The organism is Pseudomonas sp. ADAK2 TE3594, from assembly GCF_053628675.1.
Map to the genome: position 1 here is coordinate 2,605,707 of NZ_JBRJGV010000001.1, position 57,453 is coordinate 2,663,159.

A 57,453-nucleotide genomic window follows, 5' to 3' on the forward strand; every position below is an offset into this window, starting at 1 on the left:
GACCGCTACAACAACATCAATCGCAACAACCAGATCACTCGGAATCAGAACAAGTGGCAGCACAACGCTGTTCATCGCGATGGCGTTCCCTATCGAGACAGTAAGAGCCGCGAACAGTACGGCCGACAACTGGACGGTGCCCGTCAGCGTGAAGCCTATCGAGGGGACAATGCCCAGCGAGCCCAGGCCCGTGAAAAAGCCCGCGGCTCAATGGACAAGCACGGTATCGAACGACCTGCCACCAGCAACCGCGAAGCCCGTGATTCGGCGCGCAAAGCCCAGTCCGCAACCTCGCCTGGCAATCGGATGCAAGCCGGTGCAGACAGACCGAAGGCGTCTGACAGGAGCCAGGGCACTGCCAGAAACACTCGGGAGAATCAGCAATCCAGGCAACAGACCGCTCAAGTGAATCAGCGCGGGCAGGGCGATTTGCAAGGGCGCCAGACTGCGCAAAAACGACCGGCTGCCAGTACGAGTAGCGCGGGCAGTGCCCGCAACAATGCATTCGCCGGCGTGCGCTCACCGTCCCAGGCCAACGCACAAGCCAGTCGTGGCCAGGTCAGTCAGGCATCCGCCCGGCGCCCCAGTGCCTCGCGTCCAGCCGGCCATCAGGTCAGTCGGCCGTCCAATCCACCAGCGCGTCAAAGGGGGGGCCGCCGTTGAAAATCAATGCTCGAGTGAAGGCTCTCATGGGCTTGCGCCTTCATGTCTTGGCAATAGCTGCCAGCTTGGCGTGGTCGCCCATGGTTACGGCACAGCAGGCATTTCCAACGCCAGAAATGGCCGCCCAGGCGTTCGTCGAAGCGCTGGGTACGGAACACGCCGATCAGGCACGTCTGACAGAGTTGCTGGGTAATGAATGGCGCAGTTTCATTCCGCGCGAAGGCGTGCAGCGCAGTGATGTGGATGCGTTTTTGAAGCAATATGGCGAGCAACACTCCATTGAAAAAACCAGCGATCGCAAGGCGGTCCTGTCGGTTGGCAGTGACCACTGGACACTGCCTATCCCCATGATAAAAGCCGCGAACGGTTGGCGCTTCGACATCGACGCCGGTAACGCCGAAGTGCGTGCACGTCGAATTGGCCGCAATGAACTCGCTGCGGTGCAATCAGTGCTGACTTATCACGACGTCCAGATGGACTATGCATCAGTGGATCGTGACGGTGACGGCGCACTCGCCTATGCGCAGAAAATCTTCAGCACCGCCGGCAAGCACGACGGTCTTTATTGGGAGGATGACGATAGCGGTCAGATCAGCCCGTTGGGTCCCTTGTTCGGTAAAACCATTGCCGGCGAAGACTGGCAGGGTTATCACTTCCGCATCCTTGATGGCCAAGGTCCTTCGGCACCGGGCGGCGCCTACAGCTACCTCATTGGTGACAAGATGATCCGTGGCTTTGCACTGATCGCCTGGCCGGCGAAATACGATGACACTGGGGTGATGAGTTTCATGATCAGTCATGAAGGGCAGGTGTTCGAAAAAGACTTGGGGCCCGGTGGTGACAAGTTGGCGCAGTCGATGAAGCGCTTTGATCCAGACGACAGTTGGAAAGTGGTGGCTGTAGATCAAGAGTAGATCTGCCTGGGACTGCAAATCCCCTGTGGGAGCAGGCAGACCTGCCCCACAGGATGCGGGCTTAACCCAAGGCTGTGAAATCGCTGACGTGCAGATCCTGGACCCCCACCAGTTGGATTTCGAACTCGGGAGTGGCGTCGGCATCGACACTGCCGTAGAGAATGCCATCGGCAAAGCGCAGTTGACCGGTGGCGTCGGCAGGGTCGAAGGCGTTGCTGCCGATGAAGGTGAAGGCGTCGACAGCGGTGGTCAGCGGGTTGGCGTCCAGGCCAGTGAAATCCAGAAGATCGCCCTCGGTGCTCTTGAAACCGTTGATCACATCGTGCAAAGCCCCGACGCCCATGTCCGACAGCGCACCAAACGCGTAGGTGTCCGCGCCAGTGCCACCGGTGAGATTGTCGGTACCTGCACCGCCGATCAGCCGGTCATCGCCCGAACCGCCCACCAGCGTATCGTTGCCCGCCCCACCGTTCAGAACGTTCGCGGCGCTGTTGCCCGACAGACTGTCGGCGTAGGCGCTTCCCGTCAGGTTTTCAACGAATTTCAAGGTGTCGAGCCCGGAACCCCCGGTGTTTTGTTGCGCTGACGTCGAGAGGTTTACGGTAACGCCGGACAGGGCGCGTTCAAAAGACACCGTGTCATTGCCATCGCGCCCGTCCAGCACGTTGTTGCCAGCACCGGCGAACAGCGTGTTGTCCAGCGCGTTGCCCGTGCCATTGGCGGCGCCAGTGCTATCGATATACAAACGCTCGACGTTGTTGGCGAGGGTATAGGCCGCCAGGCTGCTGTGCACACTGTCGATCCCTCCAGACACCGCATTGCTGTTGGTCTCGATCACGATGTCGTTGGCGTTATCGACATAGTAGGTGTCGTTGCCATCGCCGCCGCTCATGCTGTCGTCCCCTGTGGCACCATTGAGCACGTTATTGGCGGCATTGCCGGTGATGAAGTTGTGCTGCTCATTGCCGGTGCCGTTGATGGCCGACACGCCGGTGAGCACCAGGTTCTCGAGGTTGGCGCCCAGGGTCCAGCTGACCGAGGCCTGCACCGTATCGATCTGCGAGGTCGAGGTGTTGGTTTCCACGACGCGGTCGGACGCGTTATCGACCACATAGACGTCGTTGCCATTGCCACCGGTCATGGTGTCGGCGCCCAGTTTGCCATCCAGTGTGTCGTTGCCCGAACTGCCCACCAGGGTATCCGCCTGGTCGGTACCGGAAATCATGTTCTGAGCGTTGTCGAAAATCTCCTGCACGCTGTTGTTGTCGTTGGGGTTGCCCTGGAAGCCAAGGTCATTGGCAATGTAGTCGGCCAGGCGCTGGCCGACGATCTCCGCCGACTCCTCGTGCAGGTGCCAGACGTCGTCGGGATACGCCAGCGGATCGACTTCGTGGCGCAGGGGGAGGTCGGTGTAGTCCACCGCCAGCTTGACGTCGGCGCGCTCGGCGGCGATGGCTTCCTGGGCGGCGCGGACATAGCTGGCCCCCTCGACGATGGAGGCAATTTTTTCTTCCGAATAACCACGGGTACGCGCCGCGTCCTGTTCGTAGTGACCGGTTTCCATCAAGTACACGTTGAAGTTGCCGAGCTGGGTATGCAGGTAATCAAACACCTTTAGGGTTGCGGCCTTGTAGGCCGCTGCTGCCGCTGCTTTGTCCGTGGCGCGGGCGATCTCCTGGGCGGCTTCCTCGCCCTGGCCCCAAATGATGCCCATGGTGACGTTACCGGTGGATTGCAGTTCGGTGAGCTGGTCGCGCAGCAGCGTCACGGCGCGCAACAGCGCAGCCCCGGGTTGGTTGGTGTCGGTCAGCCACCAACACAACTTGAGTTCCTCGGCGCTGAGCGTCGACAGGCCGGTGACCGTGCTGCCGCCCACCGCGATGTCGATGCCGTTGCCATTGGCATCGGTGAACTGGCTGCGTACGTCATAGGGGGTGTAGCGGTCCAGGTCGTTGACCAGCGTCGAGGTGCCGGACTGATTGTCGTCCTCCGTCATGCGCAGCAGGCGCGCATTGGATTGGCCGAGAGTGGGCAGGTAGAGGATGTCCTGCTGGACGCTCTCGCCGAACACGAAGTCGCTGGCGGTCAGGGTGTTGAGGTAGTTGCCGCTGAGGGCGATTTCAAAACGATTGCCATCGGCATCCGCTTCGGCGGACTTGATGTAGGTCTTGTCGCCGGCCGCGTTGAGGGTGACGTACAACGTGCCATTGCGGCCATCGCCGAGGCCTTCAAAGCCAACGCCCGAAACATCGATCTTGTCGACGCCTATGGTGAAGTCATAAATCGTGTCGGTGACCGTGACACCACCGGTGTCATAGTCGCGGTAGCTGTCGAGTACGTTGGTGTAGCGGAAGGTGTCGGCACCGTCGCCGCCGTACAGCGAATCGCGTCCAGCACCGCCGTCAACGATATCCGCGCCGGTGCCGGCCTTGATTGTGTCGTTGCCACCGAGGCCGAGGATCAGGTCCGCACCCGCCGTGCCATTGAGGGTTTCGGCGTTGTTGGTGCCGGTGATGGTGTTGGCGGGCGCGTCGGCCACGACCAGGGCGAAGCTATCGCTGACCGATGCACCGGCCGGGTCCGTGGCCTTGATCTGCACGTTGTAATTGCCGGACGCGGTGCTGGTCGGCGTGCCGGTGAAGGTCAGGTTGGTGGCATTGAAACTCAGCCACGCGGGCAGGGCGCTGCCATCGGCCAGGGTCGCGGTGTAGCTGAGGCTGTCATTATCCGGATCGGTGAAGCTGGTGGCCGGCACCGAGTAGCTGAACGAGGTGTTTTCGGTCGCGTTCTGATCCAGCAACGCCGTTGCCACCACCGGTGCATGGTTGACCGTTGGCGAAGTGGCAAAGACGAAATTGGCGCTGGTCAGCTTGCCGAGGTAGTTGCCGTCCAGTGCCACTTCGAAGCGGTTGCCATTGGCGTCGGCGGTCAGGGATTTGATGTAAGTCTTGGTGCCGGCACTGTTGAGCACCACGTACACGGTGTTGTTCTTGCCATCCCCCAGGCCGGTGAAACCCATGGCCGAGAGGTCGATTTTGTCGGCGGTGGTATCGAAGTCGGTGATCAGGTCGCCAAGGTTGGCGCCGCCAGTGTTGTAGTTGCGGTAACTGTCCAGGCGATTGGAGAACACAAAGATGTCTGCTCCAGCGCCACCGGTGAGGGTGTCCATGCCTGCACCGCCGTCGAGTTTGTCATCGCCCGCGCCGCCATTGAGGCTGTCATTACCCGCCAGGCCGAGGAGGGTGTCGGCCGAATCGCTACCCAGCAGCGAGTCGCTGCCGCTGGTGCCGGTGACCACCCGATTAAAGATGAAATTGCTGGCAGTGAGGGTGCTGGCGAGGTTACCCGAGAGGATCAACTCGAAGCGATTGCCGCTGGCGTCGGCATCGTAGTCCTTGATGTAGGTGCGGTCGCTGCTGGCGCTGTAGCTGACCTGCAGGGTGCCGCCACGGCCATTGCCCAGGCCGGTGAAACCGAGGCCGGCGAGGTCGATCTTGTCCTGGCTGACATCGAAGTCGGTGATGGTGTCATCGAAGCTTGCGGTTGCGTTGCGGTAACTGTCGGACTGAGCGACGAAACGGAACGTATCGGCGCCGGTACCGCCGGTGAGTTTGTCGATCCCGGTACCACCCACCAGAATGTCGCCACCGGCCCCGCCATTGATGGTGTCGTTGCCAGCAGCGCCGTAGAAAATCTCGCTGGCGGCGCTGCCCAGCAGGGTGTCGTTGCCAGCCGTACCTTGCACGGTGATCATCGGCACCGTGGCGCTGACGTAGCTGCCGTCACCATAGACCAGCGTGGCACCGTTGCTGGTGTGACTGATGGTGTTGCCGATAATGGCGTTGCGATCAGTGCCGTCTTCATTGCGCTCCGCAACGCCGTAGGTCGACAGGTTGCTGCCGGTGATGATGTTGCCCTGGATCGTGTTATCGCTGCCGTTGAAGTACTTGCCGGACACGCCCAGGGTGTCGTTGTAGGACTGGATGATGATCTCTGGTACGGGGTTGCCCAGGGAGTTGTTGTTGAGCGTGTTGTCGATGATCTCGACGTGGTTACTGCCGTAGATGCGTATCCCGGCGCTAGTGTTGTCGTGAATCTCGACGCCGCTGACGGTCACCTCACTGGACATTTTGATCAGCACCCCTTCGGCGCCGTTGCCGTACACCTCGCCACCGGTGATGGTGATGTTGCTGGGGGAGGGGATGTCCTCGCTGCCGCGCTGGACCACGATGCCATTGCCGCCGTTGTCGTAGGCGACGTTATTGGTGAGTGTGAAATCGTGGGTGCTGGTGACGATGTTGAAACCGTGGCGGTCGTTGTCGTAGGCGATGTTGTTTTCGAAGGTGCTGTTGCTGAGGAAGTCAGCCACGAAGCCGTCCAGGCCGTTGCCGTGGGACACGCTGTTCTTGATGACCATGTTGACGGTCTGCTCGTGGGGGTCGAAACCGTACCCGGAGCAATCCTTGATTTCGACGCTGTCGAGGGTGACGTTGGAGTCGTAGCCCGCTTCGCCGGGAATGTAGCCATTGAACCAACCGTCGATCTTGCCCGTGGTGCTGTCACGGTTGCCATCGATGGTGAGATTGCTGACGCCGAAGTCGTGGGTTTCCTCGCCATAGGCGGAGCGGATAACCCCCGTGATCTTGGTGTCGGAGCCGTCAGCCACCTTGACGGTGGTTGCTCCCATGCCGTCGCCGTACAGGTAGACGTTGCTCTTGAGCATCAGGCAACCGTCGGAGGGTTCCTCACCTCCCGAAACGATATAAGTTCCGGACGGCATGTACACCTGCCCCCCGCCTGCAGCGGCCGCCGCATCAATTGCACTTTGTACCGCCGCTGTGTCGTCAGTGATGCCATCTCCTTTGGCGCCAAAATTTTGTACATTGAAAATCATGAGTTTATCTCCGTATCAGGCGAAAACCTCGAAAGATGCCAATATTCCATCGACAGCTACCGTGTTATGACCCAGCGGAGGGCAAAAGTTGTTACCGCGTATCGGGGGAGCGTCAAAAAACCGGACTAACTGATTAACGGTTGCGAGGGTTTTTGAGAAGTTTCGGAAAAGTTACGTTCTGTTGACGCGTGCTTAGGTAGGGTGTGATGCCCTGTGGGAGCGGGCTCGCGAAGGCGGTTTTTCAGGTTCGTTTAGGCTTGTCGCAGAAAAAAACCGCCTTCAGGAAGGCGGCTTCTTCATTCAATCAAATCAAACCTGGAACACGGTTCCTGCGGGTCGACCTTGATATTCAATCCCGAGGCTCGTAGGGGCAATAGCCATTCTGGTCTTCCTGATACAGAGCGCGCGAAATCGATCTGGCTCCCTTCGTCACTCATACCATACTACTTGAACGTATTAATGAGGCCTTCGATCTGATGCATGAAGGCACTATCAAATACTGATCCGCACCCTGGAGCTCAGGCTCCAGATCCAGTTCGAATACTCCCTGATACTGGAGGTTTATCGTGAGCAACTTGAAGCTTCATCCTTCACTGGATAACGGCATAGAGCCAAGCGCTGCAAATTTCTCTGGCGGTACCCTGCAATGCCTGTGTCCGACCGATAAGGTTGAAATCAGGATTGACGCCCAGACTCTGCACAATCATGCCTGTGGCTGCAGCAAGTGCTGGAAGCCCGCAGGTGCGAAATTCGCGGTCGTGGCTGTTGTTCCTCGCGATAAAGTCAGCGTCATCGCGAACGCTGAGAAGCTGGTCATCGTTGACGAGCGCGCCACTATCCAACGACATGCTTGCAAAGAGTGCCATGCGCATATGTTCGGCCGCATCGAAAATAAAGACCATGCGTTCTATGGCCTGGACTTCGTGCATACCGAGCTTTCCCCGCAAAAAGGGTGGGCTGCGCCGGGCTTTGCAGCCTTCGTTTCGTCGCTCATCGAAACCGGCACTCCGCCGGAGAACATGAAGGCAATTCGCGAAAAACTGCGCGCGCTCGGTTTGGAACCTTATGACTGCTTGTCGCCAGCGCTGATGGACGCATTGGCTACGCAAGTGGCGAAGTTGAATGGTGTTCTCGCATCCCGTTAAACCCATGTGCCGAATGTATTATTCGGCACGATCCACCTTGGCTGAACCATGAGTGCAACGCCCTTCACCTGGATCCGTTTCAGCTGAGTTTGATTGGCAGCCTGCTCTGGGACGGGGGAGGGGCGATAAAGGCGCCTCTGTCTGCCAGCAGGCGGCATACGGAGCTGCTAGTGTTAATCCGCATGCCGTCAAAGTCTCTGCAACCGGGTGGGTGTGAGCCGCAGTTTTGTTCGTGACCAAGCGCTACACCTGCCGCTGTGGTTCGTCGGCAGTGGTGTAATCCAAGATCTTCCTAATTCATCGAATGGCGCTTAATCCAGGAGAAAAATCATGGCGAAGGTACTGGTTCTCTATTACTCAATGTACGGTCACCTCGAAACGATGGCTGGCGCAGTGGCCGAAGGCGCACGATCCGTCCCCGGCACCGACGTGACGCTCAAGCGTGTCGCTGAAACCATACCGGCCGAACAGGCAGCGGCCATCGGCGTCAAACTTGACCAGAAGGCACCGGTGGCGACACCTGACGAGCTGGGCAATTACGATGCAATCATTTTTGGCACACCGACGCGCTTTGGCAATATGGCGGGACAGATGCGCACGTTTCTCGACCAGACTGGCGGACTGTGGATGAGCGGCGCGCTGGTCGGGAAAATCGGCAGCGTCTTTGCGTCGACCGGCACTCAGCACGGAGGCCAGGAAACCACCATCACGTCGTTCCACAGCACGCTCCTGCATCAGGGGATGGTCATCGTGGGTGTGCCTTACACCTGCGCAGGGCTGACCAACATGAGCGAGATCACCGGCGGTACGCCCTATGGCGCGACCACGTTGGCAGGCGCCGACGGTAAACGGCAACCGTCACAAAATGAACTGGATATTGCACGTTTCCAGGGTAAACACGTCGCTGAGCTTGCAATAAAGATCGCGGGTTAACGCAAGCATGTAAATGGGCCCATGTTGCAGGACAGGTGTCGAGCTTCGCTGGCCCTGGGTTTTGAGCCCCGTCAGCCAGAAACAAGGTTAGAGTGTTCATCAATGTCTGTTTATAAGGCCCCTCCACTCGATTCGCGTAGTCGCGCCAAGCGATTCCAGCGAACGAACAGGGCAAAAAAACCGTATATCAATCGTTATGTGAAGAATGAATCGTCCGCTGTTTGTTTCTCTAGATGGGCCCAAGGGAGCCGGCAAAACCACACTGTTGGAGGCCGTTACGAAAGTACTGAGGGCAGACAACAAAAAGGTGATCCGACTTTGCGAGAGTAAAAGCGATCCCTATAGGGGTGAAACAATGGCCCTCGTTAACAAACTCGTCAGAAATCCCTCCCGGGATTTGGAGTTGGAGGTTTGTGAGCGCTTTGCTGATAGCCGTACCTGGATTTCCCAGCACGTACTTACTAAACAGCCACCAGGCAGCATCATCTTGATCGATCGCTGGTACCCGTCTGATGCCGCATTTCGCCGGATAGTCCCGTTTGCAGAGATTCTGCAGTTGAACATTGATCGAAACGTGCGAGTGCCAGACCTGCATGTCGGGGTTGTCACCACCCCTGAAATTTCATGGGCGAGGGCAGCGGCACGACGGCGTGGGCTGAGCAGTACTGTGATCCATAAGCTGGAAGAACATGTCGCTTGTACCAAGGCATTCGAGCAAGCGATTGCAGATCACGGTTGGGTTTTATGCCGTAATGAAGGAACGATCGAAGATGCAACGATGCAGGTGATTTCTGAGATCTATAGAGTCCTTCGATGCCCCGTGGGCGAAGTTCGTTGCGCCGGCCTTGATGCGGTTGAGATAGCCGTAGATACAGATCGTTAGCAGGATTGAAGGAGGAATTTGTCGCCGCAGCGGTAGTTGGCTGATGCTTTGATCTGGGTGCCTGTTATCGAATTCTGAGCCCCACCTGCAGTTTGCTCAGGCATGCAGCGGTTTCAGGTGCGAGTACGCACATGCTAGCGAGACCGTCGGCACGCGGGTCAACTGCGACTGGTCGGGATGTCTCATCCTGGCTTATCGATCACCGCATGGCAGGCGTTGAGAATTCACCATTGATTTGATGCAGAACCTGATTCTCTTAAACCTGGGTACGGCTAAAAACACGAAGTACATGGCCCGTTGAGAGAGTCGACGTCAGAAGCGGGGTTGTCGAATCAATGCCTTACGACCCAGGTAGAAGTTCCGCCCTGACACATCATTTAACATAATATACATTACACGTAACAAAGTGTTTCGAGATTAGCCCGGTTGCACGGAGATTTTGAAGCCCTGGATTCACCTAAGCCCCTCATCCTTGCGTCAGCTTTCCAATCAGCTCCGAATGCTCGGGAAACTGCGCTCTGAGCTTCTGCTGATTACCCATCTCCATATCTGCAAAATGAAACCCTGGTGAAACCGCTTCACTGATCAAACCGTATTCCGCTAAACCATTCATAAGCTGCGAAGCTTTCCAGACGCCACCAGGTACATGCAGCTGCAAACACTGCCCGGCGATAACGTCGCTGCCCATCACCACAGTTTTCAACGTGCCGTCTGGAAAAATCAGGCTGTACTGAATCGGGTTTCCCAAATGGTAGTAATGAACGATGTCCGATTGATTCAGGTGAAAATGACCGATCGGCGAATCCTTGGTCAGCAAGTAATAAATTGAAGTCATCAAGTGACGTTGACCGCCATTGATCTCGACCATAGCGTGGTGATCTGATTGAAAGGTTCTTCGGTAGAAACCGCCTTCGATGTGTGGCTCCAGCGCCAATGCGGCGATCACTGCTTCAGCGTTGGGAATTTGAATGTTGAGCTCACTGTTGGTCATGTGGATTGCCCCCTTACTTCATCTATTATGATTATCTTATCGATAGATTATAACTATGCTAAATGGTTGTTTAGTCGTTTTATCTCGATAGCGTTTAAAAGCGTGAGCAAACGCAATTCGTCGGTTTGACTCTAGAGCTCCCCCTGCCCTTGCAACACCGCAATATCCCGCTTGGGAGGTACGCCAAACAGACGGCTGTATTCGCGGCTGAACTGGGACGGGCTTTCATATCCAACCTTGTAAGATGGCTTTGGCGATCCCCAACTCACTTGGTCAGCCAGGACTCGACAGTGGCAGAGCCGAATTTAGCTTTCCATTCCCTCAGTGTCTTATGGTTGCCGCCCTTGGTCTCGACCACTTCGCCAGTGTTTGGATTTTTGTAGATTTTCAGCTGGCGTGGCTTGCGTGTGCCGGATTTCGACACGGTTGCTGATGCGCGACGACCCGTTTGTGGCTCAAGAAGATTGATCACGTCTTTCAGGCTGTAATCGTATTTGGCTAGCAGATGACGCAGCTTCTTTTCGAAATCAATTTCCTTTTGAAGGCCTGCATCACCTTTCAGTGCTTCGAGAGCCTGGAGCTGTTTAGCCAGATGTTTTTCGAGTTGACGGAACTCTGCGAGCTTGGACATGTAAAACCTCATACGTGTATTGAATGTATGTACATGTGACAGAGCCAGCTAAAGAAAAGTCCCCCTACAATGACCGTTGATTGATCTAAATCAGATGATTGAACAGCAAACAAAGTTGGAGTCATACCATGTCGGCCATTTCTTTTTGCTGTTCAGAACCCCAAAAGCCATCTTCGATGAGACTAACTGGCGATAAAACTGTTCGATGGGCACTTTCCGGACCTTGAGCATGACAATCGGGGCTATGGTCAATGTGTTGAGCAGATCAAGGGGTTTGCGATGGCCGACTCAAGCAAGAAAATGAGCCTCATGGGGCTCACCACACTGGTGACGGTGAATATGATGGGATCGGGCATCATCATGTTGCCGACGAGCATGGCCCAACTCGGGGCCGTTTCGTTGCTGTCATGGATCGTCACTGCCGTCGGTTCCATGGCCATCGCGTACTGCTTTTCCCAGTGCGGCATCTACTGTCTGCGCTCAGGCGGGTTGTCTGCCTACACTGAAGAGGCGCACGCCAAATCAGGCTTCTTCCTCTGTTCGTATCTGTACTTTCTCTCGCTGGGCATCGCCAACGTGGCCGTCGCCATCTCCGCTGTGGGCTACATGACATCGTTCGTGCCCTGGCTGGGCAGTGGCGCCATTCCTTTGTTCATCGGTACGGTTGGCCTGCTCTGGTTGACCACCGCGGCCAACTTCGGTGGCCCGGGCATCACCGGCAAGATCGGTGCGATTACCGTGTGGGGTGTGATCATCCCGGTGGCCGGCTTGAGCATCATTGGTTGGTTCTGGTTCAAGCCCGATGTGCTGATTGCCGCCTGGAATCCGAACAACCTGCCGATCTCCGACGCCATCAGTAAGGCGATTCCCCTGACCTTGTGGGCATTCCTCGGCATGGAGTCGGCGGCGCAGGCCTCTGATGCGGTGGAAGATCCCAAGCGCACCGTACCGTTGGCCTGCCTGTTCGGCACGCTGGGTGCGGCAGTGGTCTATGTGCTGTCGACGACGGTCATCCAGGGCATCATACCCAATGCCGAACTGGCCAACTCTTCGGCCCCCTTCGCGCTCGTCTATGCACATATGTTTAACCCCACGGTCGGCAACATCGTCATGGCGCTGGCAGTGATGGCCTGTGTTGGTTCGCTGCTGGGCTGGCAGTTCACCCTGGCGCAAACGGCCAAGATGACTGCTGACCAAGGTATGTTCCCGAAATTGTTCAGCAAGGTCAGCGCACAGGATGCGCCCATTGTCGGCATGCTCGTCTGTGGCGTCTTGCAGACCTTGATGGCGCTGTCGACCATCTCGCCCAATGCCAGCGCCCAGTTCGGAAAGCTCGTCAGCCTGGCGGCAGTAACCAACCTGATCCCATACGTGACAGCCGCCACCGGCCTGCTGGTCATGATGTACAAGGCCAAAGTCAGCGCAGGGGTCTACACCCGCAACACGATGCTATTACTGATCGCCGTGGCCTATTCGTTGTACGCCCTTTATGCCTGCGGCAAGGATGCCGTATTCGGTGGCCTCATTGTCCTTACATTTGGCTACCTGCTCTATGGCTTCCTCTCCAAGCGTTTTGTCGATGCGTCTCCAACCGCTCAGACCAGGGCCGGCAATCCTCAGCTGTAATCTTCAGGACAGCACAGACATCCGAATGCGGGGCGCCAGGATATGAACGTACAACTGACCAAAGCCACTAACTTGCTGTTCGTCTGCCTGCTCACAATGGCGCCGGTACTGGCCGGTGCCAGTACCCTTGAACGCGTGCGGGCGAGCAATACCTTCACCCTCGGTTACCTGCCGGACTTCGCACCTTTTAGCGTCCAGGACGGCGACAAAGCCAGCGGTTATGCGATCGAGCTTTGTCTGAAGGTCGCCGACAAAATCAAGACCGAGCTGGGTTTGCCCGCGTTGCAGGTACGTTACCGCCCCGTCTCCATCAACGACCAGATGAGTGCTGTGAGCTCGGGCGAGATCGACATCCTCTGTACGCCAACGCCACCCACATTGGCGAGACGCAAGTATGTGAGTTTCTCGGCTCCGATCTACACGGCCGGCCTTTCGGCAGTGGTGCGCCAGGAAGCACCTGAGGCGTTGCTCAATGTACTAAACGGCAAAGTAGCCCATACCGGACCGACCTGGCGTGCGACCCTCAACCATGGGCTGTCCAACCAAACCTATGCCGCCACCACTGGCGGAGTCACCGAGTCATGGATCCGTCAAAAAATGCGATTACTCGGTGTGGTGGCAACCCTGGTCACAGTCGAGAACACTGAAGCAGGCCTCAAATTGGTCGCCGAAGGCAAAGCCGATGCCTTCTTCGCCGAGCGCATGATGCTGAAAAATCTCCTCGCCAATAACCATTCCGCAGGAAATCTGGTCCTGCTGGATCGAGTTTTTGAGTACTCGCCGACTGCAATGGCGGTGGATCGAGACGATGAAGATTTCCGTTTGCTGGTCGACACCGTGCTGAGTGAAATGTATCGATCGGGTGAGATCGAACAGGCATACGGCACCCACCTGGAAGGCATTACCGACACGGACAAAAAGCTGTTCAAGGTCTATGCGATACCGTAGAGACAAGCCTGAAAAACAAAAAAGCCCGGCCTGCCAACGGTAGCGTCTCGAAGATCGCTATCGCCGGCAGGCCGGGCTCCTAAAGCAAAATGCTGGTTAAATGTTTCGCATCAACAACACTTCGGTCCCGCCTTGCCACCGTAACGAGCCTCCTGACGTTCCCGAAAGAACATCTCGTAGCTCATCACCGGTTTGTCCGGGTGTTCGGTTTGCATATGCTCGACGTAGTTGTCGTAGTCGGGCATGCCGACCATCAGGCGCGCGGCCTGACCGAGGTATTTACCCAGGCGACTCAGGTCATTGAACATGAGCACCCTCCTCCATCAAGCATCCGGCAGCGCCTGGAATGGCGCTTCTTTATCCGTACGTTCCTTGGTGCCCCAGGCGGCGATACCGACCTTGAGTGCAAAGAACAGGATGCTGAACACCACGAGCAAAAACAGCACGGTCAGCGTTGCATTGGTGTAGGCGTTGTAGATCACGTGCTGCATCTGCTCGATGCTTTTGGCCGGCGCCAGGACCTGACCGTTGGCCAGGGCATCGCTGTATTTCTTCGCCAGCGCGAGGAAACCGATCGCCGGGTTGGCGTCGAACAGTTTGATGAAGCCTGCGGTGGTGGTGCAGATCAGCAGCCAAACGGCGGGCAGCATGGTCACCCACACATAGCGTTGGCGTTTCATTTTGATCAGCACCACGGTTGCCAGCATCAACGCGATCCCGGCCAGCATCTGGTTGGAGATACCGAACAGCGGCCACAAAGTATTGATCCCGCCCAATGGGTCGATCACGCCTTGATACAGCAGGTAACCCCACATTGCCACGCAACCAGCGGTGGCAATCAGGTTGGCGGTCCAGGATTCCGTGCGTTTCAACGCTGGCACGAAGGAGCCGAGCAAGTCCTGCAGCATGAAACGTCCGGCACGGGTACCGGCGTCGACCGCGGTCAGGATGAACAGCGCTTCGAACAGAATCGCGAAGTGATACCAGAACGCCATGGTGTTTTCACCCGGCAGCACGTGGTGCAGGATCTGCGCGATACCAACCGCCAGGGTTGGCGCACCGCCGGCACGGGCCAGGATGGTGGTTTCACCGATGTCCTTGGCCACCGCTTGCAGGGCTTCCGGGGTAATTGCAAAACCCCAGCTGCTGACGGTCTGAGCCACCGAAACAGCATCGGAGCCTACAAGGGCTGCGGGGCTGTTCATGGCGAAGTACACGCCTGGCTCGATCACCGAGGCGGCAACCATGGCCATGATCGCCACGAAGGATTCCATCAGCATGCCGCCGTAACCGATGTAACGGGCATGGCCTTCACTGGCGAGCAACTTCGGCGTGGTGCCGGAAGCAATCAGTGCGTGGAAACCGGACACCGCGCCACAGGCAATGGTGATGAACAGGAACGGGAACAACCCACCCTTCCACACCGGCCCGGTGCCGTCGATGAACTGGGTCAATGCCGGCATTTTCAGATCGGGCATGGTGATCAGAATGCCGATCGCCAGCGCAACGATAGTGCCGATCTTGAGGAAGGTGGACAGGTAGTCACGCGGTGCCAGAATCAGCCACACCGGCAGTACCGCCGCGACGAAACCGTAGCCGATCAGCATCCAGGTGATCTGCAGTCCGGTGAAGGTAAAGGCTTTGGCCCAGACCGGGTCAGCGGCAATCTGCCCGCCCAGCCAGATCGAACCCAGCAGCAACGCCACGCCGATCACCGAGATTTCACCGATGCGACCCGGGCGGATGTAGCGCATGTAAATGCCCATGAACATCGCGATCGGGATGGTCGCCATCACGGTAAAGATGCCCCACGGGCTTTCGGCCAGGGCCTTGACCACGATCAGCGCCAGCACCGCGAGGATGATGATCATGATCAGGAAGCAGCCAAACAGCGCGATGGTCCCGGGGATGCGGCCCATTTCTTCACGGACCATGTCGCCCAGGGAACGGCCGTTACGGCGAGTGGACATGAACAGGACCATGAAGTCCTGAACCGCACCGGCCAGCACCACGCCGGCAATCAGCCACAGCGTACCGGGCAGGTAGCCCATCTGCGCCGCCAATACCGGACCGACCAGTGGGCCCGCGCCGGCGATGGCTGCGAAGTGGTGTCCGAAGAGTACGTGTTTGTTGGTCGGCACATAGTCCAGACCATCGTTGTTGAGCACGGCGGGGGTGGCTCGATTGGGATCGAGCTGCATCACCTTGGTGGCGATGAACAGGCTGTAATAGCGGTATGCGACGAGATAAATAGCGACTGCTGCGACTACGATCCAGAGGGCGTTGATGGCTTCGCCGCGGCGCAGGGCCACGACACTTAGCGCAAACGCTCCCAGGACAGCCACGGCAAACCAGGCGAGGTGTTTAGCCAGACGGGGCATAGCGTGTCTCCTGCCAACAGCCAGTAGCTGCGGCGGTAATTATTATAATTGTGTCCGCAGTGCGGAGCGGGCCCAATATCCGCCCATGCTGTCGACAAATAAATCCGCGTTACTACGTACGCGGTGTCTACGTAGTTCTACGTAGAGACCACTGATCTCTCAGTTGAAATACAAAACCTGTGGGAGCGGGCTTGCCCGCGATGAGGCCAGTACATTCAACATCAACCGTTGACTGACAGACCGCTATCGCGGGCAAGCCCGCTCCCACAGGTTCTGCGTTTCATCACAGCCGCAGGTCATTCTGTCCAGCACCGCTACTGGAGGCGCGTATCTTTGGCATATGATGCCGGGCCTTCGCCTTCCCTCGGTCTGGCCAGGAGTAGAGATGCAGCTCAAACACAAAATCGTCGCGCTCGGGATTCTGCCGCTGGTGCTGGCGATCGCGGTCATCTGCGCGCTGGTGATTTCCCTGAACCGCCAACTGGGTGATCAACAGGCGCAACTGATCGAAGACAGCATTCTGGCCAGCAAGCGCGCAGAACTGAAAAACTACGTCGAAATGGCGCAGAGCCTGATCGCGCCGCTGTACGACGACGGTCGGGGTGATGAGCGCGCACAGCAACAAGTGCTCGAAGAACTGCGTAAGCTCAGCTTTGGCATCAATGGCTACTTCTTCGTCTACGACCGCGAGGGGCGCAGTCTGATGCACGCGCGCCAGTCTGAGCTGGTGGGCAAATACCTGTGGAACATGACCGACCCTCACGGCCTGCCAGTGATCCAGGCGTTGCTCAAAAGTGCGCAATCGGGCGAAGGTTTTCAACGTTACGCCTGGAACAAACCCTCTTCCGGCCAAGTGACCGACAAGCTCGCCTACGTGGTGATGCTCGACCATTGGGGCTGGATGCTCGGCACCGGCATCTACCTTGAAGACGTCGAACGCGCCACCCAACAAGCACGTGCTGAGGTGGCTCAGGGCATCCGCAAAACCATGCTGGCGATTGCCGCGGTGGCCCTTGTGGCAGTGCTGTTTGTCTTCGCCAGCGGCATGACGCTGAACGTCAGCGAACATCGCCTGGCCGACAAGAAACTCCAGCGCCTGACCCAACGCATCGTCAGCTTGCAGGAGGAAGAACGGTCACGGGTTTCCCGAGAGCTGCACGACGGCATCAGCCAGCTACTGGTGTCGATCAAGTTTCAGTTCGAACTGGCCAGCCATGTGCTGGAGAACGGACAAGACAAGGGATTGGGCATTTTAAGAGACGCCACGCAGCGCCTCGGAGACGCGATTGGCGAAGTTCGCAGCCTCTCTCATGACCTGCGTTCGTCGCTGCTCGACACCCTCGGCCTGCCGGCGGCGATCGGTCAGCTCGCCGCAGAGTTCGAGCAACGCAGCGGTCTTGTCGTGACCTTCAACGATAACGAATTCGACTGTCACCTGGTCGATGGCGCTGCCGTCTCGTTGTTTCGCATCGTGCAAGAAGCCCTGACCAATATCGAACGCCACGCACAGGCAAAAAACGTCATCATTACCCTGCACGGCTCTGAAAAGTCCGTACAGTTGACGGTGGTCGATGACGGTATCGGTTTCAACGTCGCCCAGGTCGAACGTCGTCACGCAGGCATTGGCCTGCGCAACATCCGTGAACGTGTCGAGCATTTTGGCGGTCGATTCGACCTGACCTCGATGCCGGGAAGAAGTGAGCTGGACGTGCTGCTGCCGATGAAACTGCCCGGTACAGAACGCTGACTCACCCCATAACAATTAGAGTGAATGCCTGCGATGAACCTGCCCTACCCGATTCGCGTCGCCCTGGTCGACGATCACTCCCTGGTCCGCGACGGGATCAAATCGCTGCTGGCGGTCATGGCGCAGCTGGAAGTGGTGGGAGAAGCCGAGAATGGCGTCGATGCCATCGAGATGGTCGGGCGCTGCCAGCCGGATCTGTTGCTGGTCGACATCAGCCTGAAGGACATCAACGGCCTCGAGCTGACGCGGTTGTTACGCAGCCAATACCCGTCGCTCAAGGTGTTGGTGCTGAGCATGTACGACAACTATGAATACGTCAGTGAATCGGTTCGCTCGGGTGCCAGCGGTTATGTGCTGAAGAATGCGCCTTCACGGGAAATCATTGCGGCGATCGAAGCCATTGTCAGCGGCGGGACGTTCTACAGTGCCGAAATCGCACAGCGGCTCATCGCCGATAAAAGTACCGACAACGAGCTGACTCCGCGCGAAAGCCAGGTGCTGTACAAGATGGCTCAGGGGCTGAACAACAAGGAAATGGCTCGCGAACTGGACATCAGTGTCCGCACTGTAGAAACCCATCGCCTGAGCATCCGTCGCAAGCTCAACATCGACAAACCCGCAGCCCTCGTAAAGTACGCGATCGATCACGGGATCATTTCGCGCTAGAGGCGATTCACACCGCACTCGTGTTAACGACACGTGCCGTGCGAATAAACAACGCGCGTACCTTGTCCCAGAAATTCCCGCCCAGCACAAAAAAGCTGCCGATCAACATGGCATCGCCCAGCGCCTGGAGCTGCCAGATATTGGGTCTCAACCCCGGCCAGAGAGTATCTATGTAAGGTTCGAGGAATCCCGAGATCAGCGGCAGGCAAAACATCACAAGGCCAATTCTATGGCGAGCCGGGCCTACTTCCACGTCTGCCGGTGCCAGTGTGGAGACGTAACCGAACATGCTGCGCTTGAGCTGCTGAAAGCCGGATTTGCCCATAATGGCAATGACCAGAATTAACAGAACCTTGTTACTGATAAACAAAACGCCTGTCAGTGCCGCGATCTTTGAGCCGGGCACATCCACTGCGGCAGCGATAGGCACCATCAGCCAGGATCCCAGCATCAAACAGATAATCGCGATGCCCAGTTTAAAGCGCCAACCAGCGGAACCAGGTGCATTGTCATCCTGAGGGTTGCTCATGGTCTTCGTACCCTTCGTTTTAGCCCGAATGAATAACTTTCAGAAGCGTAGCAGTTAGTCGGCTCCACGATTGTCCAACATGACCTTGTGTTTTTTCGGGCTGTACTAACCTAAGCAAACCGGCTCAAGCCTTAATGCCTGTAGGAGCGAGGCTTGCCCGCGAAGAATGCACCGCGGTTTTTCAGGTATTACGCGTCAATGTTCTTCGCGGGCAAGTCGGATCGCCGCACCGCTTGCTCCTACAGGATTTGTGTAGGCACTCAATACTTGGGGACGCTCGGATGAGGTTTTCCCGTGATCTGTTTGTAGTGCAGCGATGCTGACGCGCTCGGGTCGGCTGCTTCTGCTATGCACCCTCGGCCTTGGCGGCTGTGTCCGTCTGGGGCCGGATTTCCAGGCCCCCGGCGAAGCATGGACAAAACTCTGGAGCAGTCCTGCGCTTGAACAGGCCAGCCAACGACGCCTGGATCCTGATCTTCGCCAGTGGTGGCAAGTGTTCGCCGACCCGGTCCTCGACGCGCTGATCGCCGAGTCGGATGCGCACAATTCAGACCTGAAAATCGCCGGCCTTCGCGTTATGGAAGCCCGTGCCCGGTTGGGTATTGCGCAAAGCGGGCGCTATCCGCAACTGCAACAGGCCAGCGCCGACAGTCTGTACTTCAACCGCAACCAGTCTGGCGGCAACAACCCGCAAGACAGCCACTTCTGGCAACACAGCGCGGGCTTTGACGTCGGTTGGGAGCTGGACTTCTGGGGGCGTTTCAGTCGCGCCATCGAGTCGTCCGATGCCAGTTACTTCGCGGCTCAAGCCAACTATGAAGACGCACTCGTACTGCTGCGAGCTCAGGTGGCCGACACCTACTTCTCGTTGCGCACCACCGAAGCGCGTTTACGCGTCGCCCGAGAAAACGCCGAGCAGCAAAAGCGCAACTTTGAGATCACCGAAAAACTGTTCAACAGTGGCCAGAGCGCCGAACTCGATTTGCAACAAGCCAAGACCCAATACCTGGGCACCTTGAGCAGCATTCCGGATCTTGAGGCGCAAGTACTGCGCACCCGCAACGCGTTGGCCGTGCTGATCGGCCGGCCGCCCAGCGCCCTGCCCCAATTGCTCGAAAACGAGGGACTGATCCCGCTGGTGGACCGAGCCGTGCTGCAAGACGTGCCGGCCAGCCTGTTGTTGCGTCGCCCGGACGTGCGCGCCGCCGAACTCAATGTCGCCGCCCAGTCGGCGCTGATCGGTGTGGCGGAAACCGACTTCTATCCGTCGCTGACCCTGCTGGGCAGCATCGTCTGGACCACCGACACGTTGAGCGGCACCTCCAACAGCCTGGACCTGATCGGCGGCCCCAGTTTGCGCTGGAACCTGTTTGACCACGGCCAGATCAGCAACAACGTGCGTGTACAAGATGCGCGGTTGCAGCAGCTGATTGAGGTTTACCGCGACAAAGTCCGTCAGGCTGCACGGGAGGCCGATGACGCCGCCAGCAGCCTGATCAAATCACTGGAACGCGAGCGCATCCTGGGTGAGGCGCAAGTCGCTGCCAAGCGTTCGTTGAGCCTGGCCAGTACCCAATACCGCGAAGGGTATTCGGACTTCCAGCGCGTGCTGGATGCTCAACGCGCATTGCTCGAACAGCAGGACAATTACCTGCTCAGCCGCAGCAATGCGGTGAGCAACCTGATCGCGCTGTACAAAGCTCTTGGCGGTGGGTGGTACAGCGCGCGGCCGACAGTCGATCAAAGCACTCGCCAGCAAATGGAACAACGCACCGACTGGGGCAACCTGCTGAATGAGCCGGCCCCTTCGCAAGCATCCTATCCAGTGCCAGAAGGTCAAAGCCGATGACTGAACCCTCGCCGCCCGCCACTGAGGCGCCCTCCCCCAAGGCGCCCGAGCCTGCTGCCGATCCTGCAAAAAAAGGCATCAAATGGGTGATACTGCTGATCATCCTGAGCCTGGCCTGGTACTTGTTGGCTGACCGTTTCACGCCCTATACGCAACAGGCTCGGGTGGGCGCTTTTGTCATTCCGGTGGCCTCCGAAGTGGCCGGTCGGGTGATTCGTGTAAATGTGCGCAACAATCAGGACGTCAAAGCGGGCGATGTGCTGTTTGAAGTGGATCAGCAGCCCTATCAAATAGCCGTCGACCGCGCACGCGCAGACCTGGAATCGACACGCCGGCAGATCGGTGCCAGCACCGCCGGCATTGCCTCCGCGCAAGCCAATTTGCGCGCGGCCCAGGCCAATGAACTCAAGGCGCGGCAGGACAATCAACGTCTTGAAGGTTTGTACCGCGAAGACCCTGGCACCATTTCCGTGCGCCTGCTGGAGGTTTCTCGGGCCAGCCGTGAACAGGCCGTCAGCCAGGTCGCCGCAGCCCGTGCCGAAGTCCAGCGGGCACGGGAGCAGGAAGGCGGCAGCGAAGAAGACAACGCGCTGTTGCGTAGCGCCGCCACGGCGTTGTCAAAAGCCGAACTGGACTTGTCCAACACACAGATTCGCGCACGGTCGGCGGGACTGATCACCGATCTGCGCACCGATGTCGGACAGTTCGCCACTGCCGGCAGCCCGGTCATGACCCTGATTGCCATCCACGATGTATGGATCAGCGCGGACATGACCGAAAACAACCTCGGCCTGGTCGAGGTCGACACCCCTGTCTCGATCGTTCTGGATGCCATGCCGGGGAAGGTTTTCGAGGGCCGCGTGCGCAGTGTCGGCTACGGTGTCAGCGTCGGTCAGCCCGCTGCGCCCGGCAGCCTCCCCAGTGTGCAGAACAGTCGTGACTGGTTGCGTCCGGCCCAGCGTTTTCCGGTGATCATCGAGTTTTCGGAAGACTCAAGGAAAACGCTGTTCGACAATCGCGCCATCCGTGCCGGTGGACAGGCGGAAGTCATGGCATTCCCTACCCAAGGCAATCCGCTGAACCTGCTCGGCCGTTTGTTTGTGGGGCTGATGAGCTGGCTGAGCTATGCCTACTAAGGGCGTGCCTTCTCAGCGCACGCCTCGTGTTCAACGGGCGTTGCGTCTAGGCACAGGCACGGCGCTGTGCCTGGCGGCCAGCTTCGGCCTGGGCTTGCCGATCCCTTTTCTCGCGCCGGTGCTGGCCGTGTTGCTGTTGGCTTCCCTCAATCGGCCGCTGCCATTCAAGGCCGGATTGATTCTCGCACTGGCTGCGATGTTAACCACCGGCGTCGGCCTATTGTTGATTCCAATCCTGCGTTATTACCCGATTACCGGCGTGCTGCTGATCGGAGTCAGTCTGTTCCTGGCTTTTGGTTTTGGCCTGCGCGGCGGCAACACCTTGATCATGACCTTTCTGATCATTGGCCTGACCATGATTTCTTCGGCCGGCGTCGCCGAGTTCGATCTGGCGATCATGGTCATCGGCGCCTTGGTCAAGGGCTTGATCCTCGCCGTCCTCGTCGTGACGGTCAGTCACTGGTTGTTTCCCGACCCGGCCAATGCGCCCTCCCCACCCGCCGCCAGCGCTCTGCCGGCGCAAGAAGTGGGCAGGGTTGCACTGCGTGCGACCCTGATTGTCATACCGGCGTTCCTGTTGGCCCTGATCGACCCGGCGAGCTATCTGCCGATCATTTTGAAAGCGGTCAGTCTTGGCCAGCAGAGCTCGACGACAACGGCGCGCAACGCTGCGCATGAGCTGCTCGGTTCGACCTTCATGGGGGGGCTGTTGGCTATTGGGTTCTGGTGCGCGCTCAGCCTGTTTGTGCACCTGTGGATGTTCTTTCTGTGGATGCTCCTGTTCGGCTTGCTGTTGGCGCGCAAGCTCTATGCCCTGAGCCCGACCCGACAAACCCCGGGGTTCTGGCTGAACAGCCTGATCACGTTGATCATCCTGCTGGGTCAATCGGTTCAGGACAGCCTCGCCGGAAAAGACGTCTATACCGCCTTCGTCGTGCGCATGGGATTGTTTATTGCCCTCACGCTCTATGCCTTGCTGATGGTCCATCTGCTTGATCGGCGGCAGCGCAGTCCACGTGTCACCCAGCTCACGGAGTGACCTGATAACCCCGCCCTTGCAGGCAACCTTGATAGTGCTGTTTCACATCCCCCTCGACCTGCTCATAAAACTCGTCATGTTGACGTCCTGGTACCTGCGTAGCGTCCACCGCAGCACCCTCCGAGGCTGGCGGGCTTGAGGTGCTCTGGTTGTCCGTGACGTTGCTGCAATCATTGATATCCAGCTGGACTTGTTGCGAGCTCTGCCCTTTCAAGGGCACGACCGTTTCGGCCTGAACCTGCGAATAGACCATCGACATGACGACACACAGGCTAAAAGACGATAACCGACTCATGATGATCTCCGACAAGGTTCACTGTGTTTGCGGGCCAGTGTTTGGCTGGGGAGTTCCTGGAACAACGCTCGATAACTGCTGGAAAACCGTCCTAAATGCCAGAACGACCAATCCATCGCCACTTGCGCGACCGTCGTTTCCCCGGCCGTTCGCCTGAGCAATTCGCGGCGCGCGCTGTTGAGCCGACGCAAGCGCAACCAATGCGTGGGTGTCATCCCGGTATACGCCTTGAACGCATGCTGCAGCTGACGCAGCGAAACCCCGGCCACCCGGGACAACTCCAGTAAATTGAGGGTTTCTTCCGGGGTATCGGCGGCCCATTCGGCGACGCGCTTCATGATCGTTCGCTCGTCCGCCCGACGCTGCAAGCCTGCGCGATCAAGGCACACACAGGCGTTATCGAGGATGTACAAACAGTCCTCCAACAGTTGCTGGGTCAACGCCTCTTTGCTCGGCGGATCCAGCGTCTGCGTCAGCCGCGTCAACGTCCCACTCAACCAACGGCTGAACAGCGCGTTCTGCCCTGAATTGAGCGGCGACATGAACAAGCCTTCGAGCCGCGCCACGTCCAGGCCATGTCGTTGAACGAATTCCGGACCGAACACCACGGCGATTTCCTGGTAGTTCTCCGGGGTGATCCAGATGTTGCGGCTTTCACCATTCAACACATACAGCGAGTTGTCGCTGCGATCGAAACAGAACGCCAGCGATCCCTCGGGGGCACTGAAATTCTGCTCGACGCGGGTGTTCATCTGTTCCTCGTAAATCTCTACGCCTTGCAAGTCCAGATAGCGCACCCGCCCGGCGAAATGCCCCGGCGACATCTGCTGATAATGTTGCACCCAACCCGGTGTGGCGCGGATTTGCTCGGCCACGTCGGCGGTGTTGAACGCTTGAACCTGTAATGAATTGCACGCTGTCATGGGGCGCCTTACGCACTCTTTTGGTGCGCTTTATGCTTGTTTAAAGTGGATAGATGGAACGGCAAGGCTCACCCAAGATAGTCGTCAACGCGCCACAGGGGAAGTGTTCGGTGGATGAAGCCGCTTTCCCCGGCGTCAATAAAACCAACAACGAGGTCTTTATGAATGTCCCTTTCGATCAGCTGCTCACGTGGCTGAAAGATCACAAGATTACCGAGGTCGAGTGTGTGGTCAGCGACTTGACCGGCATTGCTCGCGGCAAGATTGCACCCACCAACAAGTTCCTGCATGAGCGAGGCATGCGCCTGCCGGAAAGTGTGCTGTTGCAAACGGTAACCGGGGACTTTGTCGACGACGACATCTACTACGACCTGCTCGACCCGGCGGACATCGACATGGTCTGCAAGCCCGTCGCCGACGCGGTTTACGTCATTCCATGGGCCATCGAACCCACTGCCATCGTGATCCACGACACGTTCGACAAGTTCGGCAATCCCATCGAACTGTCGCCACGCAACGTGCTGAAGAAAGTACTGCAGCTCTACACCGAAAAAGGCTGGAAGCCGATTGTCGCGCCGGAAATGGAGTTCTACCTGACCCAGCGCTGCGAAGACCCGGACTTGCCGCTCAAGGCGCCACTGGGACGCTCCGGCCGTGCGGAAAGCGGTCGTCAGTCGTTTTCCATCGACGCCGCCAACGAGTTCGATCCGCTGTTTGAAGACGTCTACGACTGGTGCGAACTCCAGGGCCTGGACCTCGACACGCTGATCCACGAAGACGGCCCGGCGCAGATGGAAATCAACTTCCGTCACGGCGATGCGCTGGACCTGGCGGACCAGATCACTGTGTTCAAACGCACCCTGCGTGAGGCGGCGCTCAAGCACAACGTCACCGCAACCTTCATGGCCAAACCCATTGGTGACGAACCCGGCAGCGCGATGCATATCCATCAAAGCGTGGTGGACATCGCCACCGGCCAGCCGATTTTTGCCGATGCAGACGGGCAGATGAGCGAGTTGTTCCTGCACCACATCGGTGGCTTGCAAAAGTACATTCCCAAAGTGCTGCCGATGTTCGCGCCCAACGTCAATTCGTTCCGCCGCTTCCTGCCCGACACCTCGGCGCCGGTCAACGTTGAATGGGGCGAAGAAAACCGCACCGTCGGCCTGCGCGTGCCGACCTCCAGCCCGGACGCCATGCGCGTGGAGAACCGCTTGCCGGGTGCCGATGCCAACCCTTATCTGGCGATTGCCGCGAGCTTGTTATGCGGTTATCTGGGCATGGTCGAAAAGGTCGAACCGAGCGCCGCGGTGCAGGGCCGCGCCTACGAGCGGCGCAATCTGCGCCTGCCGATCACCATCGAGGACGCACTGACGCGCATGGAAGAGTGCGAAACCATCGAGCGCTATCTGGGGAACAAATTCGTCCGGGGTTACGTCGCGGTCAAGCGTGCGGAGCACGAGAACTTCAAGCGCGTGATCAGCTCCTGGGAGCGCGAGTTCCTGCTGCTCAGCGTCTGATCCCCTGTGGGAGCGGGCTTGCCCGCGATGAGGCCAGCACATTCGACATCATCGTTGACTGACAGACCGCTATCGCGGGCAAGCCCGCTCCCACAAAAATCCAATAACTCCAAGAGGTGTCGATATGCGTCTATTGAAATCCGCGGTTCCGGTTGCGTTGACCTTGCTGTTCAGCGCCACTGCGCAGGCTCAGCCAAGTGTGAGCGTCTACAACTGGACCGATTACATCGGCGAGACCACCCTCGCCGACTTCCAGGCGAAAACCGGGACCAAAGTGATTTACGACGTATTCGATTCCAACGAAACCCTGGAGGGCAAACTGCTCGCCGGCCGCACAGGTTATGACGTGGTGGTGCCCTCCAACCATTTCCTCGCGCGCCAGGTGAAGGCCGGCGCGTTCCTCAAACTGGATCGCTCGCGGTTGCCCAACTGGAAAAACCTCGACCCGAAGCTATTGGCCCTGCTGGAAAAAAACGATCCCGGTAATGAGCATTCGGTGCCGTACCTGTGGGGCACCAACGGCATTGGCTACAACGTCGACAAGGTCAAGCAGGTGCTGGGCATCGATCGCATCGATTCCTGGGCGGTGTTTTTCGAGCCAGAGAACCTGAAGAAGCTCAGTCAGTGCGGCGTGTCGATGATGGATTCGGCGGATGAAGTGTTCCCGGCGGTCCTGAATTACATGGGCATGGACCCACGCAGCGAAAACCCCGAGGACTTTAAAAAGGCTGAAGCCAAACTGATGACCATCCGGCCTTACATCACCTATTTCCATTCGTCCAAATACGTGTCGGACCTGGCCAATGGCGACATTTGCGTCGCGTTCGGCTATTCGGGCGATGTGTTCCAGGCGGCGAACCGCGCCAAGGAAGCAAAGAATGGCGTGAACATCGCCTACTCGATTCCCAAGGAAGGCAGCAACCTGTGGTTCGACCTGTTGGCGATTCCTGCCGACGCCAGCAACCCGAAAGAGGCCCTCTCGTTCATCAACAACCTGCTGGATCCGCAAGTGATCGCCAAGGTCAGCGCCTCAGTGGGTTACGCCAATCCGAACCCGGCGGCCAAGCAATACATGGACCCGGAGCTGGTCAATAATCCAGAGGTCTATCCTCCTCAGGAAGTCCTCGACAAACTCTACATCTCCACCACCCCGCCCCAGCCGATCATGCGTCTGATGACCCGCTCCTGGAGCAAAGTGAAGTCCAACCAATGAATCAGTACGATAACGAACACGCTCATTCCTATTACGCCGCGTCGGCCAACAGCCTGGCGCCCTACCCCGTGCTGGGTTCCGACCTCACGGCCGATGTCTGCGTGGTGGGCGGCGGTTTTACCGGCGTCAACACCGCGATCGAGCTGGCGCAGCGTGGGCTCTCGGTGATTCTGCTGGAAGGCCGGCGAATCGGCTGGGGCGCCAGCGGGCGTAACGGCGGGCAGCTGATCCGCGGCATCGGCCATGACGTCAGCGGTTTCGCCCGATATGTCGGTCAGGACGGCGTGCGCTATTTGGAGCGTGCAGGCATCGAATCGGTGGAACTGGTGGGCAACCGCATCCGCGAGCATGGGATCGATTGCGACCTGCGCTGGGGTTTCTGCGAGTTGGCCAACACCCCGGCGCAGTTCGAGGAGTTCAAGGCAGAACTGCAAAGCCTCGCCGAACTGGGTTACCGCCATGAAACCCGACTTGTCGGCCCCGAGCAAATCCGTCAGCAAGTGGTGGGCTCCGATGTTTATGCCGGCGGCCTGATCGACATGGGTTCGGGGCATTTGCATCCGCTGAATCTGGTGCTTGGCGAAGCGCGCGTTGCCGAATCCCTCGGGGTGCGAATATTCGAACAAAGCCCGGTGCTGGAGTTGATCCATGGCAGCACCGTTCAGGTTCGCTGCGCGGGCGGCACGGTGCGCGCCGGTAGTCTGGTGCTGGCCTGCAACGCACACCTGGAAGAACTCGAACCCCACCTGAGCGGCAAGGTTTTACCGGCAGGCAGTTACATCATCGCTACCGAACCTTTGGCACCTGAGGTTGCTGCACAATTGATCCCGCAGAACCTGGCGCTGTGTGACCAGAAAGTCGGCCTCGATTACTACCGGCTCTCGGCGGATCGACGCTTGTTGTTCGGCGGTGCCTGTCATTATTCCGGGCGCGATCCGGGGGATATCGGCGCTTACATGCGGCCCAAAATGCTCAAGGTCTTCCCGCAGTTGGCGGACGTGCGCATCGATTATCAATGGGGCGGCATGATCGGCATCACCGCCAACCGCTTTCCCCAGGCCGGACGCTTGAGCCAGTACCCGAACGTGTTCTACGCCCAGGGTTACTCCGGTCATGGCCTGAACGTGACCCATTGGTGCGCACGGTTGCTGGCCGAAGCGATTCATGCCGGGCACAGCCAGGGGCTGGATGTTTTCAGCGCCGTGCCACACATGACCTTTCCTGGTGGAAAAGTCCTGCGTTCACCGCTGCTGGCCCTCGGCATGTTCTGGTATCGCCTGCGCGAATTGCTCGGCTGAAGTTCGGGACAAGAACCTTACACAAACCTGTGGCGAGGGGGCTTGCCCCCCGTTCGGCTGCGCAGCAGTCGTCAATATTCTATATGCGGTATGCCTGACGGAATGCGATGGCAAATCGTGGGGCCGCTTCGCGACCCAACGGGGGCAAGTCCCCTCGCCACAAATGCCCATCTGATCTTGATGGGGCCAGTGCATCCTTGATCAGTCTTTTATTTGCTCAATCGCAAGTCACTTCTATATTGAGGGAGTGCTCTGACTTTCCTGCCTCCTCGCGAGTGCGGCTTATGGCTACGACTGACCAACTGATCATTTGCGAGCACTGCGACTGCGTGTATGAAAAAGTCACGCTCGCCAAACATCAAAAAGCCCTGTGCACCTGCTGCGGCGGCGTGCTCCAGCGTTATAACGCGTTGTCGGTGGAGCAGCGTCTGGCCTTGGCCTTCACGGCAACAGTGTTGTGGATTTTCGCCAATTTCTATCCAGTCATGAGCATCAGCCTCAAGGGCCTGAAAAACAGTGCGACGCTGTGGGATTCGGTATTGGCGTTGAGCCAGGGGCCGATCACCTTTATTGCGCTGGTGGCGGCGATATCCATCATCATCGCGCCGCTGTTTCAACTGGTGTTGCTGATCTGGGTCCTGAGCTTCGCCCTCGGGCATCGGCGCTCGCCCGGCTTCAAGCTGTGCATGCGCTGGCTGGAAACCCTCAGGCCCTGGAGCATGCTCGAGGTCTGTCTGCTGGGTGCGATGGTCGCAGTGTTCAAGCTCGCCGGGTTGCTGGATGTCATACCCGGTATCGGCCTGTTTGCCCTGGCCGTTCTCAGCCTGCTGTTGATTCGCATCGCCGGGCGCGATGTCCGTGAACTGTGGGACATCCTATGAACCGGCCACCGTTCGCCAGCGAACTCAACCTGTGCCTGTGCCATAGCTGCGGCATGGCCTGCGACATAACGGACAACGCTCACGAATGCCAACGCTGTGGCGCGCCACTGCATGCCCGTAAAACCAACTCGTTGACCCGCACATGGGCCTACTTGCTGACCTCACTGGTGTTTTATATCCCGGCCAATCTGTTGCCGGTGATGAACACCAGTCTGTTCGGCAACGGCTCCGACAGCACCATCATGAGCGGTGTGCTGGAGTTCTGGGCACACGGTGCGTGGGACATTGCCCTGATCATTTTCATCGCCAGCATCGCGGTGCCGGGTATCAAGTTCGTTGCCCTCTCCCTGCTGCTGATCACGGTGCAACGCGGCAGCCTTTGGGCGCGCAAGGAGCGTTCGAAGCTTTACCGTTTCGTCGAGCTGATCGGCTACTGGTCGATGCTCGATGTGATTGTTGTCGCGCTGGTCGCCGCCCTGGTGAAATTCCAGGCCCTGGGCGATATTCAACCGCGCCTCGGTATTCTGTTCTTTGGTCTAGTGGTGGTGTTTACCATGCTGTCTGCCATGAGTTTCGACCCGCGGCTGATCTGGGATAAAGAGCGGGATGAAGGGCGGGATAACAAGCGGTCCAACCCACCAAACGAGGAGGTCATGGATGAAGTCGCAAGCCACTGATGGGCCGCAAGACCCCGGCCAGGCAAGTATCAAGACTCGTCGCTTCAGCGTTTCGCTGGTGTGGATTGTGCCGATCGTTGCGGTGCTGGTGGGGATCTCCCTGGTGATACACAGCGTGATGCAGGAAGGCCCGACCATCAACGTCACCTTCAAGACCGGTAGTGGCCTTACGGCCAACAAGACCGAGGTCAAGTATCGCAACGTGGTCATCGGCCACGTCTCGGAAGTGAAGCTGAGCAACGATCAGAAAAGCGTCAACGCCACGATCCAGCTCGACAAACAGGCTGAAAGCTTCACCCGCGAAGATTCGCAATTCTGGGTCGTGCGCCCGCGTATTGGTGCCGGCGGCGTCTCGGGCATCGATACCCTGCTGTCAGGCGATTACATTGGCGCCGACATCGGCGTGGCGCATGCCCGTTCCAAACACTTCATTGGTCTGGAAAACCCGCCGCCCATTACCTATGGCGAGCCGGGCAAGCGTTTCATGCTGCACACCCAGGACCTGGGCTCGCTGGACATCGGCTCCCCCATCTACTATCGCAAGATTCCGGTTGGCCAAGTGGTGGCCTATGCACTGGATGCGGATGGCAAAGGGGTGAACATCGAAATTTTCGTGCATTCGCCCAATGACGCCTACGTCACCGAAAACACCCGGTTCTGGAATGCCAGTGGTATTGATGTGAGCGTCGGTGCCAATGGTTTTGCGGTGAGTACCGAGTCCTTATCGTCCTTGTTGGTGGGCGGCATCGCATTTCGCGCACCGGAATACAGCCCCAACGATCAGCCCGCCAGCGAGGATAAAGCCTTCGACCTGTTCGAAGATCAGCAAACCGCCCTCGCGCCCCCCTACGGCAAGGCGCAGTACCTGGGCTTGCGTTTCGACCAGGCCCTGCGCGGGCTCAAGGTCGGTGCACCGGTGGAATTCCTCGGCATGGAGTTCGGCAAAGTTGTGTCGGTCACTCTGGATTTCGACGCAAAAAAGCGCAGTTTCCCGGTCAATGTCGGCATCGTGATCTACCCGCAACGCCTCGGTCAGGCTCACTCCAAAATGCTCGAGGCCTTGAAGCATGACCCTAATGACGAAGCCGCTGGCGTGCGGCTGATGGGCAGTTTCATCGAAAACGGCCTGCGCGCTCAGGCCCGCAGCGGCAATCTGTTGACCGGTCAGCTTTACATCGCACTCGATTTCTACCCCAAAGCCGAGAAAGTCGTGTTCGATCCGACCGCCCGCCCCGTCATCATCCCCACCATTCCTGGCAGCCTCGAGCAGTTGCAGGAAAAACTGGAGGGCATGGTCAACAAGATCAACCAGCTGCCAATCGAACGCATTGCCGGCAACCTCGACAGCAACCTCGTCGAACTGCGCAAGAGCCTCGTACAGTTCAACGCCAGGACCCTGCCCGGTGTGCAGACCACCCTGGCGGACGTCAGCAAGACTTTGCAATCGGCCAGTTCGACCCTCGCCGACGATTCGCCGCAACGGGAGCAGTTGACTCAAACCCTGGACGAACTCGGACGCATGTCGCGCTCACTACGTGAGCTCTCGGATTACCTGGGCCGGCATCCGGAATCACTGATTCGCGGTCGCCCCGACAATGCCGCGCCGATCGATTTGCAGGCGCCACCGCGCAACTGACCACAGGAGCAACATCCATGACTTTTTCGCTGAAGATCACGCTGGTCACCGCGTTGTTGTTGCTCACCGCTTGCCGCAGCGATCCGATTCAGTTCCACACCCTGACCCCGGCCCAACTGAGTGGCGCAAGCAGCAGCGCGGAGATCCAGATCGAAAGCATCACGGTGCCGCCCCAGGTCGACCGCCCGCAGATTGTCATTCGCCAGGGCAGCAGTGGCGTGGCAATCCTCGAAACCGAATGGTGGGCCGCAACGCTGGTAGATGAATTGCGCAGCGCCCTGGTCGATCAACTGGTCAACAGCAATCTGCAACGCAGAGTGTCGTTGCGTCTGGACGTGCAGCGCTTCGATTCGATTCCCGGTCAATATGCGCTGATCGACGCCAAATGGCGCCTGCGCAGTCTCGGCGCCGGCGATAACACGCTGGTCACTTGCCGCAGCACGTTGCAGACCCCTTCCGGTGCGAGCATCGATGACCTGGTGGTCGCTCATCAGAACAATGTGAAACGGTTAGCTGCGCTGATCAGTCAGGCGATCGGCTCACAAAAAGGCTGCCCTTCGGCGTAATGCCGGTAAGTTAAGACGCCGAACCTGTGGGAGCGTGGCTTGCCCGCGAAGAACGATGACGCGTAGTACCTGAAAAACCGCGGTGCATTCTTCGCGGGCAAGCCACGCTCCCACAGGATTTTCGTCGCTCAAATTTCTTGACTTACCGGCATTAGCCCTTCGGCGTCCTGATAGCGGCTCACAAATCGAAGCGATCAACCGCCCGACGGCGTTCATTGTCGTCGCGCACATCGTAATTGGCGGTGGTCTGGATGTTGCTGTGGTGGGCCAGTTTCTGCGCGATCGACAGGTCGTGCTCTTCAATCACTCGAGTAATGAACGACCGCCGGAAATCGTGCGGCATGATTTTTACCCCCACCTGCGCACCGCGTTGCCGGGCAATGTAATAGATCGCATGCTTGGTGATGCGCTCGCGGGTAATGTGGCTGCCACGGCGGATGCGGTTGAACAGGAACGGATCGTCCGTCTCGCCCTCCTTTAGCAGCGAACGCCGCAACTCCAGCCATGCGTCCAGTTTGGCGAAGGCCCAGGCTGGCGCGTACTTGATCAGCTGTTTGTTGCCCTTGGCGGTGACGCACAGGCTGCGCTCGGTGAAATCCACCTGGGCCAGGTCCAGATTCACCGATTCCGATTTGCGCATTCCCGAACCGTACAGAATCCCGATGATTGCCGCATCCCGTAGCCCTTGTGGCCGTGGATCGGCGGCGCAAACCTCCATCAGATCGCGGATCAAGGTGCGCTTGAGGTTGCGCCCCTGGGACAGTCGCGTGCCGGCAATGCCTTTGACCGAACGCATTTTCAGCAAGTGCTCCTGACTGATCAGGCTCATGCGCCACGCTTCGTTCATCACCCCGCGCACCGCGTTTACGTACAGCGACGAGGTGTTGGGCGCGTAGCCGTCTTCGCGCAAGGTCGCCACCAGTGCAACGACGTCCTCGGGTTGCAGCTCGTGCCAGGGAATCTCTTCGATGTTCACGTCTTCGAAGTCCAGACGGTCGGCGGCGTCCTGCAACACATAGCGCATGGTCAGCTGGCTGGACGGTGCCAGGCGCGCCAGATACAGGGTTAACGGGTTGGCTTTTGAAGCGATGGATTCAGTTGCAGGTAAGTCAATCAATGAAACGGCCTTGAAATGAATAAAGTTCAACAAAACAACTAAGGAATGCAACACAAGTCCTTTAACGCGGACACTTCTGTAAGTCTTTTCCTATGAAAAGCGCGATAAGCGGCAGAAGTCTGAACAGTGGCTGTATGAGCTTCAGATAAACGATTCAACTACCGGTTTTTCATGTTCCTTTCACAAAATCGCGCTTAACCTCAATGGGTCGAGGGTCACTCCCTGCGAACACCCAACCTGCCGGCCTCGGCAGGAAAAGTCAATCAATGTGATTTGTCACAAATTTCTGGCAACTGCTTGATGCAGCTTTTGTTTTAGCGTCTACGCTGACATTGGATCCACTGTTTTTAGCTTCAAGGCTATTCACTTTTCAGCTCCGAGGTACCCATGAGTCAGGCGTTTCTCCCCTTCTCTCGCCCCAGTATCGGCGACGAAGAAATTGCCGCCGTAGAGCAAGTACTGCGCTCCGGCTGGATTACCACCGGGCCGAAAAACCAGCAACTGGAAGAGCACTTCGCCAACTATGTCGGCTGTCGCCATGCCGTCGCATTGTCTTCAGCCACCGGCGGCATGCACATCACATTACTGGCATTGGGAATTGGTCCCGGCGACGAGGTCATCACACCGTCCCAGACCTGGGTATCGACCGCCAACATGATCTGCCTGCTCGGCGCGACGCCGGTTTTCGTCGACGTTGACCGCGACACATTGATGAGCGACCTGGCAAGCATCGAAGCGGCGATCACGCCTCGTACCAAGGCAGTCATTCCAGTGCATTACGCCGGCGCGGCGTTCGACCTCGATCCGCTCTACGCGCTGGCCGACAAACATGGCATCGCTGTCATCGAAGACGCGGCGCATGCGGCGGGCACTTTCTACAAAGGTCGTCATGTCGGCGCCCAAGGCACGGCGATCTTCTCGTTCCACGCAATCAAGAACATGACCTGCGCCGAGGGTGCGATGTTCGTCAGCGACGATGAAGCGCTGGCCACTCGGGTGCGCATGCTCAAGTTTCATGGTCTTGGCGTGGATGCCTACGACCGCCTGACTCACGGCCGAAAACCTCAGGCCCAAGTGATGGAGCCTGGCTTCAAGTACAACCTGGCCGACATCAACGCGGCCATCGCCCTGGTGCAGCTGGAACGACTGGACGAGATCAATGCCAAGCGCACGGAGCTGGCCCAGACCTATTTGCAACGCCTGGAAGGCTTGCCGGTGCAACCGCTGGCCGTTCCGGCGTACGCGCAGCAGCACGCCTGGCACCTGTTCATTCTGCGTATCGACACCGAACGTTGCGGGCTGGACCGCGAGGCGTTCATGAAAGCCCTGCAGGAACAGAACATCGGCACCGGCATTCACTTCATCGCCACTCACCTGCACACCTACTACCGCCAACGTTTCCCCAACATCTACCTGCCCAACACCGAATGGAATTCGGCGCGGCTGTGTTCGATCCCGTTGTTCCCCGACATGACCACCGATGATGTCGATCGTGTCGTCGGCGCCATTGAAAAAACACTGGACAGAAGCCTGTGAAACCTTATCCGATCCGTTGCGTATCAATCGTCATTCCGGTCTACAACGAGCAAGACAGCCTCCCCGAGTTGCTCCGACGCACCGAAGCGGCGTGCCAGCAACTGCACCACGATTACGAAATCGTGTTGGTCGATGACGGCAGTCGCGACAACTCGGCGCAAATCCTCGAGGACGCTGCCAGTCGCGAGTGCAGCCCGGTGGTGGCGGTCATTCTCAACCGCAACTACGGCCAGCACGCGGCGATCATGGCCGGTTTCGAACAGTGCAAGGGGGATGTGGTCATCACCCTTGACGCGGACCTGCAGAACCCGCCGGAAGAAATCCCGCGGCTGGTGGCTCAGGCCGAACTGGGCTACGACGTGGTCGCCACGGTGCGCAACAATCGTCAGGACTCGGCCTTGCGCCGCTGGCCGTCGAAACTGATCAACCTGGCCGTGCAACGCTCCACCGGAGTTGCCATGAGCGACTACGGCTGCATGTTGCGCGCCTATCGCCGGACCATTGTCGACGCCATGCTCGCCTGCCGCGAACGCAGCACCTTCATCCCGATTCTGGCCAACAGCTTCGCCCGACACACCACCGAAATCCTGGTGACCCACGCCGAGCGTGAACACGGCGAATCCAAATACAGCCCGATGCGCCTGATCAACCTGATGTTCGACCTGATCACCTGCATGACCACCACACCGCTGCGATTACTGAGCATCGTCGGCTTCGGCATGGCCGGCCTCGGCGTGCTGTTCGCCATCGCGTTGGTTGTGCTGCGCCTGGTTTTCGGTGCCGGTTGGGCTGGCGGCGGTACGTTCGTCCTGTTCGCCGTGCTGTTCGTTTTCACCGGTGGGCAATTCATTGGCATGGGCCTGTTGGGCGAGTACCTGGGCCGCATGTACAGCGACGTCCGGGCACGTCCACGGTTCTTTATCGAAAAGGTTTTGCGTAGCACCCCCTCTGCTCCTGCTCCCGTTGTCACCGTTGACGGTCTCACTTCCACTTCTTCAGATCAGGTTCTCTCATGAGTGCAAAAGCTGTTGTCTTCGCTTATCACGATATTGGCTGTGCCGGCATCGAAACCCTGCTTGCCAGCGGTTTCGAGATTGCAGCCGTGTTCACCCATCCCGATGACCCGAAGGAAAATGCGTTCTATGGCTCGGTTGCGCAACTGTGCGCCCGCAAAGGCATCCCGGTGCACGCCCCGGAAGACGCCAACCACCCGCTGTGGATTGAGCGCATCAGCAAGCTCAACCCCGATTACCTCTTCTCGTTCTACTACCGCAATCTGTTGAGCGAACCGCTGTTGGCCACGGCCAGTAAAGGCGCATTCAACCTGCACGGCTCGTTGCTGCCTCTTTACCGTGGCCGGGCACCGGCCAACTGGGTGCTGGTCAACGGTGAAACGGAAACCGGCGTGACCCTGCACCGCATGGTCAAGCGTGCCGATGCCGGCGCGATCATCGCCCAGCAACGGGTGGCGATCGAGCGCACCGATACCGCGCTGACCTTGCACGGTAAATTGCGCCTGGCGGCCACCGATCTGCTGCGCGACACCCTCCCCGCGCTGCTTCAGGGCAAAACCAGCGAAACCCCACAGGACGAATCCAAAGCCACGGTGTTTGGCCGTCGCACCCCGGCGGACGGCAAACTGCTCTGGAACAAACCGGCTGAAGAGCTGTTCAATCTGGTCCGCGCCGTGACCCAGCCTTACCCGGGCGCCTTCTGCGCCGTGGGCGAGCACAAGCTGATTGTCTGGAACGCCGACGTCGTCAAGGGCAATGAAGGCCAGGCACCGGGCCGGGTCATCAGCGTCGATCCGCTACGCATTGCTTGCGGCGAAGACTCGCTGGTAATCAACGCCGGCCAGCGTAACGACAACGGCCTGTACCTGAGCGGTCCGCAACTGGCCAACGAACTGGGACTGGTCGATGGTTCGGTGCTGCGTGGCGCTGAATCGGGCCGTGCACCGCGTCGCACCCGGGTACTGATCCTCGGCGTCAACGGTTTCATCGGCAATCACCTGTCCGAACGCCTGCTGCGTGACGACCGGTATGAAGTGTACGGCCTGGACATCGGCTCGGACGCTATCGAGCGGCTGCGCAGCCACCCGAATTTCCACTTCGTCGAAGGCGATATCAGCATCCACTCCGAGTGGATCGAATACCACATCAAGAAATGCGACGTGGTCCTGCCGCTGGTGGCGATTGCCACGCCGATCGAATACACCCGCAATCCGCTGCGAGTGTTCGAACTGGATTTCGAAGAGAACCTGAAACTGGTTCGCTACTGCGTCAAGTACAACAAGCGCGTGATCTTCCCCTCGACTTCGGAAGTCTATGGCATGTGCCAGGACGCCAACTTCGACGAGGACAGCTCCAACCTGGTGGTCGGGCCGATCAACAAGCAACGCTGGATCTACTCGATCTCCAAGCAACTGCTTGACCGGGTGATCTGGGCTTACGGCCAGAAAGGCCTGAACTTCACCCTGTTCCGCCCTTTCAACTGGATGGGACCACGCCTGGACCGTCTGGACTCGGCACGCATCGGCAGTTCCCGGGCCATCACCCAATTGATCCTGAACCTGGTAGAAGGCACGCCGATCCGTCTGTTCGACGGTGGCGAACAAAAGCGCTGCTTCACCGACATCGCCGATGGCGTCGAAGCCCTGGCGCGGATCATCGACAACGACAACGACGCCTGCAACGGCCAGATCATCAACATTGGCAACCCGGATAACGAAGCCAGTATTCGGCAGTTGGGCGAAGAACTGCTGCGTCAGTTCGAGGCTCACCCGTTGCGCGACAACTTCCCGCCATTCGCCGGTTTCCGCGACATCGAAAGCAAGGCCTTCTACGGCACCGGCTACCAGGACGTGTCTCATCGCAAACCGAGCATCGCCAACGCCAAGCGTCTGCTTGACTGGGCACCCACGGTGGAGATGACCGAGACCATCGGCAACACACTGGACTTCTTCCTGCGTGAAGCCATGCTCGAAATCGCGGACAAAAAACGTTGATGCAGGCCGGCCTTCGAATCGATGTCGACACTTACCGAGGCACCCGTGAAGGGGTGCCGCGGCTACTGGAATTGCTCGATGAAGCGCAGGTCAAGGCGACGTTTTTCTTCAGCGTCGGGCCGGACAACATGGGGCGCCACCTATGGCGCCTGATCCGCCCGCAGTTCCTCTGGAAGATGCTGCGTTCCAACGCCGCCGGCCTGTATGGCTGGGACATTTTGCTGGCCGGCACCGCGTGGCCGGGCAAACCGATCGGTCGCGACCTCGGGTACCTGATGCGCCAGACCCTGGCGGCCGGGCATGAAGTCGGCCTGCACGCCTGGGATCACCATGGCTGGCAGGCCAATGCCGGACGCTGGAGCCAGGCGCAGTTGATCGAACAGATTCGCCGTGGCGTCGACAGCCTCAGTGACATTCTCGGGCAAAAAGTCGAGTGCTCGGCGTCTGCCGGTTGGCGGGCGGACGAGCGCGTGATTGAGGCCAAGCAGGGTTTCGGCTTTCGCTACAACAGCGATTGTCGAGGCCAGCACCTGTTCCAGCCGACACTGGCCGATGGAAGTCCGGGTACACCACAAATTCCAGTGGACCTGCCGACCTTCGATGAGGTGGTCGGCCCGACCGTCGCAGCCAAAGACTTCAACGCCTTCATTCTTGAGCGGTTCACCCCGCAAACACTCAACGTCTACACGATCCATGCCGAAGTAGAAGGGATTCTGATGGCCAACAATTTCCGTCAACTGCTGGCCGATGCGCGCCGGCAGGACATTCATTTCCAACCCTTGGGCAATTTACTACCCGAAGCCCCCGTCATCTTGCCGAAGGGCCGGGTTGTACGCGGCACCCTCGAGGGCCGTGAAGGCTGGCTGGGGGTACAAGGCGCATGAGCAAGCGCTGGGCACTGCCGTTTTTGCTGGTCGTCTTGGCGCTGGCGTACTTGCTGCCGCTAGGCACCCACGGTTTATGGATTCCCGACGAAACCCGTTACGCCCAGATCAGCCAGGACATGCTCCTGAGCGGCAACTGGGTGTCACCGCACTTCATGAGCCTGCGTTACTTCGAAAAGCCCGTGGCCGGCTACTGGATGATCGCCATTGGCCAGGCGCTGTTTGGCGACAACCTGTTTGGTGTGCGCATCGCCTCGGTGCTGAGCACCGGGCTGAGCGTGTTGCTGTGTTATCTGATCGCCCGACGGCTGTGGAACGAGCCGCGCAAGAGCTTCGCCTGCGCGCTGCTGTACATGAGCTTCACGGTGGTTGCTGGCCAGGCGGGTTACGCCAACCTTGATCCGCAATTCACCTTCTGGGTCAACCTGAGCCTGGTGGCTTTGTGGTTTGCGCTGGACAGCGTCAGCCGAAGCCGGCGTCTGCTCGGTTGGGCGGTGCTGGGGCTGGCCTGCGGCATGGGCTTCATGACCAAGGGGTTCCTCGCCTGGCTGCTGCCGGTGCTGATCGCCCTGCCCTGGGTGCTCTGGCAGAAACGCTGGCGCGAATTGCTGACTTACGGCCCGGTGGCGATTGCCGTGGCCATCGCGGTGAGCCTGCCGTGGGCCTTGGCGGTGCACACGCAGGAACCCGATTACTGGCGGTTCTTCTTCTGGCACGAACACATTCGCCGTTTCGCCGGGGATGACGCCCAACACGATGCGCCATGGTGGTTCTACCTGCCGTTGCTGGTGGGGTTCAGTCTGCCATGGGCTGCGCTGCTACCATCGGCGCTGAAACAGGCCTGGCAGACCCGGCGTCAGGCCAACATCGCTTTCCTGCTGCTGTGGTTGCTGATGCCCTTGCTGTTTTTCAGCCTGAGCAACGGCAAGCTGCCGACCTACATCATGCCCTGCCTGCTGCCCCTGGCACTGTTGCTGGGCCATGCACTGGCCGACCGTCTGAAACTGGACCAGGGCCGGGTACTGGGGATCAATGGCCTGTTGAACCTGACGCTGGGCCTGATCACCCTGATTGCGCTGATCTATCTGCAACTGAAAAAACCGCTGTACAACCATGAACTGCACAACCTCGTTCTGGTGTTCATCGGCTTGATCGGCTGGATCATGGCCAACCTGCTGCAAGCGTTCCGCCCGTTGCAATGCTGGGCGGCACCGGCCTTCGGCAGTTTGCTGCTGATCGGTGTGCTGCCGGCCGGGATGCCCGACTCGGTGGTGGCGAACAAGATGCCTGACCAGTTCATCCTCGAGCACGCCGAGGAACTGGCGCAGACCGGCAAGCTGTTGAGCAACGATCTGGGCGCCGCTTCAGCCCTGGCCTGGCGCCTGAAACGCCCCGAGGTGGCGTTATACAACACGATAGGCGAATTGAAATATGGCCTCGCCTATCCTGACGGCATGCAGCAGCGGGTCGACCTCAATGACGTGCAACAGTGGATGCGCGCAGCCCGCCAGAGTGGTTCGGTCGGCGTGGTAATGCGGGTCAAGGGCGATGGCGAGCTGCAAGAAATCGAACGACTGCCCAAGGATGGCAAACGTTATGAGCAAGGCAACCTGGTGATTCTGATCTTCCCTCAGGGGGCGTCATGAGCCTGCTGCTCGTTTTGGCCGCCTGCCTGCTGACCTGCCTGGGCCAGATCGCCCAGAAGTACGCCGTGGAAAGCTGGCGCGGCAAGGCCTCGGGCTGGGGCGAGAAACTGCGTTCGCCGTGGCTGTGGCTGGCGCTCGCCTCTCTGGGGTTGGGCTTGCTGGTCTGGCTGCTGGTGTTGCAGCGCCTCGAAGTCGGTATCGCCTATCCCATGCTCAGCCTGAATTTCGTGCTGATCACACTGGTCGCCCGTTTCGTCTTTCACGAAGTCATCGACCGCCGTCACTGGTTGGGTGTGGCGCTGGTGATCGGTGGCGTGGCGCTGCTGGGGCAACACGCATGAGCCTGTGTCGCGGAATCGTCTACGCCCTGGGCAGCGTGCTGCTGGGCACCGCCGCGCAGTTGGGCATGCGTTGGAGCATGACCCGCTTGCCACATCCCGAACAATGGCTGGCATCCTTGAGCGACGGCAGCGTCGATGTGTCCGCCGTGGCCGTCGTGCTGGCCGCCATCCTCGCCTATGCCGTCTCGATGGTCACCTGGCTCGCCGCCCTGCGGGATCTGCCCCTGGGCCGGGCTTATTCGCTGCTGAGCATCAGCTACGCGCTGGTGTATGTGCTGGCCGCCAGCCTGCCGCTGTTCAACGAAACCTTCAGTCTTTCAAAAACCCTGGGAGTGGCGCTGGTCATCCTCGGTGTTATCACGATTAATTCTCGACCTGCTCGCGCGCCCGAACTTAGGAGTGCATCATGAAAATCAGTGTATTTGGTAGCGGTTATGTTGGTCTGGTGCAGGCCGCCGTCCTGGCTGAAGTTGGCCACGACGTGGTGTGCATGGACATTGACGAGAAGAAGGTTGCGTTGCTGCAACAAGGCCACGTCAGCATCTTCGAACCGGGGTTGGCCAGCCTGGTGCGCGAAAGCCTGGAAGCCAAGCGGCTGCAGTTCACCTCGGACGAAAAATTCGCGGTGCAACATGGCCAGGTGCTGTTCATCGCCGTCGGCACGCCGTCGCGGGAGGACGGTTCGGCGGATCTGCAATACGTGTTGTCCGTGGGTGAAGCGGTGGCGCGTCACCGCGAACAACCGGTGATTCTGGTGGAGAAATCCACGGTACCGGTGGGCACGGGCGATACGCTGCGCGCCCACATTGAAAAGTCCCTGCTCCAGGCCGGTCGGCAGTTGCAGTTCGATATCGTTTCCAACCCGGAATTTTTGAAAGAAGGTTCGGCGGTGGCCGACTGCCGGCGCCCGGACCGCATCATCATCGGCTGTGAACGCGATGAGGTGCGCGATGTGATGCGCGACCTCTACGCCCCGTTCAACCGCAACCATGACCGCATCATGTTCATGGACCTGCGCAGCGCCGAGCTGACCAAATACGCCGCCAACTGCATGCTGGCGACCAAGATCAGTTTCATCAACCAGATCGCCGAGCTGGCCGAACACCTGGGCGCCGATATCGAATCGGTACGACTGGGCATCGGCGCCGATTCGCGCATCGGTTACCACTTTATCTATCCTGGCTGCGGTTATGGCGGCTCGTGTTTCCCCAAGGACATGCGCGCGCTGATTCACAGTGCCGAAGAAGCCCATTGCAACAGCGACCTGCTGCAAGCGGTGGAAGCCATCAACGAGCGGCAGAAACACAAACTGTTCGAACGCATCAACGCCTTCTACAAGGGCGATTTACGCGGCAAGACCTTCGCCGTGTGGGGCCTGGCCTTCAAGCCCAACACCGACGACATGCGTGATGCGCCGAGTCGGGTGCTGCTGGAATCGCTATGGGCCGCCGGGGCTCATGTGCGGGCGTTCGACCCGGAAGCCATGCAGGAAACCCAGCACCTTTACCCGGACGAATCCAGGCTGATGCTCATGGGCACACCAGAATCGGTTCTTACCGGGGCCCACGCACTGATCATCTGCACCGAATGGCAGCAGTTCAAGGCGCCGGACTTCGATCTGATCCAGCAGCGTCTGAATGCACCGGTGATTTTCGACGGGCGTAACCTGTACGACGCCGAGCGCCTGGCCCGCAGCGGCTTCCTGTACTTCCCGATGGGCCGCGGTGAATCGCGCAAGCTGCCGATTCCCCTTCAGCAATGGCCAGCGGCCTCAGTCGTCGCGTGAATACGGTATCGCCCGGCATTCGTCGGCAGTCCCTGGGTATCGGGCTGCTGACGCTGATGCTGTTCATCGCCGGGGCTTATCAGCAAACGGCGATCGGTTTCGATTCGCGGTTCGTGCTGTTCGCCCAGGAAATGCTGCGCCACGGGCCGTCGTTTTTCCCGACCACCTACGGCCAGCCCTATGCCGATTACTCGGCGCTGTCGACGTTGTTCATCTGGCTGTTGTCCCTGCCGTTCGGGCAGGTCAACAGCCTCAGCGCCTGGTTGCCGAGCGCCATCGGCGCGGCGGTGATCGTCACATTGATGTACCGGCTGCTTGCACCCTGCTCCATACGCTGGGCGCTGCTGAGCATCGCGCTGATGTTGCTGACCAGTACGTTTGTCACTGAAACCCGTGCCGTGTCCCAGGACCTGATGCTCGCGGCCGTCGCCTTTTCGGTGTTCTACCTGGGGTATGCCGCCGATCATTTCGCTATGCCCCGTCGGTGGCCGTTGATCCTGGCATTGTTGCTGTTGGGCTTCGGGATTCGCGGGCCGATCGGGCTGGTGATTCCCACCGGCATGTTGTGCAGCTACTACCTGATCAATCGCCAATGGTCGCGGTTATTCGGTTTCGGTTTGGCGGCAGCCGTGGCGCTGGCGGTGTGTGTCGGGGTGCTGCTGTGGCTTGCCGAAACCAGCGGCGGACCGGCCTTCATGCAGGACGTGGTGCACATGCAGTTCATGGGGCGCATGGACGGCAGTGAAGGTGTCAGTGGTTCGCTTTATTACTTCACCGCTTCGTTAGGCAACTATGCGCTCGCCTATCCGTTGGCGCTGCTGGTATTGGCAGCGGTCTGGCTGACGAATCCACGGCAGGCCGGTCCCGCATTACGTCTGTTGCAGTACTGCACGGCCGCCGGGTTGATCGTGATGATTGGCTTGTCGATTCCGCAAGCGAAAAAGGCCCGTTACCTGCTGCCGATGCTGCCCATGGCGGCGATCATTGCGGCGTACCCGTTTCAGGTGGCCCAGGGTCGGGTGTTCGGCTGGTTGCGGACCTTGATGCAAGGGCTGTGGTTGCTGATTCCGGGGCTATTGATCGTCGCATTGCTGGTTGCTCAGCGGCGCCTGCCCACGCAACCCACGGCTTTTGTGCCGGTACTGATCGGGCTTGCCGCGTTGCAAATCATCGCGTTGGTGGTGTGGTTCCGATCTCATTGGCGGGCCGAAGTACTGGCCGGTTGCGCGGTCCTGGCACTGTGGTCGGTTTACATCCTCGTGTTTGAACCGGTCGAACGTCAGCTTTACGACACGCAAACCTTCAGCCAAGCCGCGTTTGCAGAGGTTCAGAAAGACCCGGCGCCGCTGGTGCTGCACGGCATGGGCAAGGACGCCAAGGCAATCAAGTTCATGGTCAATATCGAGCAGGATTTGCAACCGGTATTCACCGAATCGATTCAGGAACTGGAAGCCCTCTCGGCGCCGGCTTGGTTGATGATGGATCGAAGCGACTATAAGGCCTTGCAAGGGACTTCGCTCGGGGCCCTGCAACCGGTGTTGAGCGGACGTTTCGATAAAAACGATTTCGTGTTGCTGCATTTGAAACCGTAGTTTGGGCCGGACCTGTTGGCGACTGTAGGAGCTGCCAAAGGCTGCGATCTTTTGGCGGCTTCAAGGTTGCAAAAGAGCAAGATCAAAAGATCGCAGCCTTCGGCAGCTCCTACATAGGCATGTATTGTCCGCTAGTTATTGTTAGCCACATTGACATCAAACCGTCGCCTTCAAATCCACACCCAGCGCCTGGGCAAACGCCTTCACCAACGGACTGCGCACAGTGTTGTGGCGCAGGATCAGATTGAACGGCGTGACGATGTTGATCAGGTCCGGCCGCACCGCCCGAAACTTTCCCTGAGCCACCAGGGTTGCCGCGTAATGCTCGGGCAAAAAACCTACAAAACGGCCGGTCTTGACCAGCAGCGCCACGGCTTCGACCTGGGTCGCCGAGGCGGAAAAGCTGTCGTAGCGGGCAAAATCCAGTTTGTCTCGATGGATCGCATAGCGGTGGTTGATGCACTCGTAATCCAGCAGCACGTTGCTACCCATGTCCGCCTCCGGTAGCGCGAACAGTGGATGGCCAACGGCGCAATACACGTACGAGCGCTCTTCATAAAGCGGGAAGTAATCGAACTCTTCTCTTTTCTGATAAACCGGCACGATCCCGGCGACTAACCGCCCTTCGACTACGCCTCTTTCTACCTCATCTAACTGAGACGCTTGAAGTTGAAACCTTACTTTTGGCGACTCTTCATTTATTTTTCTAAGCGCCGCAACTAACGGCGAATTAGCGTCCGTGATCGTATTATCAATAACACCCACTCCGAGGTCGCCAATAAGTTCATTCTGAGCTGAACTAAGCCGGTCACGAAAGTTATCGACGGAGGCAAACAAATCGATCGACGCCTGGTACACCAGACGGCCTTCTTCGGTCAGGTGAAAACCTTCCCGCCCTCGGGTGCACAGGCGCATGCCGATGCGAATCTCGAGGTCGGAGATCTGTTTGCTGATGGCCGCCAGGCCCACATTCAACTCATTCTGCGCTGCACTGAAGCCGCCAGCCTCGACCACAGCCTTGAATACTTTGAGCAGTTTGAAGTCCAGACCGCTGAGGGCCAGCGGTGCCCGATGTACCGATTTTGGCGGCGGGTTTCCGGAATTGGAAAGTGGGGTTTCCATAATGCTTATTTACCTCTGGCGCCCTATTCAACAATCTGTGTCCAACAACAAAAACAGTGCTGGCTAATAATAATGAACACAGAAAACAAGGCTTGGCAACCGTTAATAAATCCCGCCGATCAGTGCCAACTCACTGATTTCGAACTATTAAAAGCTGACACTTCGATCAGCTCTCGCCATTTAGCAACTGCGCTTTTCCCCTGCCCTTGAATATTGATTGAGCCGAACCACACCCGAATGATTTTCGGCCGGTGTTTCGGGCTCGGCATACCGATTTCAATTCGCTCTACGACGAGGAAAACAACAATGTCTCAAACCACCGACCGTCTCTGGGGTGCCCGCTTCAAGAGCGGCCCATCCGAAGCCCTGGCGGCCCTGTCCCGTTGCCCCGAGCGCTACTTTCGCCTCACCCCGTACGACCTCGCCGGTTCCAAGGCGCATGCCCGGGAATTGCAGCGCGCCGGGCTTCTGAGCGAGCAGGAAACCCAGACCATGCTCGACGCCCTGGAGCGTATCGGTGATGACTTCCGTGCCGGCAGCATCGCGCCGACGCTGGACGATGAAGACGTCCACACCTTCATCGAGCGCCTGCTGACCGAGCGCCTCGGCGCACTGGGCGGCAAACTGCGCGCCGGCCGTTCGCGCAACGACCAGACCGCCAACGACCTGCGCCTGTTCTTGCGTGATCACGTGCGCACCCTGGCCGTTGAAGTGCTGGCCCTGCAACAAGCGCTGGTGGATCAGGCCGAGCAACACATCGAGAGCATCTGCCCCGGTTTCACCCATCTGCAACAGGCCCAGCCGATCGTCTTCGCTCACCACTTGCTGGCCCACGCCCAATCGATGCTGCGTGACGTGCAGCGCCTGGTGGATTGGGATGTGCGCACCTCGCTGTCGCCACTCGGTGCGGCGGCCATGGCCGGTTCCGCCATCGCTCGCCTGCCGCAGCAGTCGGCCAAGGAAATGGGCTACAGCGGCGTGTGCGAAAACTCCATCGACGCCGTGGCCAGCCGCGATCACGTTGCCGAGTTCCTGTTTATCGCCAGCATGCTGGGGATCAACATTTCCCGCCTCGCCGAAGAATTCTGCCTGTGGTCCTCGCGGCAATTTCGCTGGGTCGCGCTGGACGATGCCTACGCCACCGGCAGTTCGATCATGCCGCAGAAGAAAAACCCGGACATCGCTGAACTGGCCCGGGGCAAGGCTGGGCGCCTGATCGGCAACCTGACTGGTTTGCTGTCGACCCTCAAATCACTGCCGCTGTCCTACAACCGCGACTTGAGTGAAGACAAGAACGGCGTGCTCGACAGCGTCGACACCCTGCTGCTGGTGTTGCCGGCCATGGCCGGAATGGTCGCGACCATGAAGGTCAACGTCGAAGAGTTGCGTCGTCAGGCACCACTGGGTTTCACCCTCGCTACCGAAGTGGCCGACTGGCTGGCGGTGCGCGGTGTGCCGTTCAAGGAAGCACACGAAATCACCGGCGCATTGGTCCAGGTCTGTGAGAAGCATGACATCGAATTGTGGGAAGCGTCCCCGGCGCTGCTGGCCGAGATCGATCCGCGCCTCAAGCCTGAAGTGCGCGACAGCCTGACCCTCGAAGCCGCCATCGCCGCCCGCAGTGGCTGGGGCGGCACCGCGCCGCAACAGGTGCGTGAGCAGATCGGCCGACTGAAAACCGCCCTGGCTGCGCAGCAGCAATGGACCGAGAACTATCAGGGCTTTCGCCTTTAAGTCAGAGCACAAAACCTGTGGGAGCGGGCTTGCCCGCGATGAGGCCATCACATCCACATTTTTGTTGACTGACAGTCCGCTATCGCGGGCAAGCCCGCTCCCACAGGGACTGTGCTGACCTGAAATATCAGAGTACGGAGAACCAACATGAGCCAGACTCAGGCAGAACGACTCCAGTCGGAGCGCAAACTGGCGGAAAACCAGTTCGATATCACCCAGTACCAGCATGTGCCACGGCGTTACTACGGGCGGATTTTCTTCGCCACGGTAATCGTAATTGCGATTGTCGGCCTGGTGCGGGCCTTCGCCGAAGGCAAGATCGAATGGTCGTACATCGGCCAGTTCCTCACCTCTCAGGCAATTATGTGGGGCTTGCTCAACACCATCGTCATGGCGGTGCTGGCGATGGCGTTGGGCATTGTGTTCGGGGTGATCACCGCCATCATGCGCATGTCAGCCAATCCGATCCTGCGCTATGTGGCGCTGACCTACACCTGGCTGTTTCGCGGTACGCCGCTGATTCTGCAGCTGCTGCTGTGGTTCAACCTGGCGCTGATTTTCCCCACCATCGGCATCCCCGGCCTGTTCGAAATGGACACCGTGAGCCTGATGACACCGTTTGTGGCCGCCCTCCTCGGCTTGAGCATCAACCAGGGCGCCTACACCGCCGAAGTGGTGCGCGCCGGTCTGCTGTCGGTCGACACCGGGCAGTACGAAGCCGCCAAGTCGATCGGCATGCCGCGCTTGCAAGCCTTGCGCCGGATCATCCTGCCCCAGGCCATGCGGATCATCATTCCGCCGGTGGGTAACGAGTTCATCGGCATGGTGAAAATGACCTCCCTGGCGAGCGTCATCCAGTACTCGGAACTGCTCTACAACGCCCAGAACATCTACTACGCCAACGCCCGCGTGATGGAGCTGCTGATCGTCGCCGGTATCTGGTACCTGGCCACCGTCACTGTTCTGTCCTTTGGTCAAAGCCGTCTGGAGCGTCGTTTCGCTCGCGGCGCCGGCAAGCGTTCTTGAGGAGCCCCACATGAGAAGCATCGTCAAGGCCGTGAGCCTGAACAAGTACTACGACCATTTCCACGCACTCAAGGACATCAACATCGAAGTCGAGCAAGGCGAAGTGCTGTGCATCATCGGCCCGTCCGGCTCCGGCAAGAGCACCCTGCTGCGCTGCGTGAATCAGCTGGAAAAAATCGACAAGGGCGGCCTGTGGGTCGACGGCGAACTGGTGGGTTACCGCATCGTCGGCAACAAGCTGCACGAACTTAACGAGTCGCAGATCGCCCGTCAGCGCCTGGCCACCGGCATGGTGTTCCAGCGTTTCAACCTGTTCCCGCACATGACTGTGCTGCAAAACATCATCGAAGGGCCATGCCAGGTGCTCAAGCGTTCGCCCAAAGAAGCGCACGAAGAAGCCTTGGAATTGCTCGCTCGCGTCGGCCTGGCCGACAAGCGCAACAGCTACCCGATCGAACTGTCGGGTGGTCAGCAACAACGTGTCGCCATTGCCCGTGCTTTGGCCATGCGCCCCAAGCTGATGCTGTTCGATGAACCCACTTCGGCACTCGACCCGGAACTGGTCGGTGAGGTGCTGTCGGTGATGCGCGATCTGGCGCAGACCGGCATGACCATGATCGTCGTCACCCATGAACTGGGCTTCGCTCGCGAGGTTTCCAACCGCATGGTGTTCATGGACGAAGGACAGATCGTGGAGGCTGGAAGCCCCGAAGAAATACTAATAAGTCCGCAAAACCCACGCACCCAAAGCTTCATTTCTGCCGTTCGAACCTAAGCGCCAGTCTCGGAAACCAAGAGCTGCGTAATAACACTCATAAGAGAACGACCATGAAGAACATAGTTATCCCAGCAGTACTCGCAGGCGTTATGGCTTCCAGCTTCACCTGGGCCGCCGAGCTACCGGCCAGCATCAAGGACAAGGGCGAGGTCGTTGTGGCAATCATGCCCAACTACCCGCCAATGGATTTCAAGGACCCGGCCACCAACACCCTCACAGGCCTGGACTATGACCTGGGCAACGCCTTGGCCGAGCGGCTGGGCGTGAAGATCAAATGGCAGGAAACCGGCTTTGAGCAAATGATCAACGCGCTGACCACCGACCGCGTCGACATGGTGATGTCGGGCATGACCGATACCGCCGAGCGTCAGGCCAGCGTGACCTTCGTCGATTACTTCACCAGCGGCCCGCAGTTCTACACCTTGCAGAAAAACAAGGACACGAACGAAATCATCGATCTGTGCGGCAAGAAAGTCGGCACTAGCCGACGCACCACGTTCCCGGCGGAAATCGCCGAATGGAGCAAGGCCAACTGCGAAGCCGCCGGCAAGCCTGCGATCAACGTGATCGGCACCGAAGGCTCGGCCGACGCCCGCGCGCAACTGCGTCAGAGCCGTATCGACGCGGCCATGCAGGGCAGCGAAACCCTGCCGTACCTGAAGACCCAGGAAAAGGACATGTACAAAACCGTGGGCCTGCCGATTTCCAAACAGTTCACCGGGCTGGGTGTAAGCAAGAAAAAGCCTGAGCTGAGTGAAGCGGTGAAAGTGGCGATGCAGAGCATGGTCGATGACGGCAGCTACCAGGCGATCCTGAAGAAGTGGGACCTGGAATTGGGTGCAATCAAGACAGTGACCATCAACGCCGGCAAGTAATGCTTGCCCCGTAGGAGCGAGCGGTGCGGCGATCCGACTTGCCCGCGAAGGCGATCTGTCAGATGACATCGATGTTGAATGTACTGGCCCCTTCGCGAGCAAGCCCGCTCCCACACTAGATCCGGGTTGATCACAATTTTGTGGCCAACCGAAAAACCTGTGGGAGCGGGCTTGCCCGCGATGGCGGTCTGTCAGATGACATCGATGTTGAATGTGCCGGCCTCTTCGCGAGCAAGCCCGCTCCCACGGGGTCAGATGTCGTTCCGGATTCTGCGGCAACCTCGAATACCTGTAGGAGCGAGGCTTGCCCGCGAAGGCGGTCTGTCAGGCGACATAGATGTTGAATGTACTGGCCTCTTCGCGGGCAAGCCTCGCTCCTACAGGGTTCGGTGTTTACTTTTAAATAGTTGGAGCACCAAATGTCCTCCTCACCACAACCCACCTGGCCCGATCAGCACACAGCCTGCCTCGCCCTGGCCTTCGATCTCGATGGCCCGACCGGTGATGCCATGCTCAACGGCTCGATCTGGCGCAAGCCCGAGTATTTCGGTTTCGGTGGTTATGGCCCCTATCGGGCGCTGCCGCGGATTCTCGATTTGCTGGATGAATTTCGGATCCCGACGACATTCTTCGTCCCGGCCTGGGTCGTGGAGAACTGGCCGAAACAGTGCCAGGCAATCGTCGAGCGCGGACATGAGGTGGCGTACCACGGCTACAAACACGAATCCTTTTACGCCCTGACGCTGGATCAGCAAAAGGACGTGATGCACAAATCCCGCGAGATATTCTGGAAGCATCTACACATCCGCGCCGAAGGTTTTCGCACTCCGTCCGGCGACTGGCGAGCCGAAACGCCGGCCATGCTGGTGGAAGCCGGCGTGATTTATTCCAGCAGCATGCGCGGCGATGACCGGCCTTACCTGGTCAACGTGCCGGGCTTCGATACGCCGCTGGTGGAAATCCCCGGTCGCTGGGAAATGGACGACTACGCCTCCCTCGCCTACACCCGCGCGCCGGACTTTCCGTCGGGACTGGACCGCACCGCCAGCTACGCGCTGACCCTCGATAACTGGTGCCGCGAATTCGACGGTGCCATGGATGAAGGCTTGTGCCTGACCACCCTGTTTCACCCCAAGATCACCGGCAAACCGGGGCGCATCCTGCTCTTGGAAAAACTCTTCGAACACATGCGCCAACGCGACGACGTCTGGTTCGCCACCTGCCGCGACGTCGCCCACTGGTGGCTGAAGGAGCATCACCATGGTTGATTCCATCGTCTGGCCCAACGGCTACCGCTGCGCCGTGGTGCTGACCGTCGATTACAACGACATCCACGGCATCCTCACCCAGGCGCCGGAAGTCGCCGGGCGCGACAAGACTTTGTCGGTGTGGCGCTACGGCACCCAACGCGGTGTCGAGCGTTTGCTCAGGCTTTTCGAAGAACTGGGGGTTTCCAGCAGTTGGTGCATCCCCGGCATCGTCGCCGAGGAAAACCCGCAGCACCTCCAGGCGATCCTGGCCGGCGGGCATGAGATTGCCTGCGCCGGGTATCGCCATCAGAACTACGACAACCTGACGCTGGCCGAACAAAGCGCCGAGATCGCCAAGGGTTGCGCGGCCTTGAGCGCGCTGACCGGTCAGCGTCCGACAGGCTTTCGTATCCCGGCCGGTAACGGTGCGCCGGGTTTCATCGAGGCATTAAGGGAGCACGGCATCCGCTGGGACTCGTCATGGCGCGGCGATGATTTGCCCTTCGCTCACCCGACAGCGCCTGAGGTGATCGAACTGCCGTTGCACTACGAACTGGAAGACGAACCCTACTTCGCCTTCAACCTCAGCCCGGCGGTGCCGCCCGCGCAATCGCGGATCGCTTCCTACAGCCATACCCTGGGCAACCTGCAAATGGACTTCGCCGGGTTTCACCGGTTCGGGCTGTGTTACGTGCTGCGGCTGCACCCGGAAATCATCGCCACGCCCGGGCGGATCGGCGTGTTGCGCGAATTGCTGCAAAGCATTCAACAACACGACGACGTATGGATCGCCACCGGTGCCGAAGTCGCTCAATGGTGGGCTGAATCGGCAGCGCCCGTGGCAGAGGATCATCCGGCGGCCGTGTACGAACGTCATTATCGGGATTACGGCGTATGAAAGATCAAGAGATCGCAGCCTTCGGCAGCGCCTACGATGGGGTGATGCGGATGGAGCGGTTGGCGCAGTTCTGCGTCGATACTCGCTTCGAAGATTTACCTCCCGCGTTGGTCGGGCAAGCCAGGCGACATATCCTCGACACCTTCGGCGTGACCCTGGCCGGGGCTGGCAGTGATGTGGCGAAGCAGGCGCGTCAGGTTTTCGAGGGTGAAGCCGGCAGCACATTGGTCTGGGGCACCGGTCAGCGCGTCGGTGCAGCGCAGGCCGCCATGCTCAACGGCATCGCCGCGCATGCCCTGGAGCTGGACGACACCGGCGGCTGCGACCATTCCGGCGCGGTGGTGCTGCCGGCGGTGATGGCAGCGCTCTCGATGTCGGTAAAGCCGGTCAACGGCCGCGAGTTGATCACCGCCGTGGTGATCGGCTACGAAATCGGCCGCCGGGTGCTTGAAGCCTGCGGCAGTTATTCGGCCCACAACGGCGCCGGCTGGCACTCCACCGCGACGTGCGGGGTGTTTGGTGCGGCGGCGGCCAGTGCGCGGATTCTGGGGCTGGATGCCCAGCAAACCCTGGCGGCGCTGGGCATCGCCGGCAGCTTCAGCGGCGGTCTTTGGGCCTTCATTCATGACGGCTCGCAAAGCAAAAAACTCCACAGCGGTCGGGCCGCCGAAGGTGGATTGTTGGCAGCGCGGTTTGCACAACAAGGCATCACCGGGCCGACAAAATTGTTCGATGATGTCTGGGGCGGTTTTCTCAAGACCCTCGCGGCGGATACCGCCGTGCCCGAGGCGCTGGATGCCGAACTGGGCCGCGTGTGGAAACTCGCCCGCTGCTCGATCAAACCCTACGCGGCATGCCGGGGGACGCATTCGGCGATCGATGCATTGGGCCTGTTGCTGGATCAATTGCAGGTCAGCATGGATCAGGTCGAGAGCGTTCAGGTTTCGTTGTGCGGATTCCTCAAGGACATGTGTGGCGGTCAGGACATCAATACCCTGCCGGCGGCGCAGATGAGCCTGCGCTATGCCCTCGCGGCCCGGCTGGTCCATGGTCATTGCCGGTTGGAAGCCTACGACGACGAACAGCGCCACCATCCGCGAATTGCTCACTGGATGTCGCGCATTCACCTTGAAGTCGACCCGCTACTGTCGGAGGATGGCGAGCCTGTGGTCAGCCTGCAGACCGTGGACGGTCGGCTGGCAAGCCTGTGCGTTGAGGTGCCGCTGGGTGCGCCGGGGAATCCGCTGAGTGATGAGGCACTGGAGGAGAAGTTCTTCAGTCTGGCGGGGCGGGTGATGCCGCAGGAGCAGGCGAAAGGGTTGCTTGAGCAGTTGTGGCGGCTGGAAGAACTGGAATCGGTTCGGGCGCTTGACCGGTGGCTGGCTTGAGTATGACGTTGTCTGTGCGGACCTCATCGCGGGCAAGCCCGCTCCCACAGGGATCACCTAAATCCTGTGGGAGCGGGCTTGCCCGCGATTGGCAGCAACTCGGTATCGCGTCGAACACCACAGAATCTGAATAAGGACATTTGCCCCACCGTGGCCACTTACTCCCTCGTTATTCGCCGCTTGATGATCGTTTCGCTGACCATCGTCGTCAGCCGCGCCATTACCAGCCCGTTGCTCACCCTGTTTCTGAGCAACAAACTCGGCCTCAACCAACAGGACGTCGGCCTGCTGCTCGGTATCGCGGTGTTTATCGCCACCCTGCTCGCCCTTTACGGCGGCTACATCATCGACCGCCTCGAAAAACGCCGGCTGCTGATCCTCGCCATGCTCTCCAGCGCCATCGGCTTCGTGCTGCTGACCTTCGCCGAAAACCTCTACCTGACCACCGCCACCCTGGTGATCACCGAAACCGCCTCGGCGCTGTTCCTGATCGGGTCCAAGGCGATCCTCAGCGAAAACCTGCCTATGGGCCAGCGCGCCAAGGCCTTTTCGCTGCGCTACACGCTGACCAACATCGGCTACGCCACCGGCCCGATGCTCGGCGTGGTAATCGCCGGGGTGCAGCCGCTGGCTCCATTCCTGATCGCCGGCGGCATCGCATTCTTCAGTATTTTCCTGATGAGCGGAATTCCCAAAGACCCGGCCCAGACACCCGCCATCGGCCAGCCCCAGAGTTTCCTCAAAACCCTGATCACCCTGAAGAACGACCGCACGCTGATCATGTTCACCTGCGGCTGCCTGCTCAGCACCGTGGTGCACGGTCGTTTCACCCTGTACCTGTCGCAATACCTGCTGGTCACCCAAGACACCAAACGTGCCCTGGAAACCATGGCTGCCCTGCTCGCCTGCAATGCCATCAGCGTGATCCTGCTGCAATATCAGATCGGACGGTTCCTCAAACGCGAACAACTGCGCTACTGGATTGCTGGCGGCACCAGCCTGTTCATCCTCGGGTTGATCGGTTTCAGCCTGGCTGACAGCCTGGTGAGCTGGTGCGTGGCGATGTTCATTTTCACCCTCGGCGAAATGATCATTTACCCGGCCGAATTCCTCTTCGTCGACACCCTGGCCCCGGAAGAACTGCGCGGCAGCTATTACGGCGCGCAGAACCTCGCGGCCCTCGGCGGCGCGCTGAGCCCGGTGATCTGTGGCTACCTGCTGATGCACACGCCCGCACCCACCATGTTCTATGCCCTGAGTGGGTTGACGGCGATGGGCGGTTTGCTGTGCTTCATGAGCGGTCGGCGGGTGGCGATACTGCAAAAATAATGCACTGAAGCTGCATTAATATGAATTTGTCAGCATCAGGATTGATCGGCACACTGTGCGGCGTTCCTCCCCCAATAGTTGGAACTACTTCAAGGGCTTTCTGGGTATCCCAGCTAAGCCTTTTTTTTGCCTCGATTTTTATACGGACCGTTTGCCTCATGTTTGCTCGCTGGTTACCTGCCGCCATCAATACCCGTCCTTCAGAATGGAGCCGCGCCGCCATCGGCATGTTCCTGGGGACGATGTTGAGCGTCTGGCTTTGCGGCCAAGTGTTCGGCATGGACGTGGCGCTGCATCTGATCGGGCCGCTGGGCGCCTCGGCGGTGCTGTTGTTTGCTGTGTCCTCAGGCGCCCTCGCCCAGCCGTGGTCGATTCTTGGCGGTTACTTGAGTGCCGGGGTGGTCTCGTTGCTGGTCGCTCACGTACTCGGACGCACCCTCGGCAGCGCGTGCCTCGCAGCGGGCATGGCGCTGATTCTGATGTGTTGGTTGCGTTGCTTGCACCCACCGGCCGGTGCCTTGGCGTTGCTTATGGTGGTGGCAGACCCGGCGACCATCGCCCTGGAGTGGAAAGCCCTCGGCCCGGTGATGCTCAGTGGCTCGACGATGCTGCTCAGCGCACTGGCGTACAACAATCTGACGCGCATTGGTTACCCAAAACGTCCCGCTGAACCGGCGCCGATGATGCCCGCCCCCGACAGCCAGGCGATCACTGCCGCGGATCTGAAACTGGCCCTTGCCGAGATGGAGGCCTTCTACGACGTCACCCCCGAAGACCTCGAGCAGTTGATCCATGCCAGCGAGTTGCATGCCAGGCGCCGTAGCATCGGCGAAGTGCTGAGCGGCAGAACCTGAAAACACTCGCACTCTGTGGCGAGGGGGCTTGCCCCCGTTCGGCTGCGCAGCAGTCGCAAATTCGGTGATCTCGGTATTACTGAAGAAAACCGATAGCAGGTTTTGGGGCTGCTTCGCAGCCCAACGGGGGCAAGCCCCCTCGCCACAAGTTCAAGATGGGTTCAAAAACCGCGTCAGGCCGCAGACTGCTGCCGCGCAGGCACCGCCAGGCTCACCGCGCGCACCGACGACCCGGCACTCAAGCCCAAGGTTTTCGCCGTCTGCGCATCGACAATCAACGTACCTACGGCAACGCGAGCGGGAGCAGCGGTAATCCGGCATTCGGCGAACTGGCGGTTGTGAATCAGGTACGTCGCCGCGTGCTCTCCTGGCGTACCAATGCTCAGTTGCAACACCTGACTGTCACGCACCGCGCGGATGTCGCCAGTGGCGCATTCGATCAGCGGCCCGCCGTCAAAGATATCGATGTAATCCCGATGCTCGAACCCTTCTGCCTTGAGCATGCCCAGTGCCGGTTCGGTGTTGGGGTGCACGCGACCGATAACCGCTCGCGCTGCCTCGGGCAACAGGCAGGTCGGCAGCGGAAACTTGGGCATCAGTTCGGCGATGAAGGTTTTGTTGCCAAGGCCCGTGAGGTAGTCGGCGTCAGCGAAATTCATCTTGAAGAAGTGCCGCCCCAGACCTTCCCAGAACGGTGAAACGCCCTCTTCGTCCGAATAACCGCGCATCTCCGCGATTACCTTGTCACCGAAGTGCTGACGAAATTCCGCCAGAAACAGGAAGCGTGCCTTCGATAACAAGCGGCCATTCAGACCGCTGCGGTGATCGGCATGCAAAAACAGCGAACACAGTTCCGAGTGGCCGGTCATGTCATTGCCGAGGAACAACGTCGGCAGTTGCTGATTGATCCCGAGGTTTTTCGACGCGGCGACAAACAAGCCCAGCCGATAGTTGTACCAGGGCTCGCGCAAACCGACGGCACCCGCCAATGCACAAATGCCGACCGCTTCTTGCTGGTCGTTCTCCAGCACAAACAGGTAGTCGGCATCGCCACGCTCGGCCTCGCCTGCAAAGGTTTTCGCCGCCCATTCCAGACGCTGGGTCAAACGCGCCGCATCGGCCGGCAAGGTAGTCAAACCGGTTCCGGCGCTATGGGCCAGGGCTAACAGTGCCGGCAAATCTGCCGGTGTTGCAGGACGGACGATCATTGCACTTGCTCCTGGGCCGCTTTTGGCTGACGTTCTGATTGACGTTTAGATAGGAAGACTTCGGCCAACATGCAGCGGGCGCTGCCGCCGCCGATGCGTTCGATGGTGTCGATGTTCACCGGCAGCGGCGTGGTGTGGGCTTCGATCAAACGACGCTGATCGGCATCCAGCGATTGCCAGGCGGTGCGCGACATCACCAGCACGGGTTCGCCCGCAGCGTTGTGGACTTCCAGCACGTTGCCGGCGAACGATTCCAGCTGCGCCCAGTCCAGAGCAATGACCTTCTTGCCGCTGTCTTCAAGCCGCGTGCGCAGGGCCAGGCGTTCAGCTGGGTGAGTGACGGAGGCCAGGCAGGCAATCGCCAGCCGCGTGCCGACACTCATCATCACGTTGGTGTGATAAATCGCCACGCCCTGACGGTCCACCGCATTAAAGGCACACAGCTCGTAACCCAAATGGTCGATCAGTTGATCCAGCGCCCGAGCGTGGGTGCGGGTGGAATAGCCGGCGTAACAAATCCGCTGCTGTCGATCCAGCACCATGCTGCCGGTGCCTTCAAGGAACACTTCCTGCTGTTCGAGGCTGGAAAGGTCCAGCAACTGCTCGACACGGTATTCGTCCCGCAGCCAGTCGAGCACGCCTTTGTCGCGCTCCAGACGGCGGTTGTGGCCTTGCATCGGGTACAGCACCAACGTGCCGTCGGGGTGGCTGCTCCACCAGTTGTTGGGGAAGATCGAATCGGGGGTATGCGGGGCTTCGAGGTCGTTATGCACCAGGACTTCGACGCCATGGTTGCGCAGCGCGGCGACGTAGCCATCGAACTCTTGCAAGGCCTTGAGCTGCACGTCCTCGGACACATCGGCCGGGCGCTGGAAACGGTTGTTCGCCGCCGTGTCCTGATTGAACGAGAAACGTGTCGGGCGAATCATCAAAACGGTATTGGTGGTTTGCATGGGCACAGATTCAATGAGGGTTGAGAGGTGCTCATTGTCTGTTTCGGCGATGAAAAAACCCGGTTGTTAAGAGGCGGTGACGTGATGGAAACGGCTGAAAATCGTGGTTGGCCCAGCCGATTCGGTGAGGGTCGAAAAGCAAAAA

49 protein-coding genes and 1 pseudogene (1 of these 50 cut by a window edge) are annotated in these 57,453 nt (G+C 59.2%); 37 read left to right on the forward strand and 13 right to left on the reverse strand.

Going from position 1 to position 57,453, the window contains the following annotated elements; genetic code table 11:
- A protein-coding gene (locus AB7M22_RS11795; protein WP_454186410.1) for a DUF3300 domain-containing protein crosses the window boundary here: on the forward strand, positions 1–663 show its end. The gene continues 810 nt to the left of window position 1, outside the view; only the last 663 of its 1,473 coding nucleotides appear in the window; its start codon lies off the left edge, out of view; its stop codon occupies positions 661–663.
- A 26-nt stretch (positions 664–689) separates the two neighbouring features.
- A complete protein-coding gene (locus tag AB7M22_RS11800) occupies positions 690–1,577 on the forward strand; it encodes a DUF2950 domain-containing protein (RefSeq protein ID WP_454186411.1) in 888 nt (295 codons plus the stop codon).
- 61 nt (positions 1,578–1,638) lie between these two features.
- On the opposite strand, the gene AB7M22_RS11805 is transcribed toward AB7M22_RS11800, so the two are convergent.
- A complete protein-coding gene (locus AB7M22_RS11805) occupies positions 1,639–6,471 on the reverse strand; it encodes a M10 family metallopeptidase C-terminal domain-containing protein (RefSeq protein WP_454186412.1) in 4,833 nt (1,610 codons plus the stop codon).
- Positions 6,472–7,037: 566 nt separating this feature from the next.
- On the opposite strand from AB7M22_RS11805, the gene gfa reads away from it, so the two are divergent.
- From gfa to AB7M22_RS11820, 3 genes are all read left to right on the forward strand, one after another.
- A complete protein-coding gene (gene gfa, locus AB7M22_RS11810) occupies positions 7,038–7,616 on the forward strand; it encodes an S-(hydroxymethyl)glutathione synthase (RefSeq protein WP_454186413.1) in 579 nt (192 codons plus the stop codon).
- Positions 7,617–7,946: 330 nt separating this feature from the next.
- Positions 7,947–8,549: an NAD(P)H:quinone oxidoreductase gene (gene wrbA / locus AB7M22_RS11815; protein ID WP_008010452.1), complete on the forward strand. Its 603-nt coding sequence runs from the start codon at positions 7,947–7,949 to the stop codon at positions 8,547–8,549.
- Between the two features lie 205 nt (positions 8,550–8,754).
- Positions 8,755–9,432, forward strand: a complete 678-nt coding sequence (locus AB7M22_RS11820) for a dTMP kinase (protein WP_454186414.1) — start codon at positions 8,755–8,757, stop codon at positions 9,430–9,432.
- A 466-nt stretch (positions 9,433–9,898) separates the two neighbouring features.
- On the opposite strand, the gene AB7M22_RS11825 is transcribed toward AB7M22_RS11820, so the two are convergent.
- From AB7M22_RS11825 to AB7M22_RS11835, 3 genes and pseudogenes are all read right to left on the reverse strand, one after another.
- Entirely contained in the window at positions 9,899–10,423 is a 525-nt protein-coding gene (locus AB7M22_RS11825) for a cupin domain-containing protein (protein WP_454186415.1), read from the reverse strand.
- 131 nt (positions 10,424–10,554) lie between these two features.
- Positions 10,555–10,665 (reverse strand): annotated as a pseudogene (locus AB7M22_RS11830) (AraC family transcriptional regulator); the annotation flags it as partial.
- Between the two features lie 23 nt (positions 10,666–10,688).
- Positions 10,689–11,054, reverse strand: a complete 366-nt coding sequence (locus tag AB7M22_RS11835; RefSeq protein WP_454186416.1) for a histone-like nucleoid-structuring protein, MvaT/MvaU family — start codon at positions 11,052–11,054, stop codon at positions 10,689–10,691.
- A gap of 279 nt (positions 11,055–11,333) precedes the next feature.
- Between AB7M22_RS11835 and potE the strand changes: the two genes are divergently transcribed.
- Positions 11,334–12,680, forward strand: a complete 1,347-nt coding sequence (potE, locus tag AB7M22_RS11840) for a putrescine-ornithine antiporter (RefSeq protein ID WP_454186417.1) — start codon at positions 11,334–11,336, stop codon at positions 12,678–12,680.
- A gap of 42 nt (positions 12,681–12,722) precedes the next feature.
- A complete protein-coding gene (locus AB7M22_RS11845; protein ID WP_454186418.1) occupies positions 12,723–13,628 on the forward strand; it encodes an amino acid ABC transporter substrate-binding protein in 906 nt (301 codons plus the stop codon).
- 110 nt (positions 13,629–13,738) lie between these two features.
- Here AB7M22_RS11845 and AB7M22_RS11850 read toward each other — a convergent pair whose 3' ends face one another.
- The gene (locus tag AB7M22_RS11850) at positions 13,739–13,936 is read right to left on the reverse strand and encodes a YbdD/YjiX family protein (RefSeq protein WP_007938220.1); all 198 of its coding nucleotides are present in this window, start codon (positions 13,934–13,936) and stop codon (positions 13,739–13,741) included.
- Positions 13,937–13,951: 15 nt separating this feature from the next.
- Positions 13,952–16,009 carry a carbon starvation CstA family protein gene (locus AB7M22_RS11855; RefSeq protein WP_367375618.1) on the reverse strand — a complete coding sequence of 686 codons (2,058 nt, stop codon included), beginning with the start codon at positions 16,007–16,009 and terminating at the stop codon, positions 13,952–13,954.
- A 385-nt stretch (positions 16,010–16,394) separates the two neighbouring features.
- Between AB7M22_RS11855 and AB7M22_RS11860 the strand changes: the two genes are divergently transcribed.
- Both AB7M22_RS11860 and AB7M22_RS11865 read left to right on the forward strand, forming a co-directional pair.
- A complete protein-coding gene (locus AB7M22_RS11860) occupies positions 16,395–17,756 on the forward strand; it encodes a cache domain-containing protein (RefSeq protein WP_454186419.1) in 1,362 nt (453 codons plus the stop codon).
- Between the two features lie 33 nt (positions 17,757–17,789).
- Positions 17,790–18,422 (forward strand): response regulator, encoded by a 633-nt coding sequence (locus AB7M22_RS11865; RefSeq protein ID WP_008015035.1) that lies wholly within the window; start codon positions 17,790–17,792, stop codon positions 18,420–18,422.
- 7 nt (positions 18,423–18,429) lie between these two features.
- Here the strand turns inward: AB7M22_RS11865 and AB7M22_RS11870 are convergent, their stop codons facing one another.
- Positions 18,430–18,951: a transporter suffix domain-containing protein gene (locus AB7M22_RS11870; protein ID WP_454186420.1), complete on the reverse strand. Its 522-nt coding sequence runs from the start codon at positions 18,949–18,951 to the stop codon at positions 18,430–18,432.
- Between the two features lie 316 nt (positions 18,952–19,267).
- Between AB7M22_RS11870 and AB7M22_RS11875 the strand changes: the two genes are divergently transcribed.
- Genes AB7M22_RS11875 through AB7M22_RS11885 form a run of 3 tightly spaced genes read left to right on the forward strand, consistent with a single transcriptional unit; the run spans position 19,268 to position 22,975 of the window.
- On the forward strand, positions 19,268–20,800 hold the full coding sequence (locus AB7M22_RS11875; RefSeq protein ID WP_454186421.1) for an efflux transporter outer membrane subunit: 1,533 nt from the start codon (positions 19,268–19,270) through the stop codon (positions 20,798–20,800).
- The gene (locus AB7M22_RS11880; protein ID WP_454186422.1) at positions 20,797–21,936 is read left to right on the forward strand and encodes an HlyD family secretion protein; all 1,140 of its coding nucleotides are present in this window, start codon (positions 20,797–20,799) and stop codon (positions 21,934–21,936) included. The genes AB7M22_RS11875 and AB7M22_RS11880 overlap by 4 nt, the downstream gene beginning before the upstream one ends.
- On the forward strand, positions 21,926–22,975 hold the full coding sequence (locus AB7M22_RS11885) for a DUF2955 domain-containing protein (RefSeq protein ID WP_454186423.1): 1,050 nt from the start codon (positions 21,926–21,928) through the stop codon (positions 22,973–22,975). Before AB7M22_RS11880 ends, AB7M22_RS11885 begins: the two co-directional genes overlap by 11 nt.
- Here the strand turns inward: AB7M22_RS11885 and AB7M22_RS11890 are convergent.
- The gene (locus AB7M22_RS11890) at positions 22,965–23,270 is read right to left on the reverse strand and encodes a hypothetical protein (protein ID WP_454186424.1); all 306 of its coding nucleotides are present in this window, start codon (positions 23,268–23,270) and stop codon (positions 22,965–22,967) included. The genes AB7M22_RS11885 and AB7M22_RS11890 overlap by 11 nt on opposite strands.
- Positions 23,267–24,193 (reverse strand): helix-turn-helix domain-containing protein, encoded by a 927-nt coding sequence (locus AB7M22_RS11895; RefSeq protein WP_454186425.1) that lies wholly within the window; start codon positions 24,191–24,193, stop codon positions 23,267–23,269. The genes AB7M22_RS11890 and AB7M22_RS11895 overlap by 4 nt, the downstream gene beginning before the upstream one ends.
- Positions 24,194–24,354: 161 nt before the next feature.
- Between AB7M22_RS11895 and AB7M22_RS11900 the strand changes: the two genes are divergently transcribed.
- The 7 genes from AB7M22_RS11900 (at position 24,355) to AB7M22_RS11930 (ending at position 31,984) form a co-directional block, all read left to right on the forward strand.
- Positions 24,355–25,713, forward strand: a complete 1,359-nt coding sequence (locus tag AB7M22_RS11900) for a glutamine synthetase family protein (RefSeq protein WP_454186426.1) — start codon at positions 24,355–24,357, stop codon at positions 25,711–25,713.
- Positions 25,714–25,837: 124 nt separating this feature from the next.
- The gene (locus AB7M22_RS11905; RefSeq protein WP_454186427.1) at positions 25,838–26,926 is read left to right on the forward strand and encodes a polyamine ABC transporter substrate-binding protein; all 1,089 of its coding nucleotides are present in this window, start codon (positions 25,838–25,840) and stop codon (positions 26,924–26,926) included.
- Positions 26,923–28,224, forward strand: coding sequence for an NAD(P)/FAD-dependent oxidoreductase (locus AB7M22_RS11910; RefSeq protein ID WP_454186428.1), 1,302 nt, complete (start codon positions 26,923–26,925; stop codon positions 28,222–28,224). The genes AB7M22_RS11905 and AB7M22_RS11910 overlap by 4 nt, the downstream gene beginning before the upstream one ends.
- Positions 28,225–28,508: 284 nt before the next feature.
- Positions 28,509–29,105: a paraquat-inducible protein A gene (locus AB7M22_RS11915; RefSeq protein WP_007900269.1), complete on the forward strand. Its 597-nt coding sequence runs from the start codon at positions 28,509–28,511 to the stop codon at positions 29,103–29,105.
- Positions 29,102–29,782: a paraquat-inducible protein A gene (locus AB7M22_RS11920; RefSeq protein WP_454186429.1), complete on the forward strand. Its 681-nt coding sequence runs from the start codon at positions 29,102–29,104 to the stop codon at positions 29,780–29,782. Before AB7M22_RS11915 ends, AB7M22_RS11920 begins: the two co-directional genes overlap by 4 nt.
- Positions 29,763–31,418 (forward strand): PqiB family protein, encoded by a 1,656-nt coding sequence (locus AB7M22_RS11925; RefSeq protein WP_454186430.1) that lies wholly within the window; start codon positions 29,763–29,765, stop codon positions 31,416–31,418. Before AB7M22_RS11920 ends, AB7M22_RS11925 begins: the two co-directional genes overlap by 20 nt.
- 17 nt (positions 31,419–31,435) lie before the next feature.
- Positions 31,436–31,984, forward strand: a complete 549-nt coding sequence (locus tag AB7M22_RS11930; RefSeq protein ID WP_454186431.1) for a PqiC family protein — start codon at positions 31,436–31,438, stop codon at positions 31,982–31,984.
- A 178-nt stretch (positions 31,985–32,162) separates the two neighbouring features.
- Here AB7M22_RS11930 and AB7M22_RS11935 read toward each other — a convergent pair whose 3' ends face one another.
- The gene (locus tag AB7M22_RS11935) at positions 32,163–33,101 is read right to left on the reverse strand and encodes a site-specific integrase (RefSeq protein ID WP_454186432.1); all 939 of its coding nucleotides are present in this window, start codon (positions 33,099–33,101) and stop codon (positions 32,163–32,165) included.
- A 387-nt stretch (positions 33,102–33,488) separates the two neighbouring features.
- Between AB7M22_RS11935 and arnB the strand changes: the two genes are divergently transcribed.
- From arnB to AB7M22_RS11980, 9 genes are read left to right on the forward strand one after another with little or no spacing between them, the layout of a single operon-like run.
- Positions 33,489–34,637, forward strand: a complete 1,149-nt coding sequence (gene arnB, locus AB7M22_RS11940; RefSeq protein ID WP_454186433.1) for a UDP-4-amino-4-deoxy-L-arabinose aminotransferase — start codon at positions 33,489–33,491, stop codon at positions 34,635–34,637.
- Entirely contained in the window at positions 34,634–35,653 is a 1,020-nt protein-coding gene (gene arnC / locus AB7M22_RS11945) for an undecaprenyl-phosphate 4-deoxy-4-formamido-L-arabinose transferase (protein WP_454186434.1), read from the forward strand. The genes arnB and arnC overlap by 4 nt, the downstream gene beginning before the upstream one ends.
- Positions 35,650–37,644, forward strand: a complete 1,995-nt coding sequence (gene arnA, locus AB7M22_RS11950; RefSeq protein WP_454186435.1) for a bifunctional UDP-4-amino-4-deoxy-L-arabinose formyltransferase/UDP-glucuronic acid oxidase ArnA — start codon at positions 35,650–35,652, stop codon at positions 37,642–37,644. The genes arnC and arnA overlap by 4 nt, the downstream gene beginning before the upstream one ends.
- The gene (gene arnD / locus AB7M22_RS11955; RefSeq protein ID WP_454186436.1) at positions 37,644–38,528 is read left to right on the forward strand and encodes a 4-deoxy-4-formamido-L-arabinose-phosphoundecaprenol deformylase; all 885 of its coding nucleotides are present in this window, start codon (positions 37,644–37,646) and stop codon (positions 38,526–38,528) included. Before arnA ends, arnD begins: the two co-directional genes overlap by 1 nt.
- A complete protein-coding gene (gene arnT, locus AB7M22_RS11960; protein WP_454186437.1) occupies positions 38,525–40,174 on the forward strand; it encodes a lipid IV(A) 4-amino-4-deoxy-L-arabinosyltransferase in 1,650 nt (549 codons plus the stop codon). Before arnD ends, arnT begins: the two co-directional genes overlap by 4 nt.
- Positions 40,171–40,515, forward strand: coding sequence for a 4-amino-4-deoxy-L-arabinose-phosphoundecaprenol flippase subunit ArnE (gene arnE / locus AB7M22_RS11965; protein WP_454186438.1), 345 nt, complete (start codon positions 40,171–40,173; stop codon positions 40,513–40,515). The genes arnT and arnE overlap by 4 nt, the downstream gene beginning before the upstream one ends.
- Positions 40,512–40,925: a 4-amino-4-deoxy-L-arabinose-phosphoundecaprenol flippase subunit ArnF gene (gene arnF, locus AB7M22_RS11970; RefSeq protein WP_454186439.1), complete on the forward strand. Its 414-nt coding sequence runs from the start codon at positions 40,512–40,514 to the stop codon at positions 40,923–40,925. Before arnE ends, arnF begins: the two co-directional genes overlap by 4 nt.
- The gene (locus tag AB7M22_RS11975; RefSeq protein WP_454186440.1) at positions 40,922–42,301 is read left to right on the forward strand and encodes a UDP-glucose dehydrogenase family protein; all 1,380 of its coding nucleotides are present in this window, start codon (positions 40,922–40,924) and stop codon (positions 42,299–42,301) included. The genes arnF and AB7M22_RS11975 overlap by 4 nt, the downstream gene beginning before the upstream one ends.
- The gene (locus AB7M22_RS11980; RefSeq protein ID WP_454186441.1) at positions 42,274–43,893 is read left to right on the forward strand and encodes an ArnT family glycosyltransferase; all 1,620 of its coding nucleotides are present in this window, start codon (positions 42,274–42,276) and stop codon (positions 43,891–43,893) included. Before AB7M22_RS11975 ends, AB7M22_RS11980 begins: the two co-directional genes overlap by 28 nt.
- Before the next feature lie 156 nt (positions 43,894–44,049).
- Here AB7M22_RS11980 and AB7M22_RS11985 read toward each other — a convergent pair whose 3' ends face one another.
- Positions 44,050–45,015 (reverse strand): LysR family transcriptional regulator, encoded by a 966-nt coding sequence (locus AB7M22_RS11985; RefSeq protein WP_454186442.1) that lies wholly within the window; start codon positions 45,013–45,015, stop codon positions 44,050–44,052.
- 306 nt (positions 45,016–45,321) lie between these two features.
- Here AB7M22_RS11985 and argH point away from each other — a divergent pair, with 306 nt between their 5' ends.
- From argH to AB7M22_RS12030, 9 genes are all read left to right on the forward strand, one after another.
- On the forward strand, positions 45,322–46,749 hold the full coding sequence (gene argH, locus AB7M22_RS11990) for an argininosuccinate lyase (RefSeq protein ID WP_454186443.1): 1,428 nt from the start codon (positions 45,322–45,324) through the stop codon (positions 46,747–46,749).
- A gap of 147 nt (positions 46,750–46,896) precedes the next feature.
- A complete protein-coding gene (locus AB7M22_RS11995; RefSeq protein ID WP_008015001.1) occupies positions 46,897–47,775 on the forward strand; it encodes an amino acid ABC transporter permease in 879 nt (292 codons plus the stop codon).
- 10 nt (positions 47,776–47,785) lie between these two features.
- Positions 47,786–48,550: an amino acid ABC transporter ATP-binding protein gene (locus AB7M22_RS12000; protein ID WP_007900205.1), complete on the forward strand. Its 765-nt coding sequence runs from the start codon at positions 47,786–47,788 to the stop codon at positions 48,548–48,550.
- Between the two features lie 53 nt (positions 48,551–48,603).
- Positions 48,604–49,428, forward strand: a complete 825-nt coding sequence (locus AB7M22_RS12005) for an ABC transporter substrate-binding protein (protein WP_008015000.1) — start codon at positions 48,604–48,606, stop codon at positions 49,426–49,428.
- Positions 49,429–49,847: 419 nt separating this feature from the next.
- Positions 49,848–50,696 carry a polysaccharide deacetylase family protein gene (locus AB7M22_RS12010; RefSeq protein WP_454186444.1) on the forward strand — a complete coding sequence of 283 codons (849 nt, stop codon included), beginning with the start codon at positions 49,848–49,850 and terminating at the stop codon, positions 50,694–50,696.
- Positions 50,689–51,576 carry a polysaccharide deacetylase family protein gene (locus AB7M22_RS12015; RefSeq protein ID WP_454186445.1) on the forward strand — a complete coding sequence of 296 codons (888 nt, stop codon included), beginning with the start codon at positions 50,689–50,691 and terminating at the stop codon, positions 51,574–51,576. The genes AB7M22_RS12010 and AB7M22_RS12015 overlap by 8 nt, the downstream gene beginning before the upstream one ends.
- Positions 51,573–52,964 carry an MmgE/PrpD family protein gene (locus AB7M22_RS12020; protein WP_454186446.1) on the forward strand — a complete coding sequence of 464 codons (1,392 nt, stop codon included), beginning with the start codon at positions 51,573–51,575 and terminating at the stop codon, positions 52,962–52,964. Before AB7M22_RS12015 ends, AB7M22_RS12020 begins: the two co-directional genes overlap by 4 nt.
- Before the next feature lie 150 nt (positions 52,965–53,114).
- On the forward strand, positions 53,115–54,293 hold the full coding sequence (locus AB7M22_RS12025; RefSeq protein WP_454186447.1) for an MFS transporter: 1,179 nt from the start codon (positions 53,115–53,117) through the stop codon (positions 54,291–54,293).
- 158 nt (positions 54,294–54,451) lie between these two features.
- Positions 54,452–55,147: an HPP family protein gene (locus AB7M22_RS12030; RefSeq protein ID WP_454186448.1), complete on the forward strand. Its 696-nt coding sequence runs from the start codon at positions 54,452–54,454 to the stop codon at positions 55,145–55,147.
- A gap of 173 nt (positions 55,148–55,320) precedes the next feature.
- Here AB7M22_RS12030 and astA read toward each other — a convergent pair whose 3' ends face one another.
- Together astA and ctlX are read right to left on the reverse strand one after the other, a co-directional pair.
- A complete protein-coding gene (gene astA / locus AB7M22_RS12035; protein ID WP_454186449.1) occupies positions 55,321–56,355 on the reverse strand; it encodes an arginine N-succinyltransferase in 1,035 nt (344 codons plus the stop codon).
- Positions 56,352–57,308, reverse strand: a complete 957-nt coding sequence (gene ctlX / locus AB7M22_RS12040; RefSeq protein ID WP_454186450.1) for a citrulline utilization hydrolase CtlX — start codon at positions 57,306–57,308, stop codon at positions 56,352–56,354. Before ctlX ends, astA begins: the two co-directional genes overlap by 4 nt.
- Positions 57,309–57,453: the final 145 nt, after the last annotated feature.

Excerpts from the sequence above, each read along its gene's own strand:
- AB7M22_RS11825 (WP_454186415.1), bottom strand. The coding sequence starts at position 10,423 with ATGACCAACAGTGAGCTCAACATTCAAATTCCCAACGCTGAAGCAGTG.
- AB7M22_RS11875 (WP_454186421.1), top strand. The coding sequence starts at position 19,268 with ATGCTGACGCGCTCGGGTCGGCTGCTTCTGCTATGCACCCTCGGCCTT.
- AB7M22_RS11930 (WP_454186431.1), top strand. The coding sequence starts at position 31,436 with ATGACTTTTTCGCTGAAGATCACGCTGGTCACCGCGTTGTTGTTGCTC.
- argH (WP_454186443.1), top strand. The coding sequence starts at position 45,322 with ATGTCTCAAACCACCGACCGTCTCTGGGGTGCCCGCTTCAAGAGCGGC.
- wrbA (WP_008010452.1), top strand. The coding sequence starts at position 7,947 with ATGGCGAAGGTACTGGTTCTCTATTACTCAATGTACGGTCACCTCGAA.
- AB7M22_RS12000 (WP_007900205.1), top strand. The coding sequence starts at position 47,786 with ATGAGAAGCATCGTCAAGGCCGTGAGCCTGAACAAGTACTACGACCAT.
- AB7M22_RS11800 (WP_454186411.1), top strand. The coding sequence starts at position 690 with ATGGGCTTGCGCCTTCATGTCTTGGCAATAGCTGCCAGCTTGGCGTGG.
- astA (WP_454186449.1), bottom strand. The coding sequence starts at position 56,355 with ATGATCGTCCGTCCTGCAACACCGGCAGATTTGCCGGCACTGTTAGCC.
- AB7M22_RS11895 (WP_454186425.1), bottom strand. The coding sequence starts at position 24,193 with ATGACAGCGTGCAATTCATTACAGGTTCAAGCGTTCAACACCGCCGAC.
- AB7M22_RS11865 (WP_008015035.1), top strand. The coding sequence starts at position 17,790 with ATGAACCTGCCCTACCCGATTCGCGTCGCCCTGGTCGACGATCACTCC.
- AB7M22_RS11900 (WP_454186426.1), top strand. The coding sequence starts at position 24,355 with ATGAATGTCCCTTTCGATCAGCTGCTCACGTGGCTGAAAGATCACAAG.
- AB7M22_RS11925 (WP_454186430.1), top strand. The coding sequence starts at position 29,763 with ATGAAGTCGCAAGCCACTGATGGGCCGCAAGACCCCGGCCAGGCAAGT.
- AB7M22_RS11855 (WP_367375618.1), bottom strand. The coding sequence starts at position 16,009 with ATGCCCCGTCTGGCTAAACACCTCGCCTGGTTTGCCGTGGCTGTCCTG.
- AB7M22_RS12030 (WP_454186448.1), top strand. The coding sequence starts at position 54,452 with ATGTTTGCTCGCTGGTTACCTGCCGCCATCAATACCCGTCCTTCAGAA.
- AB7M22_RS11980 (WP_454186441.1), top strand. The coding sequence starts at position 42,274 with ATGGCCAGCGGCCTCAGTCGTCGCGTGAATACGGTATCGCCCGGCATT.
- ctlX (WP_454186450.1), bottom strand. The coding sequence starts at position 57,308 with ATGCAAACCACCAATACCGTTTTGATGATTCGCCCGACACGTTTCTCG.
- arnE (WP_454186438.1), top strand. The coding sequence starts at position 40,171 with ATGAGCCTGCTGCTCGTTTTGGCCGCCTGCCTGCTGACCTGCCTGGGC.
- AB7M22_RS12010 (WP_454186444.1), top strand. The coding sequence starts at position 49,848 with ATGTCCTCCTCACCACAACCCACCTGGCCCGATCAGCACACAGCCTGC.
- AB7M22_RS11995 (WP_008015001.1), top strand. The coding sequence starts at position 46,897 with ATGAGCCAGACTCAGGCAGAACGACTCCAGTCGGAGCGCAAACTGGCG.
- AB7M22_RS11975 (WP_454186440.1), top strand. The coding sequence starts at position 40,922 with ATGAAAATCAGTGTATTTGGTAGCGGTTATGTTGGTCTGGTGCAGGCC.
- AB7M22_RS11890 (WP_454186424.1), bottom strand. The coding sequence starts at position 23,270 with ATGAGTCGGTTATCGTCTTTTAGCCTGTGTGTCGTCATGTCGATGGTC.
- AB7M22_RS11805 (WP_454186412.1), bottom strand. The coding sequence starts at position 6,471 with ATGATTTTCAATGTACAAAATTTTGGCGCCAAAGGAGATGGCATCACT.
- AB7M22_RS11850 (WP_007938220.1), bottom strand. The coding sequence starts at position 13,936 with ATGTTCAATGACCTGAGTCGCCTGGGTAAATACCTCGGTCAGGCCGCG.
- AB7M22_RS12015 (WP_454186445.1), top strand. The coding sequence starts at position 50,689 with ATGGTTGATTCCATCGTCTGGCCCAACGGCTACCGCTGCGCCGTGGTG.
- AB7M22_RS11915 (WP_007900269.1), top strand. The coding sequence starts at position 28,509 with ATGGCTACGACTGACCAACTGATCATTTGCGAGCACTGCGACTGCGTG.
- AB7M22_RS12020 (WP_454186446.1), top strand. The coding sequence starts at position 51,573 with ATGAAAGATCAAGAGATCGCAGCCTTCGGCAGCGCCTACGATGGGGTG.
- arnB (WP_454186433.1), top strand. The coding sequence starts at position 33,489 with ATGAGTCAGGCGTTTCTCCCCTTCTCTCGCCCCAGTATCGGCGACGAA.
- AB7M22_RS11985 (WP_454186442.1), bottom strand. The coding sequence starts at position 45,015 with ATGGAAACCCCACTTTCCAATTCCGGAAACCCGCCGCCAAAATCGGTA.
- AB7M22_RS11845 (WP_454186418.1), top strand. The coding sequence starts at position 12,723 with ATGAACGTACAACTGACCAAAGCCACTAACTTGCTGTTCGTCTGCCTG.
- AB7M22_RS11885 (WP_454186423.1), top strand. The coding sequence starts at position 21,926 with ATGCCTACTAAGGGCGTGCCTTCTCAGCGCACGCCTCGTGTTCAACGG.
- AB7M22_RS12005 (WP_008015000.1), top strand. The coding sequence starts at position 48,604 with ATGAAGAACATAGTTATCCCAGCAGTACTCGCAGGCGTTATGGCTTCC.
- AB7M22_RS11835 (WP_454186416.1), bottom strand. The coding sequence starts at position 11,054 with ATGTCCAAGCTCGCAGAGTTCCGTCAACTCGAAAAACATCTGGCTAAA.
- AB7M22_RS11870 (WP_454186420.1), bottom strand. The coding sequence starts at position 18,951 with ATGAGCAACCCTCAGGATGACAATGCACCTGGTTCCGCTGGTTGGCGC.
- arnF (WP_454186439.1), top strand. The coding sequence starts at position 40,512 with ATGAGCCTGTGTCGCGGAATCGTCTACGCCCTGGGCAGCGTGCTGCTG.
- AB7M22_RS11880 (WP_454186422.1), top strand. The coding sequence starts at position 20,797 with ATGACTGAACCCTCGCCGCCCGCCACTGAGGCGCCCTCCCCCAAGGCG.
- AB7M22_RS11905 (WP_454186427.1), top strand. The coding sequence starts at position 25,838 with ATGCGTCTATTGAAATCCGCGGTTCCGGTTGCGTTGACCTTGCTGTTC.
- arnD (WP_454186436.1), top strand. The coding sequence starts at position 37,644 with ATGCAGGCCGGCCTTCGAATCGATGTCGACACTTACCGAGGCACCCGT.
- potE (WP_454186417.1), top strand. The coding sequence starts at position 11,334 with ATGGCCGACTCAAGCAAGAAAATGAGCCTCATGGGGCTCACCACACTG.
- arnT (WP_454186437.1), top strand. The coding sequence starts at position 38,525 with ATGAGCAAGCGCTGGGCACTGCCGTTTTTGCTGGTCGTCTTGGCGCTG.
- AB7M22_RS11860 (WP_454186419.1), top strand. The coding sequence starts at position 16,395 with ATGCAGCTCAAACACAAAATCGTCGCGCTCGGGATTCTGCCGCTGGTG.
- AB7M22_RS11820 (WP_454186414.1), top strand. The coding sequence starts at position 8,755 with ATGAATCGTCCGCTGTTTGTTTCTCTAGATGGGCCCAAGGGAGCCGGC.
- AB7M22_RS11920 (WP_454186429.1), top strand. The coding sequence starts at position 29,102 with ATGAACCGGCCACCGTTCGCCAGCGAACTCAACCTGTGCCTGTGCCAT.
- arnA (WP_454186435.1), top strand. The coding sequence starts at position 35,650 with ATGAGTGCAAAAGCTGTTGTCTTCGCTTATCACGATATTGGCTGTGCC.
- AB7M22_RS11910 (WP_454186428.1), top strand. The coding sequence starts at position 26,923 with ATGAATCAGTACGATAACGAACACGCTCATTCCTATTACGCCGCGTCG.